This is a genomic window from Bacillus sp. EE-W1, from assembly GCF_009760835.1.
GTDB classification, from domain to species: domain Bacteria; phylum Bacillota; class Bacilli; order Bacillales; family Bacillaceae_G; genus Bacillus_A; species Bacillus_A wiedmannii.
Genome location: NZ_WIPE01000113.1, coordinates 1 through 49,701, shown reverse-complemented (window position 1 = coordinate 49,701; position 49,701 = coordinate 1). Strand labels below are relative to the sequence as shown.

General features: G+C 36.4%; 47 protein-coding genes, 1 other RNA gene, 2 pseudogenes, 1 riboswitch and 1 other annotated feature. Of the genes and pseudogenes, 39 read left to right on the top strand and 11 right to left on the bottom strand.

What is annotated here, in order from left to right:
* Positions 1-250: 250 nt before the first annotated feature.
* The 9 genes from GFJ36_RS26255 (at position 251) to eno (ending at position 9,542) form a co-directional block, all read left to right on the top strand.
* Positions 251-547 carry a hypothetical protein gene (locus tag GFJ36_RS26255; RefSeq protein ID WP_097889579.1) on the top strand — a complete coding sequence of 99 codons (297 nt, stop codon included), beginning with the start codon at positions 251-253 and terminating at the stop codon, positions 545-547.
* Between the two features lie 272 nt (positions 548-819).
* Positions 820-2,127 carry an RNA polymerase factor sigma-54 gene (gene rpoN / locus GFJ36_RS26250; RefSeq protein WP_088064784.1) on the top strand — a complete coding sequence of 436 codons (1,308 nt, stop codon included), beginning with the start codon at positions 820-822 and terminating at the stop codon, positions 2,125-2,127.
* 9 nt (positions 2,128-2,136) lie between these two features.
* Entirely contained in the window at positions 2,137-2,382 is a 246-nt protein-coding gene (locus tag GFJ36_RS26245; protein WP_000869731.1) for a glutaredoxin family protein, read from the top strand.
* Between the two features lie 136 nt (positions 2,383-2,518).
* On the top strand, positions 2,519-3,547 hold the full coding sequence (cggR, locus tag GFJ36_RS26240; protein WP_001258183.1) for a gapA transcriptional regulator CggR: 1,029 nt from the start codon (positions 2,519-2,521) through the stop codon (positions 3,545-3,547).
* 26 nt (positions 3,548-3,573) lie between these two features.
* The gene (gene gap, locus GFJ36_RS26235) at positions 3,574-4,578 is read left to right on the top strand and encodes a type I glyceraldehyde-3-phosphate dehydrogenase (RefSeq protein ID WP_000161234.1); all 1,005 of its coding nucleotides are present in this window, start codon (positions 3,574-3,576) and stop codon (positions 4,576-4,578) included.
* Positions 4,579-4,717: 139 nt separating this feature from the next.
* Positions 4,718-5,902 (top strand): phosphoglycerate kinase, encoded by a 1,185-nt coding sequence (locus tag GFJ36_RS26230; protein ID WP_001036333.1) that lies wholly within the window; start codon positions 4,718-4,720, stop codon positions 5,900-5,902.
* A 32-nt stretch (positions 5,903-5,934) separates the two neighbouring features.
* Entirely contained in the window at positions 5,935-6,690 is a 756-nt protein-coding gene (gene tpiA, locus GFJ36_RS26225; protein WP_001231043.1) for a triose-phosphate isomerase, read from the top strand.
* Positions 6,687-8,216, top strand: a complete 1,530-nt coding sequence (gpmI, locus tag GFJ36_RS26220) for a 2,3-bisphosphoglycerate-independent phosphoglycerate mutase (protein ID WP_001231145.1) — start codon at positions 6,687-6,689, stop codon at positions 8,214-8,216. The genes tpiA and gpmI overlap by 4 nt, the downstream gene beginning before the upstream one ends.
* Before the next feature lie 30 nt (positions 8,217-8,246).
* Complete coding sequence (eno, locus tag GFJ36_RS26215) at positions 8,247-9,542, top strand: phosphopyruvate hydratase (RefSeq protein WP_000103948.1); 1,296 nt, start codon at positions 8,247-8,249, stop codon at positions 9,540-9,542.
* Positions 9,543-9,592: 50 nt separating this feature from the next.
* Here the strand turns inward: eno and GFJ36_RS26210 are convergent, their stop codons facing one another.
* Positions 9,593-10,543 (bottom strand): nucleoside hydrolase, encoded by a 951-nt coding sequence (locus GFJ36_RS26210; protein WP_088064783.1) that lies wholly within the window; start codon positions 10,541-10,543, stop codon positions 9,593-9,595.
* 335 nt (positions 10,544-10,878) lie between these two features.
* Here GFJ36_RS26210 and GFJ36_RS26205 point away from each other — a divergent pair, with 335 nt between their 5' ends.
* From GFJ36_RS26205 to alo, 13 genes are all read left to right on the top strand, one after another.
* Positions 10,879-11,247, top strand: a complete 369-nt coding sequence (locus GFJ36_RS26205) for a CidA/LrgA family holin-like protein (RefSeq protein ID WP_075309614.1) — start codon at positions 10,879-10,881, stop codon at positions 11,245-11,247.
* Positions 11,244-11,936: an LrgB family protein gene (locus tag GFJ36_RS26200; protein ID WP_000078299.1), complete on the top strand. Its 693-nt coding sequence runs from the start codon at positions 11,244-11,246 to the stop codon at positions 11,934-11,936. The genes GFJ36_RS26205 and GFJ36_RS26200 overlap by 4 nt, the downstream gene beginning before the upstream one ends.
* 94 nt (positions 11,937-12,030) lie before the next feature.
* The gene (secG, locus tag GFJ36_RS26195) at positions 12,031-12,264 is read left to right on the top strand and encodes a preprotein translocase subunit SecG (protein WP_000557263.1); all 234 of its coding nucleotides are present in this window, start codon (positions 12,031-12,033) and stop codon (positions 12,262-12,264) included.
* A 161-nt stretch (positions 12,265-12,425) separates the two neighbouring features.
* Complete coding sequence (estA, locus tag GFJ36_RS26190) at positions 12,426-13,166, top strand: carboxylesterase (RefSeq protein WP_000761972.1); 741 nt, start codon at positions 12,426-12,428, stop codon at positions 13,164-13,166.
* A 142-nt stretch (positions 13,167-13,308) separates the two neighbouring features.
* Positions 13,309-15,741, top strand: a complete 2,433-nt coding sequence (rnr, locus tag GFJ36_RS26185; RefSeq protein WP_097889580.1) for a ribonuclease R — start codon at positions 13,309-13,311, stop codon at positions 15,739-15,741.
* Between the two features lie 248 nt (positions 15,742-15,989).
* Positions 15,990-16,457, top strand: a complete 468-nt coding sequence (gene smpB / locus GFJ36_RS26180; RefSeq protein WP_001123922.1) for an SsrA-binding protein — start codon at positions 15,990-15,992, stop codon at positions 16,455-16,457.
* A gap of 125 nt (positions 16,458-16,582) precedes the next feature.
* Positions 16,583-16,937: a transfer-messenger RNA gene (gene ssrA, locus GFJ36_RS26175) on the top strand.
* A 367-nt stretch (positions 16,938-17,304) separates the two neighbouring features.
* Positions 17,305-17,982: a response regulator transcription factor gene (locus tag GFJ36_RS26170; RefSeq protein ID WP_087983994.1), complete on the top strand. Its 678-nt coding sequence runs from the start codon at positions 17,305-17,307 to the stop codon at positions 17,980-17,982.
* A gap of 369 nt (positions 17,983-18,351) precedes the next feature.
* Entirely contained in the window at positions 18,352-19,365 is a 1,014-nt protein-coding gene (locus GFJ36_RS26165; RefSeq protein WP_087983993.1) for a siderophore ABC transporter substrate-binding protein, read from the top strand.
* A 19-nt stretch (positions 19,366-19,384) separates the two neighbouring features.
* Entirely contained in the window at positions 19,385-20,401 is a 1,017-nt protein-coding gene (locus GFJ36_RS26160) for an ABC transporter permease (RefSeq protein WP_046955599.1), read from the top strand.
* Positions 20,398-21,462: an iron chelate uptake ABC transporter family permease subunit gene (locus tag GFJ36_RS26155; protein ID WP_000631136.1), complete on the top strand. Its 1,065-nt coding sequence runs from the start codon at positions 20,398-20,400 to the stop codon at positions 21,460-21,462. The genes GFJ36_RS26160 and GFJ36_RS26155 overlap by 4 nt, the downstream gene beginning before the upstream one ends.
* Positions 21,459-22,211 carry an iron ABC transporter ATP-binding protein gene (locus tag GFJ36_RS26150; RefSeq protein WP_000590056.1) on the top strand — a complete coding sequence of 251 codons (753 nt, stop codon included), beginning with the start codon at positions 21,459-21,461 and terminating at the stop codon, positions 22,209-22,211. Before GFJ36_RS26155 ends, GFJ36_RS26150 begins: the two co-directional genes overlap by 4 nt.
* 517 nt (positions 22,212-22,728) lie before the next feature.
* On the top strand, positions 22,729-24,267 hold the full coding sequence (gene alo, locus GFJ36_RS26145; protein WP_088064781.1) for an anthrolysin O/cereolysin O family cholesterol-dependent cytolysin Alo: 1,539 nt from the start codon (positions 22,729-22,731) through the stop codon (positions 24,265-24,267).
* 51 nt (positions 24,268-24,318) lie between these two features.
* Here alo and GFJ36_RS26140 read toward each other — a convergent pair.
* The 3 genes and pseudogenes from GFJ36_RS26140 to GFJ36_RS26130 all read right to left on the bottom strand — a co-directional run bounded on the left by GFJ36_RS26140 (position 24,319) and on the right by GFJ36_RS26130 (position 26,808).
* A pseudogene (locus GFJ36_RS26140) lies at positions 24,319-25,594 on the bottom strand (purine/pyrimidine permease).
* Positions 25,595-25,721: 127 nt separating this feature from the next.
* On the bottom strand, positions 25,722-26,171 hold the full coding sequence (gene cynS, locus GFJ36_RS26135) for a cyanase (protein WP_029443571.1): 450 nt from the start codon (positions 26,169-26,171) through the stop codon (positions 25,722-25,724).
* Positions 26,172-26,226: 55 nt separating this feature from the next.
* The gene (locus tag GFJ36_RS26130) at positions 26,227-26,808 is read right to left on the bottom strand and encodes a beta-class carbonic anhydrase (protein WP_076541667.1); all 582 of its coding nucleotides are present in this window, start codon (positions 26,806-26,808) and stop codon (positions 26,227-26,229) included.
* A gap of 167 nt (positions 26,809-26,975) precedes the next feature.
* Between GFJ36_RS26130 and GFJ36_RS26125 the strand changes: the two genes are divergently transcribed.
* Together GFJ36_RS26125 and GFJ36_RS26120 are read left to right on the top strand one after the other, a co-directional pair.
* Complete coding sequence (locus tag GFJ36_RS26125) at positions 26,976-27,407, top strand: Lrp/AsnC family transcriptional regulator (protein WP_002008929.1); 432 nt, start codon at positions 26,976-26,978, stop codon at positions 27,405-27,407.
* 283 nt (positions 27,408-27,690) lie between these two features.
* Complete coding sequence (locus tag GFJ36_RS26120; RefSeq protein ID WP_002096215.1) at positions 27,691-28,125, top strand: Lrp/AsnC family transcriptional regulator; 435 nt, start codon at positions 27,691-27,693, stop codon at positions 28,123-28,125.
* Between the two features lie 40 nt (positions 28,126-28,165).
* On the opposite strand, the gene GFJ36_RS26115 is transcribed toward GFJ36_RS26120, so the two are convergent.
* Positions 28,166-28,723, bottom strand: coding sequence for a cysteine hydrolase family protein (locus tag GFJ36_RS26115; RefSeq protein WP_088064779.1), 558 nt, complete (start codon positions 28,721-28,723; stop codon positions 28,166-28,168).
* A gap of 294 nt (positions 28,724-29,017) precedes the next feature.
* On the opposite strand from GFJ36_RS26115, the gene psiE reads away from it, so the two are divergent.
* The 4 genes from psiE to GFJ36_RS26095 all read left to right on the top strand — a co-directional run bounded on the left by psiE (position 29,018) and on the right by GFJ36_RS26095 (position 30,776).
* Positions 29,018-29,422: a phosphate-starvation-inducible protein PsiE gene (gene psiE / locus GFJ36_RS26110; protein ID WP_000834706.1), complete on the top strand. Its 405-nt coding sequence runs from the start codon at positions 29,018-29,020 to the stop codon at positions 29,420-29,422.
* 142 nt (positions 29,423-29,564) lie between these two features.
* Positions 29,565-30,080 (top strand): spermidine N1-acetyltransferase, encoded by a 516-nt coding sequence (gene speG, locus GFJ36_RS26105; RefSeq protein WP_088064778.1) that lies wholly within the window; start codon positions 29,565-29,567, stop codon positions 30,078-30,080.
* A 180-nt stretch (positions 30,081-30,260) separates the two neighbouring features.
* A complete protein-coding gene (locus GFJ36_RS26100) occupies positions 30,261-30,473 on the top strand; it encodes a DUF3955 domain-containing protein (protein WP_098230418.1) in 213 nt (70 codons plus the stop codon).
* 63 nt (positions 30,474-30,536) lie between these two features.
* Positions 30,537-30,776 carry a DUF3947 family protein gene (locus GFJ36_RS26095; protein ID WP_046955610.1) on the top strand — a complete coding sequence of 80 codons (240 nt, stop codon included), beginning with the start codon at positions 30,537-30,539 and terminating at the stop codon, positions 30,774-30,776.
* 33 nt (positions 30,777-30,809) lie between these two features.
* Here GFJ36_RS26095 and crcB (GFJ36_RS26090) read toward each other — a convergent pair whose 3' ends face one another.
* On the bottom strand, positions 30,810-31,166 hold the full coding sequence (crcB, locus tag GFJ36_RS26090; protein WP_088064776.1) for a fluoride efflux transporter CrcB: 357 nt from the start codon (positions 31,164-31,166) through the stop codon (positions 30,810-30,812).
* Complete coding sequence (crcB, locus tag GFJ36_RS26085) at positions 31,163-31,567, bottom strand: fluoride efflux transporter CrcB (RefSeq protein WP_176546148.1); 405 nt, start codon at positions 31,565-31,567, stop codon at positions 31,163-31,165. The genes crcB (GFJ36_RS26090) and crcB (GFJ36_RS26085) overlap by 4 nt, the downstream gene beginning before the upstream one ends.
* Before the next feature lie 54 nt (positions 31,568-31,621).
* Positions 31,622-31,681, bottom strand: a riboswitch (Fluoride riboswitch).
* 220 nt (positions 31,682-31,901) lie between these two features.
* Here crcB (GFJ36_RS26085) and GFJ36_RS26080 point away from each other — a divergent pair.
* The 5 genes from GFJ36_RS26080 to tyrS all read left to right on the top strand — a co-directional run bounded on the left by GFJ36_RS26080 (position 31,902) and on the right by tyrS (position 38,044).
* Positions 31,902-32,960, top strand: coding sequence for an endonuclease/exonuclease/phosphatase family protein (locus tag GFJ36_RS26080; RefSeq protein WP_088064775.1), 1,059 nt, complete (start codon positions 31,902-31,904; stop codon positions 32,958-32,960).
* 34 nt (positions 32,961-32,994) lie between these two features.
* Positions 32,995-34,497: a DUF4077 domain-containing protein gene (locus GFJ36_RS26075; protein WP_088064774.1), complete on the top strand. Its 1,503-nt coding sequence runs from the start codon at positions 32,995-32,997 to the stop codon at positions 34,495-34,497.
* A gap of 211 nt (positions 34,498-34,708) precedes the next feature.
* Positions 34,709-35,104 carry an SET domain-containing protein gene (locus tag GFJ36_RS26070; RefSeq protein ID WP_000573650.1) on the top strand — a complete coding sequence of 132 codons (396 nt, stop codon included), beginning with the start codon at positions 34,709-34,711 and terminating at the stop codon, positions 35,102-35,104.
* Between the two features lie 388 nt (positions 35,105-35,492).
* On the top strand, positions 35,493-36,407 hold the full coding sequence (gene murB / locus GFJ36_RS26065; protein ID WP_048542427.1) for a UDP-N-acetylmuramate dehydrogenase: 915 nt from the start codon (positions 35,493-35,495) through the stop codon (positions 36,405-36,407).
* Positions 36,408-36,515: 108 nt separating this feature from the next.
* Positions 36,516-36,731 (top strand) — a binding site (T-box leader).
* Between the two features lie 50 nt (positions 36,732-36,781).
* A complete protein-coding gene (gene tyrS / locus GFJ36_RS26060) occupies positions 36,782-38,044 on the top strand; it encodes a tyrosine--tRNA ligase (protein WP_097889583.1) in 1,263 nt (420 codons plus the stop codon).
* Positions 38,045-38,234: 190 nt separating this feature from the next.
* On the opposite strand, the gene GFJ36_RS26055 is transcribed toward tyrS, so the two are convergent.
* The 3 genes from GFJ36_RS26055 to GFJ36_RS26045 form a co-directional block, all read right to left on the bottom strand.
* Positions 38,235-39,413 (bottom strand): NAD(P)/FAD-dependent oxidoreductase, encoded by a 1,179-nt coding sequence (locus GFJ36_RS26055; protein ID WP_000043194.1) that lies wholly within the window; start codon positions 39,411-39,413, stop codon positions 38,235-38,237.
* A 44-nt stretch (positions 39,414-39,457) separates the two neighbouring features.
* Positions 39,458-39,898 carry a DUF1641 domain-containing protein gene (locus GFJ36_RS26050; RefSeq protein WP_001115312.1) on the bottom strand — a complete coding sequence of 147 codons (441 nt, stop codon included), beginning with the start codon at positions 39,896-39,898 and terminating at the stop codon, positions 39,458-39,460.
* Positions 39,899-40,328: 430 nt separating this feature from the next.
* A complete protein-coding gene (locus tag GFJ36_RS26045) occupies positions 40,329-40,676 on the bottom strand; it encodes a winged helix-turn-helix transcriptional regulator (protein ID WP_000760478.1) in 348 nt (115 codons plus the stop codon).
* A 394-nt stretch (positions 40,677-41,070) separates the two neighbouring features.
* On the opposite strand from GFJ36_RS26045, the gene GFJ36_RS26040 reads away from it, so the two are divergent.
* The 5 genes and pseudogenes from GFJ36_RS26040 to GFJ36_RS26020 form a co-directional block, all read left to right on the top strand.
* The gene (locus GFJ36_RS26040) at positions 41,071-42,225 is read left to right on the top strand and encodes an MFS transporter (protein WP_176546149.1); all 1,155 of its coding nucleotides are present in this window, start codon (positions 41,071-41,073) and stop codon (positions 42,223-42,225) included.
* A gap of 24 nt (positions 42,226-42,249) precedes the next feature.
* Positions 42,250-43,089 (top strand): aldo/keto reductase, encoded by an 840-nt coding sequence (locus GFJ36_RS26035; protein ID WP_060488090.1) that lies wholly within the window; start codon positions 42,250-42,252, stop codon positions 43,087-43,089.
* 124 nt (positions 43,090-43,213) lie between these two features.
* Complete coding sequence (locus GFJ36_RS26030; protein WP_088064771.1) at positions 43,214-44,143, top strand: thioester domain-containing protein; 930 nt, start codon at positions 43,214-43,216, stop codon at positions 44,141-44,143.
* 530 nt (positions 44,144-44,673) lie between these two features.
* Positions 44,674-45,141, top strand: coding sequence for a GNAT family N-acetyltransferase (locus GFJ36_RS26025; protein WP_088064769.1), 468 nt, complete (start codon positions 44,674-44,676; stop codon positions 45,139-45,141).
* Positions 45,142-45,662: 521 nt separating this feature from the next.
* Positions 45,663-47,633 (top strand): annotated as a pseudogene (locus GFJ36_RS26020) (M60 family metallopeptidase); the annotation flags it as partial.
* A 55-nt stretch (positions 47,634-47,688) separates the two neighbouring features.
* Here the strand turns inward: GFJ36_RS26020 and GFJ36_RS26015 are convergent.
* Positions 47,689-48,327, bottom strand: coding sequence for an NAD(P)-dependent oxidoreductase (locus GFJ36_RS26015; protein ID WP_088064768.1), 639 nt, complete (start codon positions 48,325-48,327; stop codon positions 47,689-47,691).
* Positions 48,328-48,627: 300 nt separating this feature from the next.
* On the opposite strand from GFJ36_RS26015, the gene GFJ36_RS26010 reads away from it, so the two are divergent.
* Positions 48,628-49,701: alanine/glycine:cation symporter family protein (locus tag GFJ36_RS26010; protein ID WP_157349787.1), on the top strand; the 1,074-nt coding region annotated here is incomplete at its 3' end.

The window sequence follows — 49,701 nt, the reverse complement described above, 5'->3', positions numbered from 1 at the left end:
ATAGCTCAGTCGGATAGAGCGGTGGTTTCCGGTACCACGTCTGCCGGGGGTTCGAATCCCTCTGGGCGCGTTATGTATTGTTGGTGTTACGTGTTGAAAATAAATAGTAAATTTAAAACAACCTCTTGTATGTGATTAGAAATAATCGTGTATAGGGGGTTTTTGTTATGGCCCTACAAGGTACTTCTGTTAATTTTGTAATGAGTTTATACTAAAATTATCTAAAAATTATAGTATGAGGGGATTGCAGGTGCGTAAAATTAGTGGATATTTAAGTATTTTAGGGGATAACGAACGTAGAACCGTTGCTGTGTCTGATTCTGGTGAAATTACAGGCGATGAAATGTTAAAATTCATGTTAAATATGGAAGTGCACTATAAAGAAATTGATAGGGATTGTTTTGGACCTAATCACTATTTGCCTAGCGGAGACTACCATAAGGATTTAATAGCGATTGTCTTTACGGCTGAAATGATGTTAGACGACATGGAATTAGAAGGTGAATGGCCTGCTGAAGAAGGGGATGTTATATTTAACGAAGCATAATGAATCTATCTGCATAAAAAGGTCTGCACTTACAAATATAAGTGCAGACCTTTTTTATTAATACTTGTTATATCTGATAATAAGATTTACTATTAGTATGTGGTAATAATTTTTATCGCGCTATTATTTTCTTTCAATATTATTCAAATTTCGGTTGTAAGTTGTAAATCTCATTAATACATATAAATTAATAATATTTTGGAATGGGTGTCTGTGATAGCATTCTCCTTTTACCAAACTTATTGTACAATAGAAACAAGGGGGAGATTAGTTTGAAGGCAAGTCTTTTACAAGAACAAAGCTTACGTTTGGCAATGACACAAGAGTTAAGGCAAGCGATTACAATGCTCCAGTATAATGTACAAGAATTATCGGAGTTTTTGTATGAGCAATCGTTAGAGAATCCCCTTATTGAGTTAGGTGGTTTTGAGAGGGAGAAGAAAAAGAGCTCTAACAATAGTAAAAGTACCAGCAAACAAATCGAGAATCAGATGGAAATCTACAGTGTGGATTCAACAACGATTCAGCAACATTTATTAAATCAAATACAGTATTATAAAATAGATGAAGAAGAGCGAAAAATAGCTTCTTTCATTATTATGAACATGGATGGAAATGGGTATTTACAAGAAACGAACGAAGAGTTAGCGGATCTCCTTTCCGCACCGATTCATGAAGTCGCCCGCTTTGTAGAGCTTGTCCAATCACTCGAGCCAGCAGGGGTAGGAGCGCGTAATATTCAGGAATGTCTAACTTTACAATTGAAGCGCTTACAAAGACGGAATGGATTAGCGGAAGAGGTTATAGAGGATCACTTCGCTTATTTCGTGAAGAAAGATTGGCGAAAGCTCGTTCAAGTGTTGAAGTGTAGTAATGAAGAATTGCAATCGGCGGTGAACTGTATTACGTCATTACAGCCGAAACCAGGTCTTGCGTTTTCTTCTGATAAACCGCTTTATATTGTGCCTGATATGGCGGTGAAAAAAGATGGTGATCGTCTCGTTTTACAAATGAACGAGAGAAATATGCCGAGAATTGAAATTCATTCTGAGTATAGTGCGCTTCTGAATAATAGTGAAAGTGAAGTAGCATCTTATGTATCAGAAAAGTATCAGCATGTGCAGTGGATTATGCGCAGTTTAAAACAGAGAAAACAAACGCTTCTGCAAGTGATGACTATTATTATGGAAAAACAACGTGATTTCTTCTGGGAAGGTCCAGAATATTTAAAACCGCTTGCTTTAAAAGAGGTAGCGGAAGAGTTAAGTGTGCATGAATCTACAATTAGTCGTGCAACGCGAAATAAATATGTGCAAACACCACATGGTTTATTTGAGATGAAATCTTTCTTTAGTAATGCTATTTCGACTACTGAAGATGAAGCAGTTTCTACAAAGCGTGTGAAACGATTTATCCAAACGCTTGTTGAGGCGGAGAATAAGAAAAAGCCACTTTCAGATCAAAAGATTTCAAAATTATTAGAAGAAGAGCATGAAATCGTTATTTCTCGAAGAACAGTGGCGAAGTATAGAGAACAAATGCACATTCCAGCGTCATCATTACGAAAAACGATCGGATAGGTGAAGAATATGAAAGTTGTACTGTATACAAAAAAAGATTGTGGCCTTTGCGTGCAGGCGAAACAAGTTTTAGAGGAAGTACAATGTGAATATTCTTTTCAAATCGAGGAAATAAATATATATGAAGATAATGACCTTTTAGAAAAATATCACCTAATGATTCCGGTGGTAGAAATAGGCGGAAAACAAGTAGAATATGGTAACATTCACAAAGGTGTCATAATAAACTATATAAAGAATGCAGTTAAGAGTTGAATAAGTTTCTATCTCCTGTTACAATAATACACGTAGCAGGGATTATTTTTTTAACCTATGTGGGACACAAAATGTCACTACGGGACGTAAAGTGAACAACGAGGAAAAATGAACCAATGTAGTGAGGAGAAAAGATATGCGCTCATGGATTCAGAACACAAAAAAATTATTACCTGATCTGCTACCTGTTATGCAAACGAGAATGCAAATTCTTCAATACATTAGGCTCATGCAGCCGATTGGAAGAAGAAACTTGTCAGCAAGTCTCGGTATGACAGAACGAGTATTGCGAAGTGAAGTTCAAGTTTTGAAAGAACAAAACTTAGTTCACGTCGCTTCTTCTGGAATGACTTTGACAGAAGAAGGAACAGCTTTAGTTCTTGCTTTGGAAGACTTTATGAAAGAAATTTCCGGGTTAAAGGTTTTAGAAAAGCAACTTAAGGAAACATTAGACTTGGATGAAGTTTTCGTTGTCCCTGGTGATAGTGATGAATCACCTTGGGTCAAACTGGAGATGGGCCGTGCTTGTGTGACTTGTATAAAAGACCGTCTGACAGCGAATAATATCGTTGCTGTGGCTGGAGGAACTACGCTAGCTGCTGCTGCGGACATGATGCAGCTTGATTGCAAAGATTTACATATGCTATTTGTCCCAGCGCGTGGTGGAATTGGAGAGGGTGTCGAATTAGAAGCCAATACCATTTGTGCCAAGATGGCACAAAATACGATGAGTAATTATCGCTTATTGTATGTTCCAGACCATGTTAGTAGCGAAGCATATGCGTCTATTGTGACAGAGCCTTCCGTGAAAGAAGTTCTTGAGTTGATTCGATCTTCCAATATCGTCATTCATGGAATAGGTGATGCGTTAACAATGGCACGTCGCAGAAATACTTCAGAAGCAGATTGGTTAAAGATTCAAGCAAGCGAAGCAGTAGGCGAAGCTTTCGGTTACTACTTTAATGAACAAGGAAATGTTGTTCATAAAGTAAGAACAGTTGGTATGCAACTTGAGGATTTACAACATGTATCTCACGTTGTTGCAGTCGCTGGAGGTTCTTCAAAGGCAAAGGCAATACAGGCTGTAATTAAACAAGGGCACACTTCAATTCTAATTACAGATGAAGGTGCAGCAAAACAGTTAACAAAGGGTATTACCCTTTAATATAATCCCCCAAGGAGGAAATTCAAATGACTAAAATTGGTATTAATGGATTTGGACGTATCGGACGTAACGTATTCCGCGCAGCTCTTAACAACTCTGAGGTAGAAGTAGTAGCAATCAACGACTTAACAGATGCTAAAACATTAGCTCACCTTTTAAAATATGACACAGTTCACGGAACTTTAAATGCAGAAGTATCTGCTAACGAAAACAGCATCGTTGTTAACGGTAAAGAAATTAAAGTTATCGCTGAGCGTGACCCAGCTCAATTACCATGGAGCGACTACGGAGTAGAAGTAGTAGTAGAATCTACTGGCCGTTTCACTAAAAAATCAGACGCTGAAAAACACTTAGGTGGATCAGTTAAGAAAGTTATCATCTCAGCTCCAGCTTCTGACGAAGATATCACTGTAGTTATGGGTGTTAACCACGAACAATATGATGCAGCTAACCACAACGTAGTATCTAACGCTTCTTGTACTACAAACTGTCTAGCTCCATTCGCTAAAGTATTAAACGAAAAATTCGGCGTAAAACGCGGAATGATGACAACAATTCACTCTTACACTAACGACCAACAAATCTTAGACTTACCACACAAAGATTTACGTCGTGCTCGTGCAGCAGCTGAAAACATGATCCCAACATCTACTGGTGCAGCTAAAGCTGTAGCATTAGTATTACCAGAACTTAAAGGTAAATTAAACGGTGGCGCTGTACGTGTTCCAACTGCTAACGTTTCTCTTGTTGACTTAGTTGTTGAACTTGACAAAGAAGTAACAGTTGAAGATGTAAACGCAGCATTCAAAGCAGCAGCTGAAGGCGAATTAAAAGGTATCCTTGGATACAGCGAAGAGCCATTAGTATCTATCGACTATAACGGATGTACAGCTTCTTCTACAATCGATGCATTATCTACAATGGTAATGGAAGGTAACATGGTTAAAGTACTTTCTTGGTACGATAACGAAACTGGTTACTCTAACCGCGTAGTAGACCTAGCAGCATACATGACTTCTAAAGGTCTTTAATTCTTAATTATATAAGTAATCAATGACAAAACGAGGGAGAGGGTTTGTTCCCTCTCTCTCTTCTTTCGTTTTAAAAGCAAATGTGTTAAGCTTTTGAGTGGGTTTTGTCAATCCTAACTAGTAGTCGGAGGGAAATCCAATGAACAAAAAATCAATTCGTGACGTAGATTTAAAAGGTAAGCGTGTATTTTGCCGCGTTGATTTCAACGTACCTATGAAAGAAGGCAAAATTACAGATGAAACTCGTATCCGTGCAGCTCTTCCTACAATTCAATATTTAGTAGAGCAAGGTGCGAAAGTTATTTTAGCAAGTCACTTAGGCCGCCCAAAAGGTCAAGCAGTAGAAGAATTACGTCTTACTCCAGTAGCAGCACGTTTAGGCGAGCTTCTTGGTAAAGATGTTAAAAAAGCAGACGAAGCATTCGGACCAGTTGCACAAGAAATGGTTGCAGCAATGAACGAAGGCGACGTATTAGTTCTTGAAAACGTACGTTTCTATGCGGGCGAAGAAAAGAACGATGCAGAACTTGCGAAAGAATTTGCAGCTCTTGCTGATATCTTCGTAAACGATGCATTCGGTGCAGCTCACCGTGCTCACGCTTCTACAGCAGGTATCGCAGACTACCTACCAGCAGTATCTGGATTATTAATGGAAAAAGAGTTAGATGTACTTGGAAAAGCACTTTCTAACCCAGAACGTCCATTCACAGCTATCATCGGTGGTGCGAAAGTAAAAGATAAAATCGGTGTAATTCGTCATCTATTAGACAAAGTAGATAACTTAATCATCGGTGGCGGACTTGCTTACACATTCGTTAAAGCTTTAGGTCATGAAATTGGTCTATCTCTATGTGAAGACGACAAGATCGAACTAGCTAAAGAATTTATGCAACTTGCAAAAGAAAAAGGCGTAAACTTCTACATGCCAGTTGATGTTGTAATCACAGAGGAATTCTCTGAAACTGCAACAACTCAAATCGTAGGTATCGACTCTATCCCTTCTACTTGGGAAGGCGTGGACATCGGTCCTAAAACACGTGAAATTTATGCAGATGTAATTAAAAATTCTAAGCTTGTTGTATGGAATGGACCAATGGGTGTATTCGAAATGACTCCATTCGCAGAAGGTACAAAAGCAGTAGGACAAGCATTAGCAGATGCAGAAGATACATACTCTGTTATCGGCGGTGGTGACTCTGCAGCAGCTGTTGAAAAATTCGGTATGGCTGATAAAATGAGCCACATTTCTACTGGCGGCGGTGCGTCATTAGAATTCATGGAAGGCAAAGAGCTTCCAGGTGTAGTTTGTCTTAACGACAAATAAGTAGCAGCCAAAGAAAAAGGACGGTGCAAAGCATGCGTAAACCAATTATCGCAGGTAACTGGAAAATGAATAAAACTCTATCTGAAGCAGTTAGCTTCGTAGAGGAAGTTAAAGGTCAAATCCCAGCAGCTTCAGCTGTTGATGCAGTAGTTTGCTCTCCAGCTCTATTTTTAGAGCGTTTAGTAGCAGCAACTGAAGGAACTGATTTACAAGTAGGTGCACAAAACATGCACTTCGAAAAAAATGGTGCATTCACTGGCGAAATTAGCCCAGTAGCACTTAGCGACTTAAAAGTAGGCTACGTAGTACTTGGCCACTCTGAGCGTCGTGAAATGTTTGCTGAAACAGATGAGTCAGTAAACAAAAAGACTCTTGCAGCATTTGAACATGGTTTAACACCAATCGTATGTTGTGGTGAGACTTTAGAAGAGCGCGAAAGCGGAAAAACATTTGATCTAGTAGCAGGTCAAGTGACAAAAGCACTTGCAGGTTTAACAGAAGAGCAAGTTAAAGCAACTGTTATCGCTTATGAGCCAATCTGGGCTATCGGTACAGGTAAATCTTCTTCTTCTGCAGATGCAAACGAAGTATGTGCGCACATCCGTAAAGTTGTTGCAGAAGCTGTTTCTACAGAAGCTGCAGAAGCTGTTCGTATTCAATACGGCGGTAGCGTAAAACCAGAAAACATTAAAGAGTATATGGCACAATCTGACATCGACGGCGCTTTAGTTGGCGGTGCTAGCTTAGAGCCTGCTTCGTTCTTAGGTCTTCTGGGGGCGGTAAAATGAGAAAGCCAACAGCTTTAATCATTCTTGATGGTTTCGGACTACGTGAAGAAACTCATGGGAATGCTGTAGCACAAGCTAAGAAACCTAATTTTGATGGTTACTGGAACAAATTCCCTCATACAACGCTTACAGCTTGTGGTGAGGAAGTAGGCCTTCCAGAAGGTCAAATGGGTAACTCTGAGGTTGGTCACTTAAATATCGGTGCTGGCCGCATTGTATATCAAAGCTTAACACGCGTAAACGTTGCAATTCGTGAAGGTGAGTTCGATCAGAACGAAACTTTCCAAAATGCAATTAAAAGCGTAAAAGAAAAAGGTACTGCTCTTCATTTATTCGGTTTACTTTCTGATGGTGGTGTGCACAGTCACATGAACCATATGTTTGCTCTTCTTCGCTTAGCAGCAAAAGAAGGCGTGGAGAAAGTTTATATCCATGCATTCTTAGACGGCCGCGATGTTGGACCACAAACAGCAAAAGGTTATATCGATGCAACAAATGAAGTAATTAAAGAAACAGGAGTAGGACAATTCGCGACTATCTCTGGTCGTTATTACTCTATGGACCGTGACAAGCGTTGGGATCGCGTAGAAAAATGTTACAGTGCTATGGTGAATGGTGAAGGCCCTACTTATAAATCAGCAGAAGAGTGTGTAGAAGACTCTTATGCGAACGGTATCTATGATGAATTCGTATTGCCGTCTGTAATTGTTAACGAAGATAACACGCCAGTTGCAACAATCAATGATGATGATGCAGTTATCTTCTATAACTTCCGTCCAGACCGTGCAATTCAAATTGCTCGTGTATTTACAAACGAAGACTTCCGTGAGTTCGATCGTGGTGAAAAAGTACCTCACATTCCTGAATTCGTTTGTATGACACATTTCAGTGAAACTGTAGATGGTTACGTGGCATTCAAGCCAATGAACCTTGATAACACATTAGGTGAAGTTGTTGCGCAAGCGGGATTAAAGCAACTTCGCATCGCGGAAACTGAAAAGTATCCGCACGTTACATTCTTCTTTAGCGGTGGTCGTGAGGCTGAATTCCCAGGAGAAGAGCGTATTTTAATTAACTCACCGAAGGTTGCAACGTATGACTTGAAACCTGAAATGAGCATTTACGAAGTAACGGACGCTTTAGTAAATGAAATCGAAAATGATAAACATGATGTTATCATTCTTAACTTTGCAAACTGTGATATGGTTGGCCATTCTGGGATGATGGAACCAACAATTAAAGCAGTAGAAGCAACTGACGAATGTTTAGGAAAAGTTGTAGAAGCGATTCTTGCAAAAGATGGTGTAGCACTTATTACTGCTGACCATGGTAATGCTGATCAGGAGTTAACTGCTGATGGTGGACCAATGACAGCTCATACAACTAACCCGGTTCCTTTCATCGTTACAAAAAATGATGTAGAGCTTCGTGAAGGTGGTATTTTAGGAGATATCGCTCCAACAATGCTTACGCTTTTAAATGTGGAACAACCGAAAGAAATGACAGGTAAAACAATTATTAAATAATTTGCTTATATAAAAAGGAGAGAATTTATTATGTCAACAATTATTGATGTTTATGCTCGCGAAGTCCTTGACTCTCGTGGTAACCCAACTGTAGAAGTAGAAGTTTACACAGAAAGCGGCGCTTTCGGACGCGCTATCGTACCAAGTGGTGCATCTACTGGTGAGCACGAAGCAGTAGAATTACGTGACGGTGACAAATCTCGTTACCTTGGTAAAGGTGTTCTAAATGCAGTAAACAACGTTAACGAAGCAATCGCTCCAGAAATCGTTGGTTTCGACGTAACTGACCAAGCTGGTATCGACCGTGCTATGATCGAATTAGATGGCACTCCAAACAAAGGTAAACTAGGCGCTAACGCTATCCTTGGTGTATCTATGGCAGTAGCTCACGCAGCAGCTGACTTCGTAGGTCTTCCATTATACCGTTACCTTGGTGGATTCAATGCAAAACAATTACCAACTCCAATGATGAACATCATCAACGGTGGTTCTCACGCTGATAACAACGTAGACTTCCAAGAGTTCATGATCTTACCAGTTGGTGCTCCAACATTCAAAGAATCAATCCGTATGGGTGCTGAAGTATTCCATGCACTTAAAGCTGTATTACATGACAAAGGTCTTAACACTGCAGTAGGTGACGAAGGTGGATTCGCTCCAAACCTTGGTTCTAACCGTGAAGCATTAGAAGTAATCATCGAAGCTATCGAAAAAGCTGGTTACAAAGCTGGCGAGAACGTATTCTTAGGAATGGACGTTGCTTCTTCTGAGTTCTACAACAAAGAAACTGGTAAATATGACCTTGCAGGCGAAGGCCGTACTGGCTTAACTTCTGCAGAAATGGTTGATTTCTACGAAGAGCTTTGCAAAGACTTCCCAATCATCTCTATCGAAGATGGTTTAGACGAAAACGACTGGGATGGTCACAAATTATTAACTGAGCGTATCGGTGATAAAGTACAATTAGTTGGTGACGACTTATTCGTAACTAACACTCAAAAACTTGCTGAAGGTATCGAAAAAGGTATCTCTAACTCAATCTTAATTAAAGTTAACCAAATCGGTACTTTAACTGAGACTTTCGAAGCTATCGAAATGGCTAAACGTGCTGGTTACACAGCAGTTGTATCTCACCGTTCTGGTGAAACTGAAGATGCTACAATCGCTGACATCGCAGTTGCAACTAACGCTGGCCAAATCAAAACTGGTTCTATGAGCCGTACTGACCGTATTGCTAAGTACAACCAATTATTACGCATCGAAGACGAACTAGGCGAAATCGCTGTTTACGATGGTATCAAATCTTTCTACAACATCAAACGATAATTGTAGAAAATAACGACAGACCGTGAGAAATCACGGTCTGTTTTTTTATGTTAAAATTGCTCACCCGTCATAAGTGACATGAAATGTTTAAAGAAGCAGTTATAATCAAAATCAATTGCGATTTGATGACTCGGCCAATCAATAAATGGCTTAGATTCTCCTAAAGAACGAAATTCCCCTATGCTTGTTCCTTGTGCATAAGATTCTGTCATGACAACGATAGGTGACTTGTGATATGTAAACATAGAGTTATCAAGTAAAGCGAGTATTGGCATTGTGTCATGGAAGGGGCTCCCCTTTAAATGCGGTAAGGCGTCTTTATAATATCCGTAGTAATAATGATTGAATAACGGTTTGACGAGTGGGGCTTTTCCTTTTGCTTCAATGTATTCAGCCATTTCTGGTGTAATGATGGAATACTGAGTGACGTTTAATGGATAGATGTACATGTTAGGTGAGGATTGAAGGACTATATTAGCAGCAGTAGGATCGCCATAAAAGTTTGCTTCGGAAATAGGGGTAACATTACCAGGATGTAAAAAGGCACCGCCCATTACGTAGTAAGATTTAACTTGCTTCATGAGCTGTTTACATAAGATGAATAAAATTGCTAGGGAGGTAAGTCTGCCTAAACTAACAATGATTAATTCATCTTTATACTGTTCAATAAGAGGAATGACTTCGAAAAAATTCTCCATTTCTCCGTTAGTCACATGTCCCTTTGGAATAATTGGCCCGAGCCCTTGTTTCCCGTGTACTTCCGTAAAGAAAGCAGGAGGGGCGCCAGTAAGTGGGCGTTCTGATCCACCAAATATCTTGATATTTCTATCCTTTGCTTCGTTCTTAAGAAAATGAGCGTTTTGTACGGCCATTTCTTTTGGAACATTGCCGTAATCAGCAACAATGCCGACGATTTCTATTTCATCAATAAAGAATGCTAAGAGGAGAGCCATCGTATCATCAATCCCAGGATCACAAAAAATAAGAACTTTTTTTGGCATATGTTCACCACCTATCTTGTTTATCCCGTAAAAGCCTGATTGTAGGGATGAAGAAAACCACCACTAATGAAAGTTTCACTTTATATATATGTAAGCTTAAGGATAAAAAGATTATTTTATTGAAATAACAACGTTATAAATTCAGAAAATAAAAACTTTTTATATTAGGTCAAGGTTTTTGACTTAATTTCTATGCGGAAATCCAGTCATATCAAGGTTGTAAGCGTCTAACATAAGCTGTTTTTGCTGTCAAGTTGATAAATTGCAGCTTTTTACAATTTATACTATGATAAAGATATTAAGAGAAGATCGTATAAACATGAGGGATGATGAACATGAAATTTACAAAGATTCTTGTCCAAATTGCTGCTCTTTACGTCTTGTATATGGTTGGAACTTGGTTACAAGAAGTGTTAAATATTCCGATTCCAGGAAGTTTGATTGGAATGTTCCTCTTACTTGTTTTACTTAGCCTAAAAGTCCTTCCAGTGAAATGGTTCGATTTAGGAGCAGAAACACTCGTTGCTATTATGCCGTTTTTATTAATTCCGCCAACACTTGGCCTAATGAATTACGGTGCTTTTTTTATGAGTAAAGGAATTTCTCTTTTCATTACAATTGTAGCGAGTACATTTTTAATTATTATTGTCGCAGGACATACAGGACAATATCTTGCGAATAGAAAGGAAAGAGAGTCGCGATGAGCCAAATATTAATCGGAATCGGTTGGGTTCTTTTTACGGTGCTATTATACCAATTATCTAAAAAAATCTATAAATTATTTCCAACACCATTCACCATTCCAATGCTTGTAGCAACAGGATTAATGGCTTTCTTATTTATCATGCTTGATATACCATATCAACATTATATGGAAAGCGGTGGTGGCTGGATTGCAAAACTGCTCGGACCCGGTGTTGTAGCATTTGCAATTCCTCTTTATAAGCAACGTCACGTTCTGCAAAAATATGTTGTACCGATTGCTGGTGGCGTATTAGTAGGGACAACAGTTGCAATCGCAAGTGATTTTGCCATTGCATCACTTATGGGAACAGATAAAAGCTTAATTTTATCTTCTTTACCAAAGTCGGTGACAATGCCAGTTGCGATGAGTGTTTCAGAGCAAGTTGGTGGTGTACCGTCATTAACAGCAGCTTTCGTTGTTATCGCAGGTATTACTGGAACGATTACCGGCCCACTTTTATTAAAATGGAGCCGCGTTACAAACTCAGTTGGTAAAGGTATCGGATTTGGATGTGCTTCTCATATTATGGGTGTAATGAGAGCGATGAAAAATAATGAACATGAAGGTGTTATTGGATCGGTAACAATGACATTAACAGCAATTTTGACATGTTTGCTCGGGCCGTTATTTGCAATGATGTTTATGTAATAGAAGAAAAGCGAGAGCGACTCTATAGCTCTCGCTTTTCTATAGAATTTATGCTACAGTTAAAATAACTGAATCTTTGTAGGAGGTACGCCAAGTGCATACGTTATTATCCGTTTTACTTATTATTGTATCGATTTTAATGATTGTTATGGTACTTATGCAGTCTAGTAATAGCTCAGGCCTTTCAGGTGCAATTTCAGGCGGTGCAGAGCAATTATTTGGTAAGCAAAAAGCACGTGGAATTGAAGCGGTATTAAACCGTATTACAATTGTTTTAGCTGTTCTATTCTTCGTATTAACAATTGCTGTTACGTACTTAAATTTATAGAATTGAAAGAAGAAGCGTTAGTAAGATGTACTAATGGTTCTTCTTTTTTTATTTTGCCATTTGAAAGATGTTTCTAATTAGATTATAGAAATATAAATATGGTACACTAGATATAGAAAGAATACGACTAGATTACAGAAGAGAAAGAGGAGAAGTACATGATGAAATTAGCATCTCCGAAACCATTTACATTTGAGGGTGGAGACCGCGCTGTTTTATTACTACATGGTTTCACAGGAAACTCAGCTGATGTACGTATGTTAGGGCGTTTCTTAGAGAAGAAAGGCTACACTTGTCATGCGCCAATTTATAAAGGGCACGGTGTACCACCAGAAGAGCTTGTTCATACAGGTCCTGAAGATTGGTGGCAAGACGTAATGGAGGCATATCAGCTTTTAAAAGATAAAGGCTTTGAGAAAATTGCTGTTGTTGGATTATCACTTGGCGGCGTATTTTCTTTAAAATTAGGTTATACAGTACCTGTTTTAGGTGTAGTACCAATGTGTGCACCAATGTATATTAAGAGTGAAGAAACGATGTACCAAGGTATATTGGCATATGCCCGCGAATATAAAAACCGTGAGCAAAAATCACCAGAGCAAATCGAACAAGAAATGTTGGAATTCCAAAAGACACCGATGAATACATTAAAAGCATTACAACAATTAATTGCTGACGTACGTAACAATGTGGATATGATTTATGCACCTACATTTGTTGTACAAGCACGTCATGATGAAATGATTAATACAGATAGTGCTAACATTATTTATAACGGTGTAGAATCTACGTTAAAAGACATTAAATGGTATGAAGACTCTACGCATGTCATTACACTTGATAAGCAACGTGACGAGCTACATGAGGATGTATATAACTTCTTGGAGCAACTAGATTGGTAAGATCTAGTTGCCTCTTTTTTTCATAAGGAATTTTTTGTGAAAACTGTAAAAATCATTAGGGGAGTATTAAATTTTCGCTTTATACATCCCCAGTCTTTCGGATACACTAAATAATATAAGGGTTTAAAGGAGGTATTTCTGCTTGGAAGAAATCATACAAGAAAATATTGATAAGTTGTTGTTATTTATGAGAGAAGAAGCGTATAAACCGTTAACAATACAAGAGTTAGAAGAGGCATTTGGAATTGAAGGGTCTGAGGGCTTTAAAGATTTTGTAAAGGCACTTGTAATGATGGAAGAGAAGGGACTTGTTATTCGCACACGTAGTAACCGTTACGGTCTTCCTGAAAAGATGAATTTAGTACGCGGTAAATTAATTGGACATGCACGTGGCTTTGCATTCGTTGTACCAGAAGAGAAGAAAACGGGAGATGATGATCTTTTCATCCCACCTACAGAGTTAAACGGTGCACTTCATGGCGATACAGTATTAGCGCGTGTTAGCGCACAATCAAGTGGATCACGCCAAGAAGGTTCAATTGTACGTATTTTAGAGCGCGGCACGAAAGAACTAGTTGGTACATATACAGAATCGAAAAACTTTGGATTTGTTGTACCTGACAATAAGCGCTGGACGAGTGATATCTTTATCTTGAAAAGTGCATCAATGGGTGCTGTAGAAGGCCATAAAGTAGTTGTGAAAATTACGAGCTATCCAGAGAATCGTTTAAGTGCAGAAGGTGAAGTTATTCAAATTCTAGGTCATAAAAATGATCCAGGAGTAGATATTTTATCAGTTATTCATAAACATCATCTACCTTTAGTATTCCCTGAAGAAGTGATGGAGCATGCAAACAGTGTACCAGAAACGATTTCAGAAGAAGATTTAAAAGATCGCCGTGACCTGCGTGACCAAATGATTGTAACGATTGACGGTGCAGATGCGAAAGATTTAGATGACGCTGTTACAGTAACGAAGCTCGAGAACGGTAACTACAAGCTTGGCGTTCATATTGCGGATGTAAGTCATTACGTTCAAGAAGGTTCTCCAATTGATGTAGAAGCAGCGGAAAGAGCAACGAGTGTATATCTTGTTGACCGTGTAATTCCGATGATTCCGCATCGTCTATCTAACGGTATTTGTTCGTTAAACCCGAAAGTAGACCGTCTGACGTTATCTTGTGAAATGGAAATCAACAACTTAGGTGATGTTGTAAAGCATGAGATTTTCCAAAGTGTGATTAAAACGACAGAGCGTATGACGTATGCTGACGTAAGAAGCATTTTAGAAGATGAGGACGAAGAGTTAATCAAACGCTATGAGCCGCTCGTACCGATGTTTAAAGAGATGGGTCAATTGGCGCAGATTTTACGTGAAAAACGTATGCGCCGCGGTGCAATCGACTTTGACTTTAAAGAAGCGAAAGTATTAGTAGATGAAGAAGGTAAACCGACAGATGTTGTCATGCGTGATCGTTCTGTATCAGAGAAGTTAATTGAAGAATTTATGCTTGTTGCGAACGAAACAGTAGCAGAGCATTTCCACTGGATGAACGTACCATTCATGTACCGTGTCCATGAAGATCCGAAAGAAGATAAGCTGGAACGTTTCTTCGAGTTTGTAACAAACTTCGGATATGCAGTAAAAGGACGTGCGAATGAAATACATCCTCGTGCGCTGCAACAAATTCTTGAAATGGTTCAAGGACAGCCTGAAGAAGTAGTTATTTCAACAGTAATGCTTCGTTCAATGAAGCAAGCGCGTTACGATGCGGATAGCTTAGGACATTTCGGTTTATCAACTGAGTTCTACACACATTTCACATCACCAATTCGTCGTTACCCAGATACAATCGTTCATAGATTAATTCGTGAATACATCATTAACGGTAAAGTTGACAACGAAACACAAGCAAAATGGCGTGAAAACTTACCTGAAATTGCAGAGCATTCTTCTAATATGGAACGCCGTGCAGTTGAAGCAGAACGTGAAACAGACGAAATGAAAAAAGCAGAGTATATGGTTGATAAAATCGGCGAAGAGTATGATGGTATGATTAGCTCTGTAACAAACTTCGGTTTATTCGTAGAGCTTCCAAATACAATTGAAGGTCTTGTACATGTTAGCTACTTAACAGATGATTACTACCGTTATGACGAGAAACATTTTGCAATGATCGGAGAACGTACAGGTAACGTATTCCGCATCGGAGACGAAATTACAATTCGCGTTATTAACGTAAATAAAGACGAGCGTGCAATCGACTTTGAAATCGTTGGCATGAAAGGTACGCCTCGTCGTAAGTTCAAAGATCGTCCAGTCGTTATCGAACAGCCAAGAACAGGCAGAAAGAAACGCGGTGGACGTAGCGAGCGCAGTGATGAGCGCGGCGGAGAACGTGGTACAGGTAGAAAATTCGACCGTGGTGGCAAAGGAAAAGGAAGAGGATCAGCTTCTGCTTCCACTTCCACGTCCGCTAGTCAGCCAGGGAAAAAAGATGGTAACGGTAAGAAGAAAAAAGCATTCTTCGAAAATGTACCAGGATTCAAGAAGAAAAAGAAAAAGCGTAAGTAAGAAAAGGAGGGCTTCGCTTTGATGAAAAGCGGGGCTTTTTCTTTTTTATTGGTGGCTTGAGAGCGGGCCACTTTCGCTTTTTGTTGGAATCCAGCTACAGTGGCTAGAATGTTCGGCGGCTTCGCTTCTTCCCGAGAGGCAAAGAGCGCCTCAAGGTCAGAAGCTCCATCCACCTCACATTCTGAGCGAGCCACTTTCGCTTTTTATTAACATTTGTTACAATAGTAAAAATAGAGGAGGGACGTTATATGCCAAAAGGTACAGGTAAGGTTATTGCACAAAATAAAAAAGCATTTCATGATTATTTCATCGAAGAAACATACGAGGCAGGGCTTGTCCTTCAAGGAACGGAAATTAAGTCGATTCGCGCTGGACGCGTGAACTTGAAAGATGCGTTTGCACGTGTGCATAATGGTGAAGTATGGGTACATAATATGCATATTAGTACATATGAGCAAGGGAATCGTTTCAACCATGATCCGCTTCGCACGAGAAAGTTACTTCTTCATAAAAAAGAAATTGAGAAGTTAACGGGTGCTTCAAAAGAAACAGGCTATGCATTAGTTCCAGTTAGAATTTATTTAAAAAATGGATTCGCGAAAATGGCACTTGGTTTAGCAAAAGGTAAAAAGCAATATGATAAGCGTAACGATTTAAAAGAAAAAGAAGCAAAACGTGAAATTGCACGCGCGTTCCGTGATCGTCAAAAGATGTAATACAGATATTTACATTTGTAAAACGACGCGCGTATGTTATAATAACTTATGTAAGATTGTTGCACATTGAAAAACAGCTCTTAGTAGTTATCACGATATTTCTTCGTATGCTCCATTTTTATCATGGGGACGTTACGGATTCGACAGGGATAGTTCGAGCTTAGGTTGCGAGTCGAGGGGATCGGCCTCGTTAAAACGTCAAAGCCTATAATTGGCAAACAAAACAATCTTTCTTTAGCTGCTTAATTGCACTAAAGGTTCCTCCCTCCATCGTCCATGTGGTAGGGTAAGGGACTCAAACTAAGTGGACTACGCCGGAGTTCGCCGTCTGAGGGCGAAGGAAGAGAACAATCAGACTAGCAACTTGGAAGCCTGTCGATAGGCCGAAGAGTTCGCGAAATGCTAATATATCGACTACACTCGTAGAAGCTTAAGTGCCGATATTTTTGGACGTGGGTTCGACTCCCACCGTCTCCACCAATACATATTTGGTGGTTTTTTTATTTTGTATGATATGAACCATAACTTTTCCAAATTGGCGAGGTTATGGTTCTTTTTGTTTTGTGGTTTTATAAAATGCTTAAGTTGATGAGGGGGAGGGCGGTACCCCTGAAACAGAAAATGAAGAAATAGTTATTGCTGATAAACAGGTATATACTATAGCTACCTTTAATGATTACATAATATGTATTTAAATCTTCATATCCTTTGTGTTTCTATTCACATCTATTGTAAGATTATATAGAGTTCTCCTAATAAGCTGTTACAATGGCCTTTTTTAGGGGTTTCATATTTATAAATTTAAAAATGTTTTTTTGAGATAAATTGAAGTAGAGGTGAACCATCGGTGAGGCAGGTGTTAGTAATTAAGAATGAACGGTCTTTAGCAAAAAAAATCGTAAGCGGTTTAACGCAAGAGGGCCATTTCATTTTAAAACTTCACAATGAAAACCAAGGTTTAAATATAGCATATGAACAAGATTGGGATATTATCATATTGGATTGGGATTCATTAAGTATATCGGGACCAGAAATTTGTAGACAAATACGACTTGTTAAAACGACACCGATCATTATTGTGACTGACAATATTTCTAGTAAGGATTGCATAGCAGGGCTACAAGCAGGAGCAGATGATTATATTAGAAAACCATTTGTGAAAGAAGAATTAGTAGCAAGGGTTCAAGCTATTTTAAGGAGAACTGACTATATCCAGCAAAATGAGACAAACTTTTTTCAATTTAAAGATCTCTTTGTTGATACATCTAGCAATATTGTGAAAAAAGGTAGCGAAAATCTCTCGCTTACGAAGCGCGAGTACGATTTACTTGTATTTTTAATTAAGAATAAAAATACAATATTGAGCCGTGAAATGCTTTTAAATCAAGTTTGGGGATATAACGTAGTAGTGAATCCAAATGTAGTAGACTTATATATTGGGTATGTAAGAAAAAAGTTAAAGTGTGAGAAGAGAGACAGGTATATTCAAACGATACATGGCAGAGGCTATTCAATGGTTGAATGATAAAAATAAGATAATAAAATAGTTTCTGTGAAATATGAAAAGAAGGAAACTATAAAAAGAAGATTGCTATTAGGAAATGGTCATTGTTTTGCAGTAGAAATCATGGTTCATAAGGTGCTCAATCTATTGATTAGCACGTGTGTGGACTGACTCTGGTGCGCATTAGATGAGGTTGTATCTAATTTATGTTTAATTTGATTAACTCACACCATTCACAAGATTTTCACAGAATTAATGACTATACTTATTTACAGGATGTTCAAATGAAAATGATTATCAATAGCAATTTAGATACATGAAAGTTACTATCTAATTCAATCTATGGACGTCATCATTTTCGAACTAAATTACATAATAAGGAGTATACGTATGAAAAAAACTATGCTTTTAAAATTAGTAAGTATTCTAGCAATTTTCACTTTAATGTTAGTAGCTTGCTCAGATTCAAGTAAGGAAACTTCGAAAGCTAATAAAGGTGATAGTAGTGATAAACCAAAAACGGTTGAAATCACTGATGCTCATGGAACTGTTAAAGTCCCTGTAAATCCAAAGAATGTAGTTGCTTTAGATAATAGAACGTTTGAAACTTTAGCTGATTGGGGAATTAAATTAGCGGCTGCTCCAAAGGATATCATGCCTGCGGATTCAGCATATAAAAAGGATGATTCAGTTAAAAATATCGGGAATCACCGCGAACCAAATCTTGAAATTATTGCAGCGGCAAACCCTGACCTTGTAATCGTTGGTCAAAGATTTGCTGATCATTACGAAGAAATCAAAAAATTAGTGCCAAATGCAGCTGTTATTGATCTTAATTTTGATGTTTCTGAGAAGGCTACTAAGCCTGGAGAAAACTTAGTAAAAGGACTTAAAGATTCTACAACTACTTTAGGAAAAATCTTTGCTAAAGATAAAGAAGCTAAACAATTAGTAGCTGATTTCGATAAATCTATTGAAAAAGCAAAATCTGCTTATAACGGAAAAGATAAAGTTATGAGTGTTATCGTTACTGGTGGAAATATTGGCTTTGCTGCGCCGCACTCTGGTCGCGTTTGGGGACCTATGTATGAAATTTTCGGTTGGACTCCAGCATTAGAAGTTTCGAATTCTACTGCAGGTCATAAAGGTGATGACGTTTCTGTTGAAGCTATCGCACAAACAAATCCTGATTGGCTTTTCGTATTAGATCGTGATGCTGCAACATCTGATGCAGCTAAGTCAGCTCCTGCTCAGGATGTTATTTCTAAATCACCAGCTCTTCAAAATACAACTGCTGTTTCTAAAAAACAAGTTATTTATGCACCAGCAGATACTTACACAAATGAATCAATTCAGACTTATATAGAGTTATTTGGAAATCTTGCAAAAACTTTAGCTAAGTAGTGTAAAGGGGTACGAAACAGTGTCAAAAAATATGATTTCTAGGGTTGAGAATATTTCTCAACCCCAGTTTTATAATCACAATAAAATATGGACAAAACCTTTTATAATAGCGGTTATAGTTGTTATAATTTTAGGGATTATATCACTGTTTACTGGAGTTTATGATATACGTGGACAAGAGGACGGAATGGAGATGTTTTTCATCACTCGTGTTCCGAGAACAGTTGCATTAATGCTTACTGGAGCTGCAATGGCAATGGCAGGGCTCGTAATGCAATTAATTACACAGAATCGTTTTGTTGAACCTACTACAACGGGGACGATTGAATGGTCAGGCTTAGGCCTGCTTTTTGTATATTTATTATTTCCTGCCCCGACTTTAGTTCAAAGAATGACTGGTGCAATCATTTTTTCTTTTATAGGAACTATGATTTTCTTTTTATTTTTAAGAAGAGTTAAACTTCGTTCTTCTTTAATTGTTCCAATTATTGGATTGATGCTTGGAGCAGTTATTTCTGCAGTGTCTACTTTTTTGGGACTCCTTTTTCAAATGACGCAAAGTATTGAAACTTGGTTCGTAGGTTCATTTGCTACTGTTCAGGTGGGAAGATATGAATATTTATGGCTGATTGTTATCGTTACTTTGTTTATTTTTATGTATGCTAATAGATTGACTTTAGCTGGACTAGGAGAAGATGTCGCAACAAGCCTTGGAGTTAATTACAATAGAATTGTTCTTTTTGGGACTGGTCTTATCTCTGTTGCTGTTGGAATTGTTGCAGCTGTTATTGGAAACTTACCTTTCTTGGGATTAATTGTTCCAAACATTGTTTCCATGTTTAGAGGGGATGATCTTAGGAGTAATTTACCTTGGGTATGTGTGATCGGAATGGGGACAATCACTGCCTGTGACATCATTTCTCGAACAATTATAAAGCCGTTTGAATTACCTGTTTCTTTAATACTTGCAACAGTGGGAGCGGTCGTGTTTATTACTATTCTATTGAGACGAAGAAAACCAAGGAGGCTGCGATGATCACATTAGATTATAGAAATAAAGAAAATGTCGAAGTCGATTCTAGCCTTCATAATGAAAGTAGATCAGCTAGTGCTTTTCGTTCTAAGAAGGAGGCAAGACGTTATTGGATTGTACTGACAACATTGATTGCTTTAGGTCTCCTTTCTTCATATGGACTTTTAGTTTATAACAATCCAGTTCCGATAGATTCACCTTCTTTTATCCCGGTTGTTAAGAGAAGGATAGTAGCTATTGTTGCAATGATTATTGCTGCAGTTTGCCATAGTTTATCGACAGTCGCTTTCCAATCTATTACAAATAATAAGATTATTACTCCTTCACTTTTAGGTTTCGAATCACTTTATTCAGCAATTCAAACGAGTACAATATTCTTCTTTGGTGCTAGTGCATTAATAAACTTTAATGGAATTGGATCATTTTTATTTCAAGTTGTTGTGATGGTCTTCATGAGTTTGATACTTTATGGGTGGTTACTTTCCGGTAAATACGGGAATTTACAACTTATGCTTTTAGTTGGAATTATTATTGGTACCGGGCTAAATTCTGTGTCAACTTTTATGAGAAAACTACTTGCGCCTTCAGAATTTGATATTTTACAAGCGAGATTATTTGGTTCTGTTAATCATGCAGACCCTGCATATTTTCCTGTTGTAATTCCTATGATCATAATTGTAGCGTTATTAATTTTTGCTCATTCTAAGAAGTTGAATGTTTTGTCACTAGGAAAGGATGTTGCTACTTCTTTTGGGGTTAAATATCAACCTAGTGTAATTTATACGCTTGTGTTAGTAGCTATTTTAATGTCTATCTCAACAGCTCTAATTGGGCCACTTACTTTCTACGGCTTTTTAGTAGCAACTTTGAGTTATCAGGCGGCGTCAACTTATGATCATAGATATATTTTCCCAATGGCTTTTGCTATAGGGTTTTTAATAATGACGAGTGCATACTTTTTAATGTATCATGTATTCCATGCTCAAGGTGTAGTTTCAGTTATTATTGAATTATTTGGTGGAATCATATTCTTAACTATAGTTTTAAGGAAGAGGGCTTTATGATAAAAATCGATAATGTTAAAAAGTTCTATACTGATAAGGTGAAAATAGGACCTTTGGATATTGAAATACCAAAAGCGGGCTTTACTTCTTTAATTGGACCAAATGGTGCTGGAAAGTCTACGACACTATTGATGATTGGAAGACTTTTAGATATGGATGAAGGCCAAATTCAAGTAGCGAATATGGATGTTTCTGAATCCAAATCAAAAGACTTAGCAAAAATTTTGACTATATTGCGACAAGAAAATCATTTTGTAACGAGGCTTACCGTTAGACAACTAGTTGGATTTGGGCGCTTTCCTTATTCAAAAGGAAGATTAACTAAAGAAGATGAGGTTATCATTTCTAAATATATCGATTTCTTAGATTTAACTAGTTTAGAGAATAGATATTTAGATGAGCTTTCTGGTGGTCAAAGACAAAGGGCATATGTAGCGATGGTATTGTGCCAAGAGACTGAATATGTGCTATTGGACGAGCCTCTGAACAACCTTGATGTTGCGCGCTCTGTTCAAATGATGGAGCATTTGAGGCGTGCAGCTAATGAATTCGGAAGAACAATTTTGACTGTTATGCATGACATAAATTTTGCAGCTAAATACTCTGATAAAATTTGTGCTATGAAAGATGGGCAAATTGCTGCTTTTGGAACAGTAGAAGAGGTTATGGACCCAACACTTTTGACAGATATTTTTGAAACAAAAATAGAGATTATTAATGGTCCTTATGGGCCGATCGCTGTTTATTAGTTACAAAATGAGTATGCAAAAAAAAGCTGCTGTCTATATTTTATAGGCAGCAGCTTTTTTAATGCGGTTGCCCATGATAACTCTTAATATTTCTGGCTGCTCGTAACAGTTCTGCATGTATTTCATTACTTCCGGTCCTGCGATGCTTCCAACAATAAACTTGTAAATTACTTATGAAATGCAAAGGAATGTTTCGTGTTTTCAAGTATTTACCAAACGAAAAATTTATCTCTGTATAACTTTTTATAAGAATTCAGCTTGTTTTTTTGTATGTAATATTGCATATAAGAGTGTATTGATAAAAGTGTAGGGGGTCACTATAATGAGGGCATAAAGATAAATCACATTTTCGTAGCAATAAAAAAGGAGGAAATAATATGGAAATCGCAATGGCAGTTTTGAAATTTATAGGTGGCGTAATCCCGTTAATTCAAGAACTTTTGAAAGCATTTATGTAGGTTTATTAGTTAGCTATCATTTATCAATCATTATCATATCTTACTAAAAAAAGAACGGGGTGATTTTTCTGAATATTAAGAAAAACACTAAAAGAAGAAAGTTCCTTGCGTGTTTATTAGTTAGTCTATGCACTATTAATTATTCATCTATTTCCTTCGCAGAAACACAAGTAGGTAATGCAACTGATGTAACCAAAAATGCTAGTGGCATTGATACTGGTATAGCAAATCTTAAATATAATAATCAAGAAGTTTTAGCTGTAAATGGTGATAAGGTAGAGAGTTTTGTTCCGAAAGAAAGTATCAATTCAAATGGTAAATTTGTAGTAGTGGAACGTGAGAAAAAATCAATTACAACTTCACCAGTCGATATTTCGATTATTGATTCTGTGGTGAATCGTACGTATCCAGGAGCGGTACAACTTGCAAATAAAGCTTTTGCAGACAATCAACCGAGTTTATTAGTGGCTAAGAGAAAGCCTTTGAATATTAGTATAGACTTACCTGGCATGAGAAAAGAAAATACAATTACTGTCCAAAATCCGACATATGGTAATGTGGCTGGAGCAGTAGATGATTTAGTATCTACTTGGAATGAAAAGTATTCTAAAACACATACGTTACCTGCAAGAATGCAGTATACAGAATCTATGGTTTATAGTAAATCACAAATCGCAAGTGCCCTTAACGTTAACGCTAAATATCTCGATAACAGTCTAAATATCGATTTTAATGCGGTTGCAAATGGAGAGAAGAAAGTGATGGTAGCGGCATATAAGCAAATATTTTATACCGTAAGTGCTGAACTACCTAACAATCCATCCGATCTTTTTGATAATAGTGTTACTTTTGGTGAGTTAACTCGTAAAGGTGTAAGCAATTCGGCTCCACCTGTTATGGTTTCAAATGTAGCTTATGGTAGAACTGTTTATGTAAAATTAGAAACAACATCTAAGAGTAAAGATGTACAAGCTGCTTTTAAAGCCTTACTTAAGAATAACAGCGTCGAAACGAGTGGACAGTATAAAGATATTTTTGAAGAAAGTACCTTTACTGCTGTAGTATTAGGCGGAGATGCGAAAGAGCATAACAAGGTTGTTACTAAAGATTTCAATGAAATCCGAAATATCATTAAAGATAATGCTGAATTAAGTCTTAAAAATCCAGCATATCCAATTTCATATACAAGCACTTTCTTAAAAGATAATGCAACTGCTGCTGTTCATAACAATACAGATTATATTGAGACGACAACTACAGAATATTCAAGTGCTAAAATGACACTTGATCATTACGGTGCTTACGTTGCTCAATTTGATGTATCTTGGGATGAATTCACATTTGATCAAAATGGGAAAGAAGTACTAACACATAAAACATGGGATGGTAGCGGCAGAGACAAAACAGCTCATTACTCTACAGTTATCCCTCTTCCACCAAATTCAAAAAATATAAAAATCGTAGCTAGAGAATGTACTGGTCTTGCATGGGAATGGTGGAGAACAATTATTAATGAACAAAATGTTCCATTAACAAATGAAATAAAAGTTTCAATTGGAGGAACAACATTATACCCAACGGCTAGTATTAGTCATTAGGTATAAAAAAGCGCCCTGTAATCAGGGCGCTTTTTTACTTAGTCACAAATTTTACTCTTTCCAAAACTGCTCTAGCAAAATAACGATTATAGTACCTACGAGTAATCCGTTACTTAAAACATATTGTAAGGAAGAAGGAACTCCGCTAAATGCACTTTCTGGAAGAAACATCCAAACTGATTAATAATGAAATTCCTAATATAGTTAATCGGCGTTGCTTTAATTCTTCACGTAAAATGGATTGAAATGCAATGCCTATTACTTGGACAAATGTAGCTAAAAGTGCAGAATTAGCAATAGGACCTGGTAGCAAGGATATAAAGTTTACAATTGAGGGGATAAAAGAAATACCTGCTAATATAAGACTTGCTATAAGAAACGACTTCACCTTTTTTTGACCTGTTAGTTGAATGAATCCTGCTGATGCAGGTAATGGTACAATTCCAATTGTAGAGAACAATGATGAGATAATATGTGATATACCTCCGACCCATACACCACGGTTCAGTGTTTGCTTTTCATTTTCTTTAGATAGGGGAGCCACTTGTTTTACAGCCGAAATAGCAGCAATTGTATTTGCAACTAAAAGAAAAGTAAATAAAGTTGCAGTTAGAGTCATTCCAATATCGAATCTAGGTGTCCCCCAAGCAAATACCTCTGGTAACTTAACTAGCGTTGTATGTGAAGGCATATGAGATGATTTTCCTAATACTGCATACAAAAGCCAACCACATGAAATTCCAAGTAACACAGCGTAACTTTTCATCCATCCTTTCCCTTTAATTGATAAGAAAGTAATAAGGGCAAAAACAAAGAGCGCAATAGTAGCTGTTGTATAGTCAGGATGAGTTGCAGGTCCTTGTAATCCCATCATTCCTTTTAGTAACACACCACTAAGCTGAAGAGATAATATTAAAAGAAAGGTTCCTGTAACCAAGGGTGTAAATAAACGTAAGATTCGATGAACAAGCCCTGTTATACCAAGAAAGAAGAGTAATATACCTGCAATAATTAATCCGCCTTCTAAAAGTTGCAACACGTCTTTTGCACTTTGTCCCTGATGCATAGCGACTTGTCCCAATATGACAAATATACTTACCCATGAACCGGCTGGCCCGTCCGCAATGGGGTAACGATGCCCAAACCACGCTTGTAGAAACGAACTTACTCCCACGACTAAAAAAGTCCGCTGCATTAATGTTGAGATATCTTCTATTGGTAAATGAAATATGCCACCAATAATGATAGGTAACGCAATTGCATTTGCTAATAGAAACACAAACCATTGTAGAATACTAAAACTCGTATCAAAGTGTTTTTTATTCATATTATTCTCCTTTGCCGAAAAAGAATCTCATAGTAAAAATCCATCCTTTCTACACAGTTAGATTAAAAAGGATGGATTTATTAAATCTATAAAATTATTTTAATTATATAGATAGATTTTTAATTAATTACCATGTACGGAATGGTAAGAATTTCCCATTAAGTGTAATCACGATACGAGGATCGCCACCTTTTGGATCTTCTTGTGTATCCACACCTAGGTTGAAGTTAATCGCACTCATTACACCTTCGCCCGCTTTTTCTAAGATTAACTCTCTAATAGTTGGTGCATATTGTAACATCATTTCATATAAACGATATGCAATCGGGTCAGTAGGAGGCATTTCCATTACTTGGCCACGAAGTGGAACTACTGTTAATGCTTGAACTACTTCTTCATCTAATTCTAATAGTTTACCGATTTTTTCTGCTTCTGGACGTGTCATTGTAGCTTGTCCTAATAACGCTGTTACAACCCAAGTCTCAGAGTTTTCACTTACTTTTGCAATTTCTTCCCAAGTTAACCCTTTTTTAATTTTTGCCGCTAGAATTTTTTGCGTAGCTTCTTGTCTATTCATATCTAATACTTGTCTTTTCATATCTCATAACTTCCCTTCATGTACGTAATAATTATTATTTTGCTTCACTATTTAACGCTTTATATCCATCAACCACTACATCTAATTTACCTGTGTGAGGGTCAATAACTAAACCGTGTACAGGAACATCTTTTGGAATAAGTGGGTGATTTCTTACTAAATCAACATTAGCTTGTGTTGAATCGCAAACATCATCGAATCCGAATAACCATTTTTTAAGGTCAACACCAGCATATTCAATCGCTGATAAAATTTCTGGTGAAGCTACTCCACGATCTAATATTTTTTGAAGTGTTCCTTTTGGATTCGTTTGGCTCGCACCACATCTATGGTGTCCAATAAGGAAGATTTCATCTGCATTTAAATCGTATACTGACGCGACAACACTTTGCATAACACTATCGAAAGCAGAAGCAATTTTACCACCTGCATTTCTGATGACTTTTGCATCACCATCGTGTATATCTAAAGCTTTTGGAAGTAGCTCAATTAAACGAGCATCCATGCAAGAAACAACAACCATACGTTTTTTAGGCATTTTTGTCGCTTCACGAGGAGCGTATTCCTTATTTTCTACAAATTGTTCATTGAACGATAGAATTTCTTGTAATAACATATTTGTAACCTCCTTTAAATCTAGATGTATTTTTTTGTTGCGTCCTCTATGTTATAAGTAAATATAACTGATAAATAATGTGATGTAAGAGGATAAACTAAGTATAGTGAATTGTATCGATAAGCAGAATAAGTTGGCGAAACACTTTCGGGCTTTCTACTTTCACGGTGAAAGGATTGGTTTATATCATTGATCAAACAGATTTTGAGATACTGAAATTATTAGGAGAAAACTCAAGAATACAATGGAAAGAGCTTGGCCAAAAAATACATATGACGGGGCAGGCCGTAGGAAATCGAATTCGAAGATTAGAGGATTTAGGGATTATTGAACAGTATACAATTGCAATAAACCGAATCAAATTAGGACAAGTAGTGACTGCATTTGTTACTTTGTTCGTAACAACAGCTAATCACCAAGAGTTTATGAATTTCTTTCAAGGAGAAGAAGGGATTTCTGAAGTACACCGTATAAGTGGTGAGGGGTGTTATTTATTAAAAACACATTTTGCGTCCAATGAAGACTTAGATAACTTTCTAGGACGACTATTAAAATACGGGAATTATCGTGTTAACTTATCAATAGGAAAGTTGAAATAAGGTTTCTTTTCCTTGGAGGGGATGGCAACATTATTTGCTAAACTTTATTTGTATAGAGATAATGAAGTCGTTTCATGTTTATCTTAAATAGTCAGAGCCTTACTACAATTTATGTGTAGTAAGGCTTTTTAAAGTTGTTAAAAAAATACATTGTAAGGAAGAAGGAAAGCCGTTAACAATAATGTAATTTCTAATAGAGTTAATTGATTGTATTGTAAAATTTTTTGAGATGAATTGTAGGGGGGAATGAATATCTTATAGAAGGGATTCTTATAGGAAGGGGATGTCCATGTTCGATTCAACAGATTTTAAAATTATAAAGTTACTACAAGAAAACGCTAGAATGAACTGGAAGGAAATTGGAGAGAGAGTACATTTGACTGGCCAGGCTGTTGGGAAACGAATTAATAAATTAGAAGAGGCAGGTGTCATTCAAAAATATACGATAGATATCGATAGGGCTAAGTTAGAAGGGTCTATTATGACGTTTGTTACACTATTTCTGCATGCACCACATTATCATAATCAAATTCAAACCTTTTTTGAAAAAACGGACGTAATTACTGAAATGTATCGTATAAGTGGCGATGGCTGTTATATCATGATTCTTCACACATCTTCACATCAACAATTAGAAGAGACTCTTGCAGATGTTTTACATTATGGTGATTATCGTATAAATACTGTCATTAAGACAATTGAAAAAAAGAAAGAATAACATATTTATCCTTTCTTTTTTTATATGGAAATGGAATTCTTTATTTGTTTTTGTTTATAAAATTGTTTGCTGACATGACTTTTGCATAAATATCACCAAACTCTAATGCGCTCATGAATGACTGATGAGCGTGTACTGCGGGGATTAGATTTCCTTGAAATTCTAAATCTTTTGTTGTACAAGCATCTTCAATTACAACACATTGAAATCCTAAATCACTGGCAGCACGTACTGTTGCATCAATACATACGTGAGTCATCATACCACAAATGACTAGTTGATCTATTTTTTCCTTCTTTAATGTTTCAAATAAATTGGTTCTTAAAAAACTGTTAGGGTGATGTTTTTGTATGACTCTTTCGTTAGCAATCGGTTGTACATCATCATGAATTTGAACACCTACTGTTTCAGGTAAGAAGAAAGTAGCTCCTTCATTGTTCGCAATATGTTGTACGTGAATAACTGTGTTATATTTTTCACGAAATACTTTCAAGACTTCTTGCGCTTTTTGTGCGGCTTTTTCAGGTTGATGCAATTCCATATTGCCGCCTTTAAAGTAATCATTTTGTATGTCGACTAATAGTAACGCTTCGTTCATAGTTAATCCCCCCACATATATTTGTACAGTACGTTGTTTGTACTGTACCGTTATTATATAAAGTGTAGGTATGTGCAGGTAATAATGTCATGAAACGATTTTGACGCATATAGTTTCATTGTGAAAAAGCTAAAAGATACAAAGTAAAGATTGGGGAAACGGCTATATTAAGCGTAAATATCAGGATGGTGAAGTGATAGTGAAAGAGGACGATCATATTTGATTTAACACTTTTGCTAGTATAATTTTGCTATAATAAATACGTACTTACACGAAGGGGAGTTTAAAGATAAAATGAAGTCGTTTAATATCGATCATCTTATAGCTAGTGTTTTGCAATGGATATTAAATATAGCTTTAATTATATTATCCATTGTGTTATCGATTTTCTTAGTGAATGAGACAATTACATTTGTGCAGTATATCTTTTCGGAAAAGGAGTATACATCGTATAAATTGGTTGAAAGTATTATCGTCTACTTCTTATACTTCGAGTTCATCGCATTGATTATTAAGTATTTTAAGTCGAATTATCATTTCCCGTTACGTTATTTTATTTATATCGGAATTACGGCGTTAATTCGTTTAATTATCGTATCTCATGAGGAACCGATGGAGACGTTGTTATATGCGGGATCCATTCTTGTTTTAGTCATTGCTTTATACATATCAAATATGAGAGATTTGAGAAAAGAGTAGTAGTGCAGACGTAAGTTTGCACTACTTTTTTACGTCTTGACATTCAAGTTACTTGAAAGTTTACAATGAAATTAGGGCGTTTGAAATTGAAAAAAATTGAGAAATTAAGTGAAGAAGTTTCTTTTACTTGGAGGTTATAGCAATGAGTCAGGATTTGAAGTTACGTCCTTTAGAACGAGAAGATTTAAAGTTTGTACACGAACTGAATAATAATGCACATATTATGTCGTATTGGTTTGAAGAGCCATATGAGGCATTTGTGGAGCTGCAGGATTTATACGATAAACATATACATGATCAAAGTGAACGGCGTTTTATCCTAGAGAAAGATAATGAGATGGTTGGATTAGTTGAGTTAGTGGAAATTGATTATATTCATCGAAGAACAGAATTCCAGATTATTATTGATCCGAATTATCAAGGACATGGTTATGCAGCGGAAGCGACGCGTTTAGCGATGGATTACGCTTTTTCTGTATTAAATATGCATAAACTCTATTTAGTTGTTGATAAAGAGAATGAAAAAGCAGTACATGTTTATAAAAAAGTTGGATTTATGGTAGAAGGAGAACTTCTCGACGAATTTTTCGTTGATGGTAACTACCATAATGCGATAAGAATGTGTATGTTTCAGAAGCAATATTTTAGAACGAAATAATGGAGTGAAAAGGCTATAGATAATGATTGTCTATAGCCTTTTTGTTGTGTTTAACAATAACTATTTATTGTAAAACAATAAATAGTTATTGACTGAGAATGTTAGTGGGCTTATTATGATGGTAGTGATAATAGTAAAAAGGAATGCAGATAAATTAATTGTGAAATCAAAGGAGAATATATGATGAAAAAATATTTATTAGCTTCTAGTCCAATATTTTTAGGAGTGTTATGTATCATTATGTTTAATGTAATTGGTTCGAAAGTAAAACGAGATGGAACTTTAGTGGAGCCATTTTACTTAATTCCGTTAGCATATTTATTTACTTTCACTGGAATTGTTGCAATTTTGTGTGTGGCTCTTTTCTCGGTGCTTCGAAAAAAGACAGCGTAATAAAACACTTGTCATGAAATAGAAACATACGATAGGGAAGAAAAATAAAAAGTGAGCTGAATCATGGTGAATCATTATTGTTATCCTGAAAGGCAAGTTGGATCGGCTATTACTTTGGCAGGAGCACAGGGGACAATTCATGCTGTGAATCAAGCGATTCAAATGCAGCAGCAAGCATATTTTGCACAAATGATGCAAGGGCAGTATATGTCGTACTCACAGCCTCCGATGCAAATTGTACATTACGATGTGCATCCAGCGGGTTTATTCTCCATTCCATATGGCGGGACATACTTCTTATGAAAGAAAGCGACTGATAAGAGTCGCTTTCTTTTTTTATATTCCGCCTAGTTTCATTCCAAGGAATGCAAAAAGGATACCAATAATATAAGTAGCACTTAAATATAGAAATAGTATGCCAAAGTTTTTACGATTGAAGAGCTGAATGGACTCTAGTTTAAATGTTGAAAACGTCGTAAAGGCACCCATAAATCCAGTACCTAATAATAATTGCCAACCTGTAGTGACCCCGTTGCCAATTATATATCCGAGTAAAAACGCGCCTGTTATATTAATGAGAAATGTAGCAATTGGAAAGGAAGTTTTATTTCTTTTTTTAAACCAATTACTAATTGCAAATCGTGTAATAGCACCGAAAAATCCACCTGTTGCCACTAATAAAGCTTCTATCATAAGTGATCACCTTCCGTAAGATGTTTCTTAATTAAGAAATCACCTAGTGTATAGCCAAGAGCAGACATAATGAGGCCACCGAGTATGCTGCATGATACATATAAGAAAGCCGTAGTCCATTCAGAATGATGGATTAATTGAACAGTTTCTACACTGAATGTTGAAAACGTCGTAAAGGAACCGATGAATCCAGTCCCAATGCCTGTGATAATTTCTGAAGACAAGATGTTTCTCCGAGCGATATACGTAGTCAGCCACGCTAATAAGAAGCAGCCGAGTAAGTTGATGAGCAATGTAGCTAGCGGAAATGAATGATTCCATGAAGTATGAATAGTAAGACCTAAATAATAGCGAGAAAGGGCTCCTAATATACCGGCTATGCCAACGATAATATAAATCAATTTCTTCACCTCTTTAAATAGCTTGCTCAAAAAAATAGACTCCTACCAGTAGTTATACTGGTAGGAGTCATTAGCTAAGCAGCAGTTATGGCGAACTCCATCGCCTATGATTATTACATATAGTGTACTAAAAATTGCGTAGAATTTCCAGTGAAGAAGTGGAGCTGTTTTGTATGTATGTGATGGTTTAGGATAGAGAGTTTATACTTATAAACTAAATATAGTGATATAAGGTTTTTGATATGATAAAATGTTTCGTATGTCTGTCATTCGCTTCAGTTAACTGAAAATAAAGAAAAGTAAAATTGGTAGTTTTAGAAAAGGAGTCGTTCGTTTGAAAAAATTATTAAAAATAGTACTTATATGTATTTTAGTAGGGGTGGGAGTTGTAGGTGGTTTTTTAGCGTATATGACACTTACAAAAGAACAGCCAGCTAATGTTATAAGTTTGAAGGTGGAAAATAATAAGGAACGCGTGTTAGCGCTTGGAAATGAATTTAAAGTTACAACATTTAATATTGGATATGCTGGATTAGATAAGGATCAAGACTTCTTTATGGATGGTGGAAAAGGTTCTGGTTCAAGTAGTAAAGAGCAAACGGAAACGAATTTAAAGAAAATGCTTTCGTTTTTACAAAATGAGAATAGTGATTTTACGTTATTACAAGAAGTTGATATAAAATCAATGCGATCTTTTGATGTAAATGGGCATGAATTTTTGAAAAAAGGATTACCTGATTATGCTTCGTCGTTCGGAAAGAACTATGACACAAAATGGGTCCCTGTACCAATTACAAGTCCAATGGGATATGCGGAGGCTGGATTAAGTACGTTTTCTAAATATACAGTTCAAACAGCGCAGAGGTTCCAGCTTCCTGGAATGGAGCCTTGGCCAAAGCGTTTGTTTGATTTAGATCGAGCGATTGTTGAGCATAAAATACCTGTTAATAATGGGAAGTTTGTGAGACTCGTAAATTTACATTTGTCTGCGTATGATGAAGGCGGGAAAATTAGAAAACAGCAAGTAGAGTTTTTAAAAGAATATATGAACAAGCATTATGAAAATGGTGATTACGTAATAATGGGCGGAGATTGGAATCAATTACTTTCGAACGCTCAGTTAAGTGATCCGAAGTTTGTGAAAGAGCGTCCTGAGTGGTTAGTGGAGTTACCAAAGGACTTTACTGATGGTGGCTTTAAGTGGGCTGTAGATCCGTCTGTTATGACTGTGAGAGATGATGTGAAGAAGTATGTGGAAGGTGAAAACTTTGTCACGATTATTGATGGTTTTATCGTTTCACCGAATGTGGAAATTGTAAATGTACAAGGGAAAGATTTAAAGTTTGAAAATAGCGATCATAACCCAGTAAGTGCGGTATTTAAGCTGAAGTAATCGATATGTATAAGTAGAAGGTGGGGCTTCATATATGGAGTGGTTAAAGAGAACTTGTTTTTCTAACCTGGAGAAAGAATCACAGAAAAATCATTTATTGCTGTTCATTACGATTTGTAGTTTCTTTCTTGGAATAATCGCGATTGGGTATTACGGATATATTTTTACAGAGAGAGCAATAGCGTTTTGGGTTTGTGGTATTTCAGTTGTTGTATTTGGAACGCTGTTTACTTTTATAGAAAGCATGGAAGCGATGTATAAATATATCATGACATTTATGTTGCTTATTATGTCTTTCATTATGGTACAAGCTTTTAATGAAAGTCCGGCTGTATTTCAAATGGTCTACTTTACATTAGCAGTTTCACTTATTTATTTAAGTGAACGTCTCGTTATCATTCTCGGCGGAGTGGCGGTTATTATCACATTTATTCTTTGTAGTTATTGGCCGGAGCAATTTTTTGCTTATACAGCGGCATCTGAAGCTGCAAACTTCGCAAGCTTGTTAGCGATCGTAACGATTGCAATGTGGGGCGTAACGAAGATTGGCTCTAATTTGTTAGCTCGTTTAAGTGATGAGAAGCAAGAAGTAATGAGGAAAGCTCAGGAGCTAGAAGAAACGCAAAGACTGATTGAGGAAACGGTTGGGAAACTAGATAATAATTTCAATCACTTAAGAGAAAATATGAATACATCGATGGAGTCGATGAGTGAAATTAATTTTGCTTTTGAAGAGGTGGCAGTTGGCACTCAATCACAATCAGAGATGATGGCACGTTCAGTAGAAGTATTGAACGATATGGAAGGGAATATTGAACAAATCATTTCGCAAGTAAGAAATGCATCGACTCGTGTTGATGAAAGTTTAGAGATTTCAAAGGGTAGTGTACATACTTTACGAAATTTTGAAGCGAATATGAGAAGTTTAAATGATGTTGTTTCACAATCAGGAATTATATTTAGAGATTTAATGATGCAGTCGAAGCAAATCAACGAAATTGTAGATGTAATAACGAATATCTCAAGTCAGACGAGTTTGCTAGCTTTAAATGCAAATATTGAAGCGGCAAGAGCAGGCGAGCATGGAAAAGGATTTGCTATTGTAGCGAATGAAGTATTAAAGCTTGCCGAAGAATCAAATCGCTCTGCGGGGAGAATTCAAGGTATTTTGAAGGAGTTTAGTAATCAGGCAAGTAAAGTGGAAGTACAGGTAGAAAAATCAGAAAAAGTACAAGAAGAATGTAATGAAATGCTAGCAAGTGTTTTAACAAATGTAACGGATTTAGGAAAGTTTATTGATGCAATTAATGATGTAATGAGAGAGATTGTTGGTCATCAAGAAAACTTGCAGGTTAAAACGACAAATATCGTAAAGGATGTTACACATGCTTCTAATGTAATTCAGCAAACTTCTGCGGCTACGGAAGAAGTGTTGGCAAGTGTGGAAGAAGAAAAACATCGAAATGATATATCGGTGAAGACGTTGCATACTGTTAGCGAGCAAGTGAAGTTGCTAGAAAATATTTTAGAAAAGTAATATCTCTTAAAAAGGGCACACTATGTGTGCTCTTTTTTCATTTAAATGAATACTTGATAGTAATTTAATTGCTTTTCTGCGCGTTTTCTGCCAAGCTTAAGGAGATAAACTGAGACTTTAATTAGTGGGGCAATACGCTACTGATTATTAGTTGAACCCCGCAAATAGCGGAATAAAATACTTCAAAGAAAGAATTATATAGGTGACGCATATGATCGAAGTTAAGACTTCTGAACTTAGTGATGGAGAATTTAATAGAGGGGTATTTGCAACTCGTGATATTAAAAAGGGTGAGTTGATTCACTCAGCACCAGTTATCTCTTATCCGAATGAACAGCATGAACACATTGAGAAAACGTTACTTGCTGACTACGCATTTGAGTATGGGGTAAATCATACAGCATTCCTTTTAGGATACGGCATGTTATTTAATCATGCATATAATCCGAATGCAACGTATGATATTGTCTTTGAGAATCACACGTTTAACTTCTTTGCTTACAAAGATATAAAAGCGGGAGAAGAGATTCTAATCAATTATAATGGTGAAGTTGATGACGATGAGCTATTATGGTTTGATAAGGAAAAAGAAGAGAACGAAAAGTAAATTATAATAAGTAATAAAAAAGATGCTTTTACATAGGTAAAAGCATCTTTTTTTATTGATGAAAATAAAAAAAGATTACAAAAAAATACCACTTTATTTTCGTATGGTATAGTAAGATACTGAAGGATAGTGTTTTGAAAAAGTAATATATTTTACAAATTGTTGTCTTTCTGATGACATGTCAAGTTTAGTAGCCCATTTGGGTTGCTTTATTATGCAATATATATTTTAATATGAGTGGCACCTCTTATAAATTAAGAGGTTTATAGGTGTCTCGAATTGATTTTGGGTACACTGTATCCACCACTTTAGGTTCGTTCATGTATGTGGGGATATTATGGGCCCGTATAACGGGATAAAAAGAATATAGAAATAGAGGAATCGTAAAATGAATATGCAAGAGGTTTATAAATATTTAAGTACGGTATTGCCTGAAGGTCATGTGAAACAAGATGAAATGTTAAAGAATCATACGCATATTAAAGTTGGTGGAAAAGCAGATGTGTTCGTTGCGCCGACAAATTATGATGAAATTCAAGAAGTTATCAAATATGCTAACGAATATAATATTCCAGTTACGTTTTTAGGAAATGGATCGAATGTCATTATTAAAGATGGTGGAATTCGTGGGATTACCGTAAGTTTAATTCACATTACAGATGTGACTGTAACAGGAACGACGATTGTAGCACAGTGTGGTGCAGCAATTATTGATGTATCACGTATTGCATTAGATCATAATTTAACGGGTCTTGAGTTTGCTTGTGGTATTCCAGGTTCAGTTGGCGGAGCTTTATATATGAATGCTGGCGCATACGGCGGTGAAGTATCGTTTGTATTAACAGAAGCTGTCGTAATGACAGGTGATGGAGAGTTACGTACTTTAACGAAAGAAGCATTTGAATTTGGATATCGTAAGAGTGTATTTGCAAACAACCATTACATTATTCTTGAAGCGAGATTTGAGCTTCAAGAAGGTGTGCGTGAAGAAATTAAAGAAAAAATGGATGATTTAACGTTTAAACGTGAGTCAAAACAACCTCTAGAATATCCTTCATGTGGTAGTGTATTTAAGCGTCCACCAAATAACTTTGCTGGTAAATTGATTCAAGAATCAGGACTACAAGGTAAGCGAATTGGCGGAGTGGAAGTTTCTTTAAAACACGCTGGATTTATGGTGAATGTTGATAACGGAACAGCACAAGATTACATCGATTTAATTCACTTTGTACAAAAGACTGTTGAAGAGAAATTTGGCGTGAAGTTAGAGCGAGAAGTAAGGATTATTGGAGAAGATCTATAATAATCTTTGAATTAAAAGCGTATAAAAGTATGAATTATTTTAAAATAATATTTGGGTATTGTTGACAAGTTGTTTTCAATTCAATATAATGGCTAATAATTTAACAAATAACATACGTTGAAAGAGCCCAGTAGCAGTTTGTCACTGTTAACGAGAGAGCTAGGGGTTGCTGGAACCTAGCACAAACAAACTTGCGAATTACACTCTGGAGTATCTTAGGTAATGCTAAGCGGATTGGCAATCGATATTATTGCTAAGAGTGGTATGAGTAGCTATGCTATTTATACAAACTGGGTGGTAACACGGTGAATAATCGTCCCTATGTCATAGACATAGGGACTTTTTGTTTTAAAAAATAAAGGGGATGACAAAAGATGAATATTATTGATGAATTAGAATGGCGCGGCGCTGTGAATCAACAGACTGATGAAGAAGGTTTACGTAAGCTAGTAGACGAGAAAAAGATTTCACTATACTGCGGAGTTGATCCGACTGGTGATAGTATGCATATTGGACATTTAATTCCGTTTATGATGATGAAGAGATTTCAGTTAGCTGGCCATCATCCAGTTATTTTAATTGGTGGGGCAACAGGAACGATTGGTGATCCGAGCGGACGTCAATCAGAACGTCAACTTCAAACGTTAGAAGTAGTTCAGCATAATGTGGATGCGTTAACAGCGCAAATGAAAAAGCTATTTGATTTTGGCGGAAATAGCGAAGTGAAGATGGTAAATAACTACGACTGGACACATGAAATAAACATTATTGAGTTTTTACGTGATTACGGGAAGAACTTTAGCATTAATAGCATGTTAGCGAAGGATATTGTAGCAAGTCGTTTAGATACAGGAATTTCTTTTACAGAATTTACGTACCAAATTTTGCAAGCGATGGACTTCCATCATTTATACACGAAAGAAGATGTTCAACTGCAAATTGGTGGTAGTGACCAATGGGGAAATATTACGAGTGGTTTAGATTTAATTCGTAAGTTAGAAGGGCACGAAGCGAAAGTATTCGGATTAACGATTCCGTTATTACTGAAATCAGATGGTACGAAGTTCGGTAAATCAGCAGGTGGTGCAGTTTGGCTTGATCCTGAAAAAACAACACCATTTGAATTTTACCAGTTTTGGGTGAATACAGATGACCGTGATGTAGTGAAATACTTGAAATACTTTACGTTCTTAACGAAAGAGCGCATTGATGAATTGGCAACGAAGGTAGAAACAGAGCCTCATAGACGTGAAGCGCAAAAAGTATTAGCGGAAGAAATGACGAAATTCGTTCATGGAGAAGAGGCCTTCCTGCAAGCTGTGAAAATTACAGCAGCGTTATTTAGCGGAGATATTAAATCATTAACAGCTGATGAAATTGAGCAGGGCTTTAAAGAGATGCCAACATTCCAGTCTTCAAAGGAGACGAAAAATATCGTAGAATGGCTAGTCGATTTAGGAATTGAGCCATCTAGACGACAAGCACGTGAAGATATTAATAATGGAGCTATTTCGATGAATGGCGAAAAAGTAACGGATGTGGGTACAGATGTTACTGTAGAAAATTCATTTGATGGACGATTTATTATTATTCGTAAAGGGAAGAAGAACTACAGCTTAGTGAAGTTAGGAGAATAATTTGTGTGAAAGGATGGGAGTAGGAAGAATACTTCCATCTTTTCATATACACAATTTAGACATAAAATAATCAGTAAATTTAGATAATTAAAAGGGTTATAATATTCTTCTGCCGAATAAATAAGTTAGAGAAAATTACGGACAAAAATAGCCCGAACCATGCAGGGCATGATTCGGGCTTATATTCAGATTAGTAAGCTAAGCTGAATAGACCTTTAATGTGTGATAAGTAACGAACGTTACTTGCTTCTTTCATTAATGATGCTGGTAAGCCTTTAAGTGGAGTATTGCTTGCTCCAATTGTAGCAACAGCATCTTTACGTCCTAGACTAGCAAGTGTTCCAGAGTTTACAGGTGCGAACTCTTCGAATGCTTTGCCTTCTAGTGCTGCGTATAAGTTGTATCCAATTAACTCACCCATTTGCCAAGCGATTTGTGCAGTTGGTGGGTATGGACGTCCGTCTGGAGCGAAGACAACAGCGCTGTCTCCAGCAACGAATACGTCTTTGTGAGAAGTAGATTGTAGGTATGCATCAACTGTTGCACGGCCACGGTTTACTTCAAGACCTGATTCACCGATTAATGGGTTACCTTGTACGCCGCCTGTCCAAACGAATGTGTTAGCAACAAGTTTTTGACCGTCTTTTAAGTCGATTTCATTGCCAGCAACGTTTGTTACAGGAAGACCTGTTAAGAATGTAACACCGCGTGCTTCTAGGCTAGTAGTTGCACGTTCGATTAAGTGGTCTGGTAATACTGGAAGGATTTTTGGACCTGCTTCAACAAGAAGAAGTTTAACTTCTTTTGGATTTACGCCGTGGCTTTTTGCAAGTTTAGGCATAATGTCAGCAAGCTCACCAACTAGCTCAACGCCAGTTAATCCGCCACCACCGATTACGATTGTAGCATCAGCTTCGTTTTTCGTTTTCGCGTATTCACGAATACGGTCTTCAACGTGTTTGTAGATTTTGTTTGCATCAGCAGCAGATTTTAATACCATGCTGTTTTCTTCTAGTCCTGGAATACCGAAGTAAGCAGTTTTACTTCCTAAAGCAACTACAAGTGCGTCGTAAGATAAAGTAGTGCCACCAGCTAGTTTAATTTCTTTGCTATCAACTGAGAATGACTCAACTGTTGCGATTTTAAGATCGATGTCTTTACCTTTGAAAAGCTTTGTAAGTGGCATTGCAATTGCTTGCTCAGCAACGTTACCAGCTGCAAGGCGGTGTAGTTCAGTGATGATTTGGTGTGTTGGGTATTGGTTAATCACTGTAACTTGTGCTTCTGATTTGCTGTAATATTTACGTACGTTTAAAGCGGCAAGAAGACCGCCATAACCAGCGCCTAAGATGACAATTTGTTTTGACATAGTATGATATCCCCCGTCTTTACTAATTGTTGTTATAAGTTAACTTATTTATTGTTACGTTCTGCACTAATTTGAAGATATGCGTTCACAAAGCGGAACATTTTTTGTGCTTGTGGGTCTTTTAGTAATTTTAATAGACCGAACAGGCCGATAACTTCGTTGCTTTCGTCAGCACGATCTTTCGCTTCGATAGCAGTCGCAGCCATGCCTTTCACTGTATCTTTTACAGGTTCTACAAGCTCTGTGATTGCACTAACAGTGTCGCTTTTTAATACTTCATCAGTAGCAACAGTTTGAGCGAAGTCATAAGACTTAGTTAAAATATTAACAAGCTCAGTTAATTTTGGAAGCTGTTCTACTAGTGTAGTTAATGATTCTTGTACCTCAGGTTTTAACAACTGATCAAGTACATCAAGTTGTCCTTGGCTAGCAGAAATTTGTACAGTTTCTTGTTCTGGCTTTGTTTGAGTCATAGTTTCTGGCATCTCCAATTCTCCTTTACGATAGCAATACTCTTATTTTTGATAGGTAAGATAGTAAACGTTTGCGAAACTTTATACAAAGTTTCACAAAGCACAATAAAATGCCTTTAAATTTATGCCAGCAAGTAAGCTGAAATCATAAATCCAAAACCATAATGTCCTACCTATTATTTATGAACTGTCCGATACATGGCTTGTCCGCATAATGGAAAGTTCCTTTATCGGAAAGTGTATATAATATATATCCTATATTATATACTATATACACCTATGTTAACATAAAAATGATTCCTAATTATTTGATATTAAGCGTATAATGTAGTACTGACAAGGCGTGAAAGCGCATAAATTATTTTGTTAAGGTTAGAAAGGTACGTATATATAAATAAAAAAAGGAAAAAATGGACAAATTTATGTTCATTTTTCCCTTTTTTTATTGTTCACCTTCTGTAATTAGCATCGATGTGTTACCGCTTTTTTCAAGGTGGCATTCGCCCCAAGTACAAAGGGAATCAAGAATGGATTCTAAAGACCAACCGTAGTCTGTAAGAGAATATTCTACTTTCGGTGGTACTTGATTGTATACCTTTCTTTGAATAACTCCGTCTTCTTCTAATTCGCGTAATTGCTGTGTTAACATCTTTTGTGTAATACCAGGCATGAGACGTTTTAATTCACTCGTTCTCTTTGTACCTTTCGTTAAGTGGCAAAGAATAACGACTTTCCATTTTCCGCCGATAACCTCTAAAGTCGCTTCAACGGGAATATTATATTTCTTCATATAAAAAAATCTCCTTTGATGAATATAGATTTCAATTCTCCAACAAAAGAAGCCAAATAATTTAAATGTTACTAAAAAGTACCTATAGCACTTTAAAGTACGTACTTTTTATCATGTTGAATATGTTCCATAATAGCATACGTAAGAGGGAAATGAGTAGTACGGTACTAAAAAGTGCCTATGTTACTTTTTGGTACCTATCGTACTTTAAAGTGCGTTCTTCAAAAAAAGAGTGAAGCCATTCATAATAGCATATATCAGCAGTAACATTATTTTTGTAGAAGAAAAAAGGCCTTTTTTCATACTATTATGATTGGATTTCTCGTATTAAGGAGGAGTTCAATTGAATTCATATACAGTATCTTCTTCGGTAGTACAGACGAATCGGAGAAGCATGTTTGCTTTATTAGCACTAGCAATTAGTGCGTTTGGAATTGGTACAACCGAATTTATTAGTGTCGGTTTATTACCATCTATTTCAGAGGATTTACATGTTTCTGTTACAACAGCGGGTTTAACCGTTTCTTTATATGCATTAGGAGTAGCGTTTGGTGCCCCAGTATTAACGTCATTAACAGCTAGTATGTCGCGAAAGGCGTTATTAATGTGGATTATGATTATTTTCATTATTGGTAATGGAATTGCGGCAGTGGCAACAAGTTTTACTGTGTTGCTTATCGCAAGGGTTGTATCTGCGTTTGCACACGGCGTTTTTATGTCGATAGGATCCACAATTGCGGCTGCGCTTGTACCAGAGAATAAACGTGCGAGTGCAATTGCATTTATGTTTACTGGTTTAACTGTTGCGACCATTACAGGCGTACCGATTGGAACATTTATCGGTCAACAATTTGGCTGGAGAACATCGTTTATGGTAATTGTGGCAATTGGAATCGTTGCCTTAATCGCCAATAGTATGCTAATTCCTTCTAACTTAAAAAAAGGTACGTCTGTATCATTTCGCGATCAATTCAAACTGATTACGAATGGAAGGCTATTACTTGTATTTATTATTACTGCATTAGGATACGGGGGAACATTCGTAACGTTTACGTATTTATCTCCGCTATTACAAGAAGTAACAGGATTTAAATCAAGTACCGTTACAATTATTTTGTTAGTGTACGGAATTGCAATTGCGATTGGGAATATGGTTGGCGGGAAATTATCAAATCATAATCCGATTCGAGCATTATTTTACATGTTCTTTATTCAAGCAATTGTATTATTTGTTTTAACATTTACAGCGCCATTTAAAGTCGCTGGACTCATCACAATTATTTTTATGGGACTATTTGCGTTTATGAATGTTCCAGGGCTACAAGTGTATGTCGTTATCTTGGCTGAGAGATTTGTTCCAAGTGCTGTTGATGTGGCATCAGCGATTAACATTGCAGCATTTAACGCAGGAATTGCTCTTGGTGCTTACTTGGGCGGTATTGTAACGAACTCGTTAGGGTTAATTCATACGGCCTGGGTAGGCGGCATCATGGTAGCAGGGGCTGTTATTTTAACAGCGTGGAGTATGACATTAGAAAAAAGGGATTAAGTGAAATAAGGGAGAGAAAATATAATGAAAAATTTACAAAGTACAACAACATTGCATAACGGTGTAGAAATGCCTTGGTTCGGTTTAGGTGTATTTAAAGTAGAAGATGGACCAGAACTTGTAGAAGCAGTAAAATCGGCGATTAAAGCAGGATACCGCAGTATTGATACAGCTGCGATTTATGGAAATGAAAAAGCAGTTGGAGAAGGAATTCGCGCTGGTATAAAAGAAGCCGGGATTACTCGAGAAGATTTATTTATTACTTCAAAAGTGTGGAATTCGGATCAAGGATATGAAACGACACTTGCTGCATATGAAGAGAGCTTAAAAAAATTAGAGCTAGATTATTTAGACTTATATCTTGTCCATTGGCCTGTAGAAGGGAAATACAAAGATACGTGGAGAGCGTTAGAAACACTGTATAAAGAAGAACGTGTGCGTGCAATTGGCGTAAGTAACTTCCAAATTCATCATCTGAAAGACGTATTAGCAGGTGCAGAAATGAAACCAATGATTAACCAAGTGGAATATCACCCTCGTTTAACACAAAAAGAATTACAAGCGTTCTGTAAAGAGCAAGGTATTCAAATGGAAGCATGGTCACCACTTATGCAAGGTCAATTATTAGATAACGAAACATTACAAGAAATTGCTGATAAGTATGATAAAACGACAGCTCAAATCATTTTACGTTGGGATCTTCAAAATGAAGTTGTAACAATTCCGAAATCAACGAAAGAACACCGCATTATTGCAAATGCTCATATATTTAATTTTGAATTAACGAAAGAAGATATGGAGAAAATTGATGCGTTAAATGAAAATCATCGCGTTGGTCCAGATCCTGATAACTTTGATTTCTAAACTTATAGTGGAGAGAAGGGGTGCAAACAGTTTGCACTCTTTTTTGTTTTGCTTATGCATAAAAAAAGTTTCTAACTAAATAATAAGCAGAAGAAAATTTGTTATTTCATAAGGGGTTGTAAACATGAATATAAAAAGATCGTTCAAGCTAATGGCCGCTTTTTTGAGTGTTTTATTTGTATTTGCGAACTTATTATTTCCACTTCAAAAAGCATTCGCGGAAGTTATGGATCATACAAAGTATGAAATGGATTGGAGTTATAGTAGGTCAAAGAAGAAACCAATTCGAACAGAGCTTATTAAAACAGCAGATGGAAAAATTGCCTTTTGCTTAAATGTAGATTTGAAATCTCCAAGCGGTCAAGATTTACCGGAAATGGGCAAAGTGGATATTAATGTATACCGTGTACTGTTAAATGGGTATCCGCAAAAGAGTCCACAAGAATTAGGTGTTTCTGATTGGAGAGAGGCACATTATGCAACGCAGCTTGCAGTATGGAATGCGTTAAAACAAATTGATATTAATGATTTAGATTTCCGTAATAAAAATGTAGAAAAGGTAACGAAAGATATCGTTGCAAAAGCAAGTGCTAGTGAAGAATTACAAGAAATTACGATGAGCGTAATACCGTCAGAAGAACAACAAGCAGTGTTGAAAAATGATTTCTTTGAAACAGGTTTATATACAGTAGAAACAAATGCGAAAAGCGGAACATATAAAGTGCAAGCAACAGGTGCACCAGAAGGCGCGAAATTTGTAAATGAAAAGGGCGAAGCAAAAACGGAATTTAATGTAGGAGAAAAGTTCCGCATCTTAATTCCGAAACAAACACCAGCTGGTGGGTTTAGCTTTAAAGTATTAGGAAATTTAACAAAGTTACAAGGGATTGCACATAAAGGGACACCGACTATTCAAAATGCAGTTGTATTACTTGAGCGTAGTGAAGAAAAAACAAGTCCGGAGTTATCGGTAAGTTGGAAAACAACAAATGGTCATGATAATAATAAACCACATACTCCAAATGAACCACATAAACCGAATCAAAAGAGATAATGAAAAAGCATTGGCACACAGCCAATGCTTTTTTGCAGTTCATTTATTTACAGAGCCATTATCTTTAGTAAAGCAGTTTGCATATGCACTGAATGGATCTTCGATACTTTTCATTATATGGTTGACGCTTTTACAATGTATCGTTTGGTGGTTATTCGTAGATAGAAAAAGGAGTGGATTATAATCGATAAAGATATTTTAATGTTACCGCTAGTACTTATAGCGATTGCTCTATTTCTTTTCACTTCACAAATCTACATAGCGACCCTTTTGTATAAGTATGAAAAGTCTTGGTGGTGGGGAGGACTTAGTTTTCTTTTACCGTTCGGACTCAATGTGTATATATATCAAATTATTATATTAGAAAATCGAGTGGGGATATTGTTTGAAGGACTAAATTTAAGTGAAAGAAAATTATGGAGAAAAATATATGTTCTTGTTTGCATGCTTCGGATTTCTTGCATCACCAACATGAATATTTTGATCAGTACGGTATAATGAAAACAAGAAATTAGAGAGAGAGATAAAAAATGAAACTTCGTATTTGTGAAATAACGACAGAAAATCGGCATGAAATTGCTAAGTTAAAAGTAACAGAGGAACAGCATAAATTTATTGAAAGTACAGTTGAAAATTGTTTAGTTGATACTGAAACAAAATATAAAGAAGATGCAATTTCAGTAGGGCTATATGATGGTGATACACCTATTGGATATGCAATGTATGGCTGGTTTGAGGAAGAAGAAAAGGCTGTATATTTAAATCAATTTGTCATCGACAGTGCATGCCAAGGAAAAGGGTATGCAAAACCATTATTACGTTTGTTGATGGACCATTTTAACACAGAATATAATTGCAAAGTTATGTATTTAAGCATACATCCAGAAAATAAACTTGCACAAAAGTTATATGAATCAATAGGCTTCCATTTAACTGGTGAAATTGAAGATGAATGGTTACATGGAAAAGGATTTATAATGAAACGTATGCTGGATTAATAAAAACCTGTCCGGAAGATTAGTATCTTTCAGGCGGTTTTTTATTTTAAAATAGCATTGGAATTTAAAATTTGAACATTACGATTTTTGGATTAATTCATAAAATTTTAATATTAATCTAATTGAAATGTCTATCTAAGGAGAAAAATATCGTGTACAATTCACTTTGGAAAAACTGTCCATAGATGGATGCCTATGAATTAATTGTAAAAAACAATATTTTTATACACATTTTTCATGTATAGACAACAATACATATTAAATGTATTTCTTATCATTATCCCGTGATGTAAAAAAAGGAGAACTCATCATAAAACATAGAGAAAGATGAGGAGGAATTTTAGACTTAAAATTTTTTTCTATATAAGAAAGCGAATACATATAGGGAATAAAGGTAAGCGATATTGGGGCGCGAAGTTTTGTTGTGTATTTAAAATGGTTGTATAAAGATAAATTGATTTTGCAGTAAATGAATATATCTATGATGGTTTGCATTACAAAAAGAACAGGGGACACAGATTATGTCGAAGAAAAAGAGTAGTAGGGTATTAGTGGCTGGGATATGTATATCTACATTATTATCGCCAGTAGCTTTCGAAGCATCGAAAGGATATGCAGCACCTTTGGAAGAAAATAAAGGTGGAAAATTAGAAGAGGTTAAAGAGAATAAGTTTGAGCAAAGGACGTTTCATGTACCTGGAAAAGGTGATATAGAAAAGGAAACGAAACGCTTAAAAGTAAGTGTTCACCTTTCGGTTAACGAACCGACTGGAATTTATGCAGCGCCAAACGAAAAGATTACAATTGAAATAAAAGGAACGCAGTCTATTCAAGCTTTTATGGGAACGAGATCATATGATGAAAAGGACCCTGAAAAGTTTGATTTAAAACCTGGTAAAAATGTTATTTCATCACCAAATGGTGGTATTTTATATTTTTACAATATGAACGACGAAGGTGAGGTAACGGCTTCTGTTACGAATGGTGGTAGCCATTTTCCTTTGTTTATTTTAGGTAAGCATACGAAAAAAGATTTTGATGAAATGTTGAAGAAATATAAGGATCCTTATGCAGTTGAATTAAAAGGTGAGAGAAGTTTAATTACTGCGAGTTATAATGCTGTTCAAGATCATATGAACGATACAGATCCAATAAAGTTAATGAAATTACATGATAAGATTATTCGTTTGGAAAATGCAGTAGCAGGATTATCTGAGGACGGTATTGGAGTCGCAAAATCTCCAAATCATTACGTTCAGTTTGTTGAAAAACGGAATCCGGATGAAGATGATTATATGTTTGCAACAGATTATCGTACAGCATATATCCCAAAAGTAATGAATAGAGTATTGGATTTAGAAGTACTTGAAAAGGATGGTTGGGGACCATGGCATGAAGTTGGACATTTACATCAACAAAGGCCGTGGGACTGGGATGCTGTTGGGGAAGTAACAGTCAACATTTATTCTTTAGCAGTACAAAAAGCATTAGGGAATAAACTAGACATGGAAGAACATTATGAAAAATCATTTGAGTATTTAGAAAGACCTATTGCCGAAAGAGTAATTGATGAAATTGATCCGCTTACGATGTTTTGGCAATTAAATATCGTTTATGGGGAAGATTTTTATCCTACATTGCATCAAGCGTATCGCTTGTTATCTGAAGAGGAAATGCCTACTTCTGATGAAGAGAAAAAGCAAATGTTTGTTTATATGACATCAAAAGTGGCAGGACAAAATTTAGTTCCATTCTTTAAAGAATGGGGATTAACTCCAAGTGATGAGACTAGAGAAAAAATAGAAAAATTAAATTTACCTAAATTAGAAAAAGAAATATGGAAAGCTACAGATAGTAATGATATTCGCGAGAAGCAAGTTGAACCGTATAAAGTTCCGTATGGTGAACCTGCTAATGAGGTACAAAACCTTGTAGTTGGTACGAATTTTGATGAAGAAAAAGCGGGTAAACTTGTTCAAAATTTAGGTGAGAATGTAAAAGTAACAGGTAAGATTATATGGTCTAAATTAGACGCTGGAAAACAGGAAGTGTTAGTAGAAATTGAGGATGAGAAGGGAAATAAAAATTAAATTCCTGTTCAAGTTAATGGTATTTATGGTGACAGTATCATTTTTCAAGGAATTTCAAATGATGTAATGTCAACAGTGACGCTTCGTCACAATGAAAAAGAATTAAATGTAAACTTTACTAGTAATAAAATACATTACCGTTTTGAAAAAGAAGCATATATGGGTTTGACAGTATATGATCGAAATGGAATTGAAAAGAAACGTGTATCAGCAGAAGGGCAAGAAACTGGAAAAAGATTTGCTGAACTAAATGGAGTGGATTTTGAATATGGAGATGTAGTGAAAGTGTATCATGCCGAGTCAGGTCGTTTAATTTGGTACAAAAATAGTGAGTTAGTTGGAAAAGGAGATAAGAAAAAGTTTAAAGAAATTTCCTTCAAGATTACTCCAAATGGCTTAGAACAAGTGCAATAATAAAAAAAGCTCGTAAAACATTATGTTTTACGAGCTTTTTTTATTACTCAGCTTCAGAAACTACTGTGAAGCGTTCGTTTACGTGTTTTGGATTTTCGATTTCATCAAGTGCTGCAACTGCGAAGTCTTCGTAACTTACGTAGCTATCACCTTTTGCGTTAACAAGAAGGTTGTCTTTGCCAGCTGTATAAGAGCCTGTGCGTTTTCCTAATGCAAATAGTGCAGAAGGGCTGATGAATGTCCAAGTTATATCGTTTGTTTGTTGCAAGATTTCTAAGTTTTTACCTTGGTTTTGAGCTGTTGCAAGGTATTCATTTGGGAAACCTGGCGTATCAAATACACGCGTTGTTTTCTCTTCGTCTACAAACAAGCTTCCAGCGCCGCCAACTACAAGTAATTTTGTGTTAGGTGCACCTTTCATAGCTTCAATTAGTACGTTTCCTGCATCTACGTGAAGATGTTCTTCTCCTGCTGGAGCGCCGAATGCATTTACAACTATATCAAATGCTTGTAGGTCATTAGATGTAAGAGCGAATACATCTTTCTCTAAAACTTTTATATTTTCTTCTGTAATTTTTGCAGCGTTTCTTACGATTGCAGTTACTTCATGTCCGCGATCTAATGCTTCTTTTAAAATACGACTTCCTGCTTTACCAGTTGCTCCGATGATTCCGATCTTCATAATAAATCCCTCCAAATTGTTTTGTTAAAGTGTATATCTGAAAGTAAATGAATTTGTTGTAATAAGGTTTGTTACAACCTGATGTAATCATTATAGTTACAGGTTGGTGTTTTTGTCAATGGGGTAGTTTGTATATTTACTTTTTGTTTTAGTATGTACAGTTAAAGGGAGGAGAGTCATAAAGATATTGTTACTTCGTGTCTGGCTAATATTTGGAAATTGCAAATTGTCGAAAAATGTTGATTTTTAAATGTTTTTTAAATATAATTCGTTTTATGGAGAAAAGGAGGGGTTAATTGTATGAATATTTTAGAGCAATTTGTTTCATCAACGAATACAATTCTTTGGTCATATATTCTTATTGCAATGTTAATTGGTTTAGGTCTTTATTTTTCTATTAAATTGAAATTCGTACAAATTACTCATTTAGGGGAAATGGTTCGATTAATGAGTGATGGATTAACTGGAAAGACGCGTAAAAAAGGTAGTGTATCTTCTTTCCAAGCGTTCTGTATGAGTTCAGCAGCTCGTATTGGAATCGGGAACTTAGCCGGTGTAGCGTTAGCTATTTCTATGGGAGGACCTGGAGCGGTATTTTGGATGTGGGTTATTGCGATTGTCGGAGCGTCTTCAAGTTTCGTGGAAAGTACGCTTGCACAAATTTATAAAATAAAAGATGGCAGTGGCTTCCGTGGTGGTCCTGCTTATTATATGGAAAAAGGTTTAAATAAACGTTGGATGGGAATTTGGTTCTCTATCCTTATTACAATTAGTTATGGATTAATTTTCAACTCCGTACAAGCAAATACAGTTACATTAGCATTTAAAAACGCTTTTGGTATTGAGCGTTACGTTGTTGGGATTGTATTAGCAGTATTAGTTGCGGTTATTATTTTTGGTGGCGTGAAAAGTATCGCGCGTATGTCTGAAATGATCGTTCCGCCAATGGCACTTATTTATATTGCAGTAGCAATTTTCGTTGTTATTAAAAATTATTATTTAATACCGGATATGTTTACAGAAATTTTTAAAGGAGCATTTGGTTTAGATTCAGCTGTAGGTGGCGGTATCGGTGCTGCAATGAAGTATGGTATTCAGCGCGGATTATTTGCGAACGAGGCAGGTATGGGTAGTGCGCCGAACGCGGCAGCAACAGCTGATGTAACGCATCCGGCGAAACAAGGATTTATTCAAACAATTGGAGTATTAGTAGATACATTTTTAGTATGTACATCAACAGCATTTATCGTACTATGTTCTGGTGCATATAAGGCAACAAATTTAGAAGGTATTGAATTAACACAAAATGCATTAAGTTCACAAATTGGCCCATGGGCAAGTAGCTTCTTAGCGATTATTATTTTCCTATTCGCT

What these genes read in the sequence shown, in the direction of transcription:
- GFJ36_RS26245 (WP_000869731.1), top strand. Translation starts at nt 2,137, where the DNA reads ATGAAAGTTGTACTGTATACAAAAAAAGATTGTGGCCTTTGCGTGCAG.
- tpiA (WP_001231043.1), top strand. Translation starts at nt 5,935, where the DNA reads ATGCGTAAACCAATTATCGCAGGTAACTGGAAAATGAATAAAACTCTA.
- GFJ36_RS26200 (WP_000078299.1), top strand. Translation starts at nt 11,244, where the DNA reads ATGAGCCAAATATTAATCGGAATCGGTTGGGTTCTTTTTACGGTGCTA.
- GFJ36_RS26045 (WP_000760478.1), bottom strand. Translation starts at nt 40,676, where the DNA reads ATGAAGAAATATAATATTCCCGTTGAAGCGACTTTAGAGGTTATCGGC.
- smpB (WP_001123922.1), top strand. Translation starts at nt 15,990, where the DNA reads ATGCCAAAAGGTACAGGTAAGGTTATTGCACAAAATAAAAAAGCATTT.
- GFJ36_RS26095 (WP_046955610.1), top strand. Translation starts at nt 30,537, where the DNA reads ATGGTGAATCATTATTGTTATCCTGAAAGGCAAGTTGGATCGGCTATT.
- GFJ36_RS26015 (WP_088064768.1), bottom strand. Translation starts at nt 48,327, where the DNA reads ATGAAGATCGGAATCATCGGAGCAACTGGTAAAGCAGGAAGTCGTATT.
- GFJ36_RS26025 (WP_088064769.1), top strand. Translation starts at nt 44,674, where the DNA reads ATGAAACTTCGTATTTGTGAAATAACGACAGAAAATCGGCATGAAATT.
- GFJ36_RS26120 (WP_002096215.1), top strand. Translation starts at nt 27,691, where the DNA reads ATGTCCATGTTCGATTCAACAGATTTTAAAATTATAAAGTTACTACAA.
- GFJ36_RS26130 (WP_076541667.1), bottom strand. Translation starts at nt 26,808, where the DNA reads ATGTTATTACAAGAAATTCTATCGTTCAATGAACAATTTGTAGAAAAT.
- tyrS (WP_097889583.1), top strand. Translation starts at nt 36,782, where the DNA reads ATGAATATTATTGATGAATTAGAATGGCGCGGCGCTGTGAATCAACAG.
- GFJ36_RS26030 (WP_088064771.1), top strand. Translation starts at nt 43,214, where the DNA reads ATGAATATAAAAAGATCGTTCAAGCTAATGGCCGCTTTTTTGAGTGTT.
- GFJ36_RS26150 (WP_000590056.1), top strand. Translation starts at nt 21,459, where the DNA reads ATGATAAAAATCGATAATGTTAAAAAGTTCTATACTGATAAGGTGAAA.
- eno (WP_000103948.1), top strand. Translation starts at nt 8,247, where the DNA reads ATGTCAACAATTATTGATGTTTATGCTCGCGAAGTCCTTGACTCTCGT.
- GFJ36_RS26210 (WP_088064783.1), bottom strand. Translation starts at nt 10,543, where the DNA reads ATGCCAAAAAAAGTTCTTATTTTTTGTGATCCTGGGATTGATGATACG.
- cynS (WP_029443571.1), bottom strand. Translation starts at nt 26,171, where the DNA reads ATGAATAGACAAGAAGCTACGCAAAAAATTCTAGCGGCAAAAATTAAA.
- GFJ36_RS26165 (WP_087983993.1), top strand. Translation starts at nt 18,352, where the DNA reads ATGAAAAAAACTATGCTTTTAAAATTAGTAAGTATTCTAGCAATTTTC.
- GFJ36_RS26115 (WP_088064779.1), bottom strand. Translation starts at nt 28,723, where the DNA reads ATGAACGAAGCGTTACTATTAGTCGACATACAAAATGATTACTTTAAA.
- GFJ36_RS26040 (WP_176546149.1), top strand. Translation starts at nt 41,071, where the DNA reads ATGTTTGCTTTATTAGCACTAGCAATTAGTGCGTTTGGAATTGGTACA.
- GFJ36_RS26205 (WP_075309614.1), top strand. Translation starts at nt 10,879, where the DNA reads ATGAAATTTACAAAGATTCTTGTCCAAATTGCTGCTCTTTACGTCTTG.
- gap (WP_000161234.1), top strand. Translation starts at nt 3,574, where the DNA reads ATGACTAAAATTGGTATTAATGGATTTGGACGTATCGGACGTAACGTA.
- GFJ36_RS26050 (WP_001115312.1), bottom strand. Translation starts at nt 39,898, where the DNA reads ATGCCAGAAACTATGACTCAAACAAAGCCAGAACAAGAAACTGTACAA.
- GFJ36_RS26075 (WP_088064774.1), top strand. Translation starts at nt 32,995, where the DNA reads ATGGAGTGGTTAAAGAGAACTTGTTTTTCTAACCTGGAGAAAGAATCA.
- GFJ36_RS26230 (WP_001036333.1), top strand. Translation starts at nt 4,718, where the DNA reads ATGAACAAAAAATCAATTCGTGACGTAGATTTAAAAGGTAAGCGTGTA.
- GFJ36_RS26155 (WP_000631136.1), top strand. Translation starts at nt 20,398, where the DNA reads ATGATCACATTAGATTATAGAAATAAAGAAAATGTCGAAGTCGATTCT.
- GFJ36_RS26035 (WP_060488090.1), top strand. Translation starts at nt 42,250, where the DNA reads ATGAAAAATTTACAAAGTACAACAACATTGCATAACGGTGTAGAAATG.
- cggR (WP_001258183.1), top strand. Translation starts at nt 2,519, where the DNA reads ATGCGCTCATGGATTCAGAACACAAAAAAATTATTACCTGATCTGCTA.
- psiE (WP_000834706.1), top strand. Translation starts at nt 29,018, where the DNA reads ATGAAGTCGTTTAATATCGATCATCTTATAGCTAGTGTTTTGCAATGG.
- GFJ36_RS26100 (WP_098230418.1), top strand. Translation starts at nt 30,261, where the DNA reads ATGATGAAAAAATATTTATTAGCTTCTAGTCCAATATTTTTAGGAGTG.
- murB (WP_048542427.1), top strand. Translation starts at nt 35,493, where the DNA reads ATGAATATGCAAGAGGTTTATAAATATTTAAGTACGGTATTGCCTGAA.
- crcB (WP_088064776.1), bottom strand. Translation starts at nt 31,166, where the DNA reads ATGATAGAAGCTTTATTAGTGGCAACAGGTGGATTTTTCGGTGCTATT.
- gpmI (WP_001231145.1), top strand. Translation starts at nt 6,687, where the DNA reads ATGAGAAAGCCAACAGCTTTAATCATTCTTGATGGTTTCGGACTACGT.
- GFJ36_RS26070 (WP_000573650.1), top strand. Translation starts at nt 34,709, where the DNA reads ATGATCGAAGTTAAGACTTCTGAACTTAGTGATGGAGAATTTAATAGA.
- estA (WP_000761972.1), top strand. Translation starts at nt 12,426, where the DNA reads ATGAAATTAGCATCTCCGAAACCATTTACATTTGAGGGTGGAGACCGC.
- GFJ36_RS26055 (WP_000043194.1), bottom strand. Translation starts at nt 39,413, where the DNA reads ATGTCAAAACAAATTGTCATCTTAGGCGCTGGTTATGGCGGTCTTCTT.
- speG (WP_088064778.1), top strand. Translation starts at nt 29,565, where the DNA reads ATGAGTCAGGATTTGAAGTTACGTCCTTTAGAACGAGAAGATTTAAAG.